Annotated in this window: 47 protein-coding genes, 1 tRNA gene and 1 other RNA gene; 33 read left to right on the forward strand and 16 right to left on the reverse strand. The window is 72.0% G+C overall.

The window, feature by feature from the left end:
* Positions 1–191: 191 nt before the first annotated feature.
* Complete coding sequence (locus AB0B63_RS23695) at positions 192–773, reverse strand: Rv3235 family protein (RefSeq protein ID WP_357022273.1); 582 nt, start codon at positions 771–773, stop codon at positions 192–194.
* A gap of 102 nt (positions 774–875) precedes the next feature.
* Complete coding sequence (locus AB0B63_RS23700) at positions 876–1,103, reverse strand: helix-turn-helix domain-containing protein (protein WP_067306191.1); 228 nt, start codon at positions 1,101–1,103, stop codon at positions 876–878.
* A gap of 243 nt (positions 1,104–1,346) precedes the next feature.
* On the opposite strand from AB0B63_RS23700, the gene AB0B63_RS23705 reads away from it, so the two are divergent.
* The gene (locus tag AB0B63_RS23705; protein WP_208570343.1) at positions 1,347–1,859 is read left to right on the forward strand and encodes a hypothetical protein; all 513 of its coding nucleotides are present in this window, start codon (positions 1,347–1,349) and stop codon (positions 1,857–1,859) included.
* A gap of 6 nt (positions 1,860–1,865) precedes the next feature.
* Here AB0B63_RS23705 and AB0B63_RS23710 read toward each other — a convergent pair whose 3' ends face one another.
* On the reverse strand, positions 1,866–2,867 hold the full coding sequence (locus AB0B63_RS23710; RefSeq protein ID WP_357022277.1) for a hypothetical protein: 1,002 nt from the start codon (positions 2,865–2,867) through the stop codon (positions 1,866–1,868).
* Positions 2,868–3,392: 525 nt separating this feature from the next.
* On the opposite strand from AB0B63_RS23710, the gene pruA reads away from it, so the two are divergent.
* The 8 genes from pruA (at position 3,393) to AB0B63_RS23750 (ending at position 11,044) form a co-directional block, all read left to right on the forward strand.
* Positions 3,393–5,021 (forward strand): L-glutamate gamma-semialdehyde dehydrogenase, encoded by a 1,629-nt coding sequence (gene pruA, locus AB0B63_RS23715; protein WP_357022280.1) that lies wholly within the window; start codon positions 3,393–3,395, stop codon positions 5,019–5,021.
* A gap of 258 nt (positions 5,022–5,279) precedes the next feature.
* The gene (locus tag AB0B63_RS23720; RefSeq protein WP_145918036.1) at positions 5,280–5,795 is read left to right on the forward strand and encodes a PadR family transcriptional regulator; all 516 of its coding nucleotides are present in this window, start codon (positions 5,280–5,282) and stop codon (positions 5,793–5,795) included.
* A gap of 64 nt (positions 5,796–5,859) precedes the next feature.
* Positions 5,860–6,981 (forward strand): peptide chain release factor 2, encoded by a 1,122-nt coding sequence (gene prfB / locus AB0B63_RS23725; protein WP_357022284.1) that lies wholly within the window; start codon positions 5,860–5,862, stop codon positions 6,979–6,981.
* A gap of 118 nt (positions 6,982–7,099) precedes the next feature.
* Positions 7,100–7,780, forward strand: coding sequence for a cell division ATP-binding protein FtsE (gene ftsE, locus AB0B63_RS23730; RefSeq protein WP_030331491.1), 681 nt, complete (start codon positions 7,100–7,102; stop codon positions 7,778–7,780).
* Positions 7,781–7,850: 70 nt separating this feature from the next.
* Positions 7,851–8,726: a permease-like cell division protein FtsX gene (gene ftsX / locus AB0B63_RS23735; RefSeq protein ID WP_208570347.1), complete on the forward strand. Its 876-nt coding sequence runs from the start codon at positions 7,851–7,853 to the stop codon at positions 8,724–8,726.
* Positions 8,727–8,862: 136 nt separating this feature from the next.
* A complete protein-coding gene (gene smpB / locus AB0B63_RS23740) occupies positions 8,863–9,342 on the forward strand; it encodes an SsrA-binding protein SmpB (protein WP_208570348.1) in 480 nt (159 codons plus the stop codon).
* A gap of 104 nt (positions 9,343–9,446) precedes the next feature.
* Positions 9,447–9,822, forward strand: a transfer-messenger RNA (tmRNA) gene (gene ssrA, locus AB0B63_RS23745).
* 247 nt (positions 9,823–10,069) lie between these two features.
* Positions 10,070–11,044: a hypothetical protein gene (locus tag AB0B63_RS23750; protein ID WP_357022289.1), complete on the forward strand. Its 975-nt coding sequence runs from the start codon at positions 10,070–10,072 to the stop codon at positions 11,042–11,044.
* 149 nt (positions 11,045–11,193) lie between these two features.
* Here the strand turns inward: AB0B63_RS23750 and mdlC are convergent, their stop codons facing one another.
* Complete coding sequence (gene mdlC, locus AB0B63_RS23755; protein WP_357022292.1) at positions 11,194–12,789, reverse strand: benzoylformate decarboxylase; 1,596 nt, start codon at positions 12,787–12,789, stop codon at positions 11,194–11,196.
* 314 nt (positions 12,790–13,103) lie between these two features.
* A complete protein-coding gene (locus AB0B63_RS23760) occupies positions 13,104–13,907 on the reverse strand; it encodes an S-methyl-5'-thioadenosine phosphorylase (protein WP_208569671.1) in 804 nt (267 codons plus the stop codon).
* Between the two features lie 150 nt (positions 13,908–14,057).
* Here AB0B63_RS23760 and AB0B63_RS23765 point away from each other — a divergent pair, with 150 nt between their 5' ends.
* The 3 genes from AB0B63_RS23765 (at position 14,058) to ygiD (ending at position 16,135) form a co-directional block, all read left to right on the forward strand.
* Positions 14,058–14,648 carry a YqgE/AlgH family protein gene (locus tag AB0B63_RS23765; RefSeq protein ID WP_208569670.1) on the forward strand — a complete coding sequence of 197 codons (591 nt, stop codon included), beginning with the start codon at positions 14,058–14,060 and terminating at the stop codon, positions 14,646–14,648.
* Between the two features lie 108 nt (positions 14,649–14,756).
* A tRNA-Ala gene (locus AB0B63_RS23770) sits at positions 14,757–14,829 on the forward strand.
* A gap of 424 nt (positions 14,830–15,253) precedes the next feature.
* Positions 15,254–16,135, forward strand: a complete 882-nt coding sequence (gene ygiD / locus AB0B63_RS23775; protein ID WP_357022297.1) for a 4,5-DOPA dioxygenase extradiol — start codon at positions 15,254–15,256, stop codon at positions 16,133–16,135.
* 408 nt (positions 16,136–16,543) lie between these two features.
* Here ygiD and AB0B63_RS23780 read toward each other — a convergent pair whose 3' ends face one another.
* The gene (locus tag AB0B63_RS23780) at positions 16,544–16,672 is read right to left on the reverse strand and encodes a hypothetical protein (protein WP_357022300.1); all 129 of its coding nucleotides are present in this window, start codon (positions 16,670–16,672) and stop codon (positions 16,544–16,546) included.
* A 520-nt stretch (positions 16,673–17,192) separates the two neighbouring features.
* On the opposite strand from AB0B63_RS23780, the gene AB0B63_RS23785 reads away from it, so the two are divergent.
* The 5 genes from AB0B63_RS23785 (at position 17,193) to AB0B63_RS23805 (ending at position 21,777) form a co-directional block, all read left to right on the forward strand.
* Entirely contained in the window at positions 17,193–18,158 is a 966-nt protein-coding gene (locus AB0B63_RS23785) for an ABC transporter substrate-binding protein (protein WP_357022303.1), read from the forward strand.
* A 51-nt stretch (positions 18,159–18,209) separates the two neighbouring features.
* Complete coding sequence (locus AB0B63_RS23790; RefSeq protein WP_357022306.1) at positions 18,210–19,061, forward strand: ABC transporter permease; 852 nt, start codon at positions 18,210–18,212, stop codon at positions 19,059–19,061.
* On the forward strand, positions 19,058–19,900 hold the full coding sequence (locus AB0B63_RS23795) for an ABC transporter permease (RefSeq protein WP_357022309.1): 843 nt from the start codon (positions 19,058–19,060) through the stop codon (positions 19,898–19,900). The genes AB0B63_RS23790 and AB0B63_RS23795 overlap by 4 nt, the downstream gene beginning before the upstream one ends.
* Before the next feature lie 23 nt (positions 19,901–19,923).
* Entirely contained in the window at positions 19,924–20,769 is an 846-nt protein-coding gene (locus AB0B63_RS23800) for an ABC transporter ATP-binding protein (RefSeq protein WP_208569666.1), read from the forward strand.
* Positions 20,770–20,964: 195 nt separating this feature from the next.
* Positions 20,965–21,777 (forward strand): Hint domain-containing protein, encoded by an 813-nt coding sequence (locus AB0B63_RS23805; RefSeq protein WP_357022313.1) that lies wholly within the window; start codon positions 20,965–20,967, stop codon positions 21,775–21,777.
* 2,066 nt (positions 21,778–23,843) lie between these two features.
* Here AB0B63_RS23805 and AB0B63_RS23810 read toward each other — a convergent pair.
* The 4 genes from AB0B63_RS23810 to AB0B63_RS23825 all read right to left on the reverse strand — a co-directional run bounded on the left by AB0B63_RS23810 (position 23,844) and on the right by AB0B63_RS23825 (position 32,207).
* On the reverse strand, positions 23,844–27,938 hold the full coding sequence (locus AB0B63_RS23810) for an Ig-like domain-containing protein (protein WP_357022316.1): 4,095 nt from the start codon (positions 27,936–27,938) through the stop codon (positions 23,844–23,846).
* Between the two features lie 244 nt (positions 27,939–28,182).
* Positions 28,183–29,028, reverse strand: a complete 846-nt coding sequence (locus AB0B63_RS23815; protein ID WP_357022319.1) for a hypothetical protein — start codon at positions 29,026–29,028, stop codon at positions 28,183–28,185.
* A complete protein-coding gene (locus AB0B63_RS23820) occupies positions 29,025–29,534 on the reverse strand; it encodes a SigE family RNA polymerase sigma factor (protein ID WP_357022321.1) in 510 nt (169 codons plus the stop codon). Before AB0B63_RS23820 ends, AB0B63_RS23815 begins: the two co-directional genes overlap by 4 nt.
* 216 nt (positions 29,535–29,750) lie before the next feature.
* Positions 29,751–32,207, reverse strand: a complete 2,457-nt coding sequence (locus AB0B63_RS23825) for a DUF4153 domain-containing protein (protein WP_357022324.1) — start codon at positions 32,205–32,207, stop codon at positions 29,751–29,753.
* 132 nt (positions 32,208–32,339) lie between these two features.
* On the opposite strand from AB0B63_RS23825, the gene AB0B63_RS23830 reads away from it, so the two are divergent.
* Positions 32,340–33,293, forward strand: a complete 954-nt coding sequence (locus tag AB0B63_RS23830; protein WP_357022327.1) for a lytic polysaccharide monooxygenase — start codon at positions 32,340–32,342, stop codon at positions 33,291–33,293.
* 199 nt (positions 33,294–33,492) lie between these two features.
* Here AB0B63_RS23830 and mgrA read toward each other — a convergent pair whose 3' ends face one another.
* Positions 33,493–34,482, reverse strand: a complete 990-nt coding sequence (gene mgrA / locus AB0B63_RS23835; RefSeq protein ID WP_208569659.1) for an L-glyceraldehyde 3-phosphate reductase — start codon at positions 34,480–34,482, stop codon at positions 33,493–33,495.
* A gap of 92 nt (positions 34,483–34,574) precedes the next feature.
* On the opposite strand from mgrA, the gene AB0B63_RS23840 reads away from it, so the two are divergent.
* Together AB0B63_RS23840 and AB0B63_RS23845 are read left to right on the forward strand one after the other, a co-directional pair.
* Positions 34,575–36,071, forward strand: a complete 1,497-nt coding sequence (locus AB0B63_RS23840) for a magnesium chelatase (RefSeq protein WP_208569658.1) — start codon at positions 34,575–34,577, stop codon at positions 36,069–36,071.
* Positions 36,072–36,073: 2 nt separating this feature from the next.
* Positions 36,074–38,023 carry a VWA domain-containing protein gene (locus AB0B63_RS23845; protein WP_357022331.1) on the forward strand — a complete coding sequence of 650 codons (1,950 nt, stop codon included), beginning with the start codon at positions 36,074–36,076 and terminating at the stop codon, positions 38,021–38,023.
* Positions 38,024–38,045: 22 nt separating this feature from the next.
* Here AB0B63_RS23845 and AB0B63_RS23850 read toward each other — a convergent pair whose 3' ends face one another.
* Entirely contained in the window at positions 38,046–39,068 is a 1,023-nt protein-coding gene (locus AB0B63_RS23850; RefSeq protein ID WP_357022334.1) for a helix-turn-helix domain-containing protein, read from the reverse strand.
* Positions 39,069–39,139: 71 nt separating this feature from the next.
* Between AB0B63_RS23850 and AB0B63_RS23855 the strand changes: the two genes are divergently transcribed.
* A complete protein-coding gene (locus AB0B63_RS23855; protein WP_357022337.1) occupies positions 39,140–40,438 on the forward strand; it encodes an MFS transporter in 1,299 nt (432 codons plus the stop codon).
* A gap of 87 nt (positions 40,439–40,525) precedes the next feature.
* Here AB0B63_RS23855 and AB0B63_RS23860 read toward each other — a convergent pair whose 3' ends face one another.
* Positions 40,526–41,248 (reverse strand): RICIN domain-containing protein, encoded by a 723-nt coding sequence (locus AB0B63_RS23860; protein WP_208569654.1) that lies wholly within the window; start codon positions 41,246–41,248, stop codon positions 40,526–40,528.
* Between the two features lie 58 nt (positions 41,249–41,306).
* Positions 41,307–41,591, reverse strand: a complete 285-nt coding sequence (locus AB0B63_RS23865; RefSeq protein ID WP_357022341.1) for a DUF427 domain-containing protein — start codon at positions 41,589–41,591, stop codon at positions 41,307–41,309.
* Positions 41,592–41,775: 184 nt separating this feature from the next.
* On the opposite strand from AB0B63_RS23865, the gene AB0B63_RS23870 reads away from it, so the two are divergent.
* The 5 genes from AB0B63_RS23870 (at position 41,776) to AB0B63_RS23890 (ending at position 47,351) form a co-directional block, all read left to right on the forward strand.
* A complete protein-coding gene (locus AB0B63_RS23870) occupies positions 41,776–43,158 on the forward strand; it encodes an FAD-binding oxidoreductase (protein WP_357022344.1) in 1,383 nt (460 codons plus the stop codon).
* Positions 43,155–44,492 carry a cyclopropane-fatty-acyl-phospholipid synthase family protein gene (locus AB0B63_RS23875; protein WP_357022348.1) on the forward strand — a complete coding sequence of 446 codons (1,338 nt, stop codon included), beginning with the start codon at positions 43,155–43,157 and terminating at the stop codon, positions 44,490–44,492. Before AB0B63_RS23870 ends, AB0B63_RS23875 begins: the two co-directional genes overlap by 4 nt.
* 123 nt (positions 44,493–44,615) lie before the next feature.
* Positions 44,616–45,176 carry a helix-turn-helix domain-containing protein gene (locus tag AB0B63_RS23880; RefSeq protein ID WP_208569650.1) on the forward strand — a complete coding sequence of 187 codons (561 nt, stop codon included), beginning with the start codon at positions 44,616–44,618 and terminating at the stop codon, positions 45,174–45,176.
* Complete coding sequence (locus tag AB0B63_RS23885; protein ID WP_357022352.1) at positions 45,169–46,032, forward strand: SRPBCC family protein; 864 nt, start codon at positions 45,169–45,171, stop codon at positions 46,030–46,032. The genes AB0B63_RS23880 and AB0B63_RS23885 overlap by 8 nt, the downstream gene beginning before the upstream one ends.
* A gap of 593 nt (positions 46,033–46,625) precedes the next feature.
* Entirely contained in the window at positions 46,626–47,351 is a 726-nt protein-coding gene (locus AB0B63_RS23890) for a trypsin-like peptidase domain-containing protein (protein ID WP_307799700.1), read from the forward strand.
* A 95-nt stretch (positions 47,352–47,446) separates the two neighbouring features.
* Here the strand turns inward: AB0B63_RS23890 and AB0B63_RS23895 are convergent, their stop codons facing one another.
* Positions 47,447–48,742: a sigma-70 family RNA polymerase sigma factor gene (locus AB0B63_RS23895; RefSeq protein ID WP_357022355.1), complete on the reverse strand. Its 1,296-nt coding sequence runs from the start codon at positions 48,740–48,742 to the stop codon at positions 47,447–47,449.
* 95 nt (positions 48,743–48,837) lie between these two features.
* Positions 48,838–49,167, reverse strand: a complete 330-nt coding sequence (locus AB0B63_RS23900) for a YciI family protein (protein ID WP_357022358.1) — start codon at positions 49,165–49,167, stop codon at positions 48,838–48,840.
* 124 nt (positions 49,168–49,291) lie between these two features.
* Here AB0B63_RS23900 and AB0B63_RS23905 point away from each other — a divergent pair, with 124 nt between their 5' ends.
* The 7 genes from AB0B63_RS23905 to AB0B63_RS23935 form a co-directional block, all read left to right on the forward strand.
* On the forward strand, positions 49,292–49,525 hold the full coding sequence (locus AB0B63_RS23905; protein ID WP_091251437.1) for a zinc-ribbon domain-containing protein: 234 nt from the start codon (positions 49,292–49,294) through the stop codon (positions 49,523–49,525).
* 247 nt (positions 49,526–49,772) lie between these two features.
* Complete coding sequence (locus AB0B63_RS23910) at positions 49,773–50,861, forward strand: hypothetical protein (protein WP_357022361.1); 1,089 nt, start codon at positions 49,773–49,775, stop codon at positions 50,859–50,861.
* Positions 50,858–52,354, forward strand: a complete 1,497-nt coding sequence (locus AB0B63_RS23915) for a hypothetical protein (protein WP_357022364.1) — start codon at positions 50,858–50,860, stop codon at positions 52,352–52,354. Before AB0B63_RS23910 ends, AB0B63_RS23915 begins: the two co-directional genes overlap by 4 nt.
* A 116-nt stretch (positions 52,355–52,470) precedes the next feature.
* Positions 52,471–54,735 carry an EAL domain-containing protein gene (locus AB0B63_RS23920; protein WP_357022367.1) on the forward strand — a complete coding sequence of 755 codons (2,265 nt, stop codon included), beginning with the start codon at positions 52,471–52,473 and terminating at the stop codon, positions 54,733–54,735.
* Positions 54,736–54,978: 243 nt separating this feature from the next.
* Positions 54,979–55,737: a MerR family transcriptional regulator gene (locus AB0B63_RS23925; protein ID WP_357022370.1), complete on the forward strand. Its 759-nt coding sequence runs from the start codon at positions 54,979–54,981 to the stop codon at positions 55,735–55,737.
* Positions 55,738–55,799: 62 nt separating this feature from the next.
* Positions 55,800–56,084 (forward strand): antibiotic biosynthesis monooxygenase family protein, encoded by a 285-nt coding sequence (locus tag AB0B63_RS23930; protein WP_357022373.1) that lies wholly within the window; start codon positions 55,800–55,802, stop codon positions 56,082–56,084.
* Positions 56,085–56,343: 259 nt separating this feature from the next.
* The coding region (locus AB0B63_RS23935; protein WP_357022376.1) for a hypothetical protein at positions 56,344–57,118 on the forward strand (775 nt) is incomplete at its 3' end.

The following is a 57,118-nucleotide window of genomic DNA, read 5'->3' on the forward strand; positions in this document are numbered from 1 at the left end:
ACACCTGCCGATGCCCGAACGTCAACACACCCGGCTTCGCCACCAGGACCTCCAACCCAACCCAAGATCAGTTGCACTGAAGCCTAGAAACCGCCTCTCCAGGAATGACCTAAACCTCTTGATCAACACGGCGGACTGGCTGTGGGGACTGCGGGGGAGGGGGTGGGGGTCTGGGGTGGGTGGGGTGGGGGTCAGATGACCTGGAGGGTGGTGCAGAGCCAGCTGCCTCGGCGGTGTTCCAGGCGGAGCGCCATCGCCCAGGTCCGACCAGCTGCGGCGACCACCACGGCCACCTCGACGGCTGCCGCGTGCGGTTCGAACACCCGCAGCCGGCGCAGGTGGACGGCGGGACGGGTGGAGCGCCGACGCACCGGCGGGGTACGCGACGCGGCGCGGGCGAGTTGTTCGCTCACCTCGGCGGTGTGCCCCGGCTCGACCAGTGTCCGGATCTGGCCGGGCGGCCGGTAACCGTTGAGGATTTCCAGGCAGGTGCCGACGAACCGGTGGGCCGCACGGGTCGCCTCGGGGGTGGCGGTGGCGGGCGGGGGCAGTGCCGGGGTGGCCGGATGTCCGGGGTGGGGTCGGGGGTCGGGCCGTCGGCCGGCCGGGCGACCGACGGGCGGTTGCCCGGTGCCGAACAGGTCGAGGGCGAGCTGGCCGGGCGGTCGGGGCCACAGATCCGGCACCTCGTCGACGTAGGGCGGGTCGGCGATGGGGGCGGGGCGCAACCGGATCGGTGGTCGGGTCGGCCCCGGACGGCGGGAGTCGGCCATCGCTGCACCCTCAATCCCTGCGTTTGCCTTCGTTTGCTTCCGACAGCGTCGATTGTCGACCACGGCAACGCCCAGGGTCAATGGCTCAGGGGGACGGGGCGATCACTCCGGGTCGCGGTCGGTGAGCGGGTTGCCTCGTACCCACTCGGCGGTCTCGGCGTACTTGAGCTGGATGTACTCCTCCAGCCGGGCGCGCTCCACCCGCCACTGACCCCGCCCGCCGATCTTGATGGCGGGCAGTTCGCCGCTGCGTACCATGTGATAGACCTGCGAATCTGAGACGTTCAGCTCGGCGGCCACGTCGGAGAGCAGGAGAAACCTCGGCTCCACGGAAACCCCTCGGCTTGACGTCGTTCGGATCAGTTTGCCACCGACAGCCTTCCCCGCCCAGCACCGGACCGTCCGCCCGGTGCGGCGTCTTCCACCGCAGCGCTGTGCGGTGTATGACGGTCTCGGCCGTCGGGTCCGCGCCCGTACCGCCCGTACGGCATGATCGGCGTTCGGGCGGGCGGTGCGGCCACGGTCCCGGGGGACGCGGCGAAACAGCCGGCACGGCAACGAGCGGGGGAGACGATGGCGGGCGACGAGCTGGTCCGGGTGTACGTGCCGGCGACCGTGCCGATGCTGGCCCTGCTGCGCGAGCGGGGACTGCCGGTCAGCGACGGGCACGCGGTCACCCCCACCCTGCGCGAGTGGTACGCCGAGGGCGACGAGGAGGAGCTGGAGTACGTCGCCTTCACCCGGGCCGCCCAGGACGCCCTGCAACTGTTGCGGGAGGACCCGGCCGCACCCCGACGGCGGGTGGTGGTCTCGGTCGACCTGCCCGGTGCCGCCGTCGGCCGGGGTGACGGCGAGCTGGGCTCCAGCGTGGTGGAGCTGGACGGGCCGGTGCCGGCGTCGGCCGTGGCCGCGCTGCACGTGGACGGGGACGAAGCGGTCGAGGACGTCACCGCCGCCGTCGACGTGGTGCACGAAGCGCTCGCCGGTGACCCGGACGCCCAGTTCACCGTCGACGGGGCCGAGGACCACGAGTTGGAGTGGTACGCCCCCTCCGAGTGGGAGTTGCTGCTGCGTACCGCCTCCTGACCCGGGTCAGTCCTCGACGGTCTCGGGGTCGTCGTCGCGGTGGGTCGGGCCGAGGGTGCGGCCGAAGAGAATCACCGAGGTCAACGCGCCCACGAAGAGCACCCAGATGCCGTTGTCGATCCGGGAGGTGCCCATGCTGGTCTGGGCCACCGCGTCCGCCTCGCTGAGCGCGCCGGCCAGGTCCAGCAGGGTCCGGCCGCCGATCCGGATGATCACCTCGGTGAGCAGCAGGAGCAGACCCGGACCGGCTCCGGCGAGCAGGTAGGCGGGCCAGCGTGGAGCAGGGGCGTCGGGGGCGCGGCGGACGGCCCGGCGGCGGGCCCAGCTGAGGTAGCCGAAGGCGAGCAGCCCGGCCAGCAGTCCGCCGAGCAGCGACTCGGTGCGGGAGACCCACTTCGCGGCACCGACCAGGGACGCCTGCGAGTCGTCCGCACCGAACAGGTCGAACAGCGGGTCGCGGGCCTGGCTGAACAGCACGACGAAGAGCAGGGTGCCGAGGGCGGCGGCGACCACCGCGCCGACCGGTGCCGGGGTACGCGCCCCGGCGATCGCCCCGCCGATGATGGCCGCCGCCGCGCTGGTGCCGGCGATGGTGTTGGTGGTGGCGTTGTCGGCGTAGGTCAGGTTGACGGCCAGGGCGGTGCCCAGCCCGACCAGCATGCCGGCCCCGAGCGCCGCCGCGAAGCGCAGTGCGGCGCGGTCGCCGAGCCGGCGGGCGGCCAGTTCGCTCGCGGCCAGCGCGACGGCCGTCCCGGCGACCAGCGCGGCGGAGATCACCCCGGGTAGGGCGAAGGCGGAGAGGGTGATCGCGGTGAGGCCGACCGCCGCCGAGTGGATCGCTTCCCGGGTGGACCACAGCATCGCGGCCAGCCACCCGAGCGCGAGCACCGCCAGCAGGGGCGTACCCGGGGCGTACCCCGCCGGTGCGGTGTGGGTCTCCCCGCCGCCCTGCCCGGTGTCGACCGTCCGTGCGGACGCCGCCGTGGAGCTGCCGGGCTGCTTGCTCATCGTCTCCCCTTCGACACCGCGCCACCCCGGCACCGGGAGGGCCTCTGATCGCTCGAACCAGGGTACGCGGGCTGACGGTGCGGTCCCTGGCTGGGCGCGGACCGTCCCCACGCCCGGCCGGGCAGCCGGAGGGGGCGGGTGGCACGGGCGGTGCGGCTGCGGTCTGCCCGTAGCGCCGCCGGCCCGCGCCGGTCCGGCCGGCCGGGCCCGCGCCGGTCCGCCCGGCCGGGCCCGGTCCGGTGTCCGGCGCTGCTGCCCTCCCGGTGCCGCCGCCGTCGGACCGCCCTGTCTTTCTGCTGATCGACGGAGGCTGTTTGATGCGAATCGTCGCCCTGAAGGTGTCGTGGCCTCGCGATCATCGGTGCGGGGCGGGCGGGGCGTGGTTCCGTCGGGGTCGGCGTGGGAGAATCCCCGGAGGTCCCGCCACCGCGCCAGGCACGCCGCGCGGTGTCCGGTGTCCGACCGTCCGGTCGGTGCCCGCGGGGCCGATTTCGCCGCCGCTGTCGAGATCGCCCAGGAGCTGTGATGGACGCCGTGTTCTCCGTACCCGAGCCGCACAACGAGCCGGTACGCACCTACGAGCCGGGCAGCGCCGACCGGGAGCGGCTGCAACGGCGGCTGACCGAGCTGGCCGCCGAGCGGATCGACCTGCCGATGACCATCGCCGGTGAGCAGCGGATGGCCGGTGGCGACCCGATCGACGTGGTGCAGCCGCACCGGCACGCGCACGTGCTCGGGGTCACCGGTCACGCCATCCACGACGACGCCCGCGCCGCCGTACGGGCCGCCAAGGACGCCGCGCCGATGTGGCGGGCGTTGCCGTTCGAGGAGCGGGCCGCGGTCTTCCTGCGCGCCGCCGAGCTGCTGGCCGGCCCGTGGCGGGACACCCTCAACGCGGCCACCATGCTCGGCCAGTCCAAGACCGCCGTGCAGGCGGAGATCGACGCGGCCTGCGAGTTCATCGACTTCCTCCGGTTCAACGTGCACTTCGCCCGGGAGTTGCTGGCGGCGCAGCCGAACTCGTCGCCGGGGGTGTGGAACCGGTTCGACCACCGCCCGCTGGAGGGCTTCGTCTACGCGGTGACCCCGTTCAACTTCACCGCGATCGCCGGCAACCTGCCGTCCGCGCCGGCCCTGCTCGGCAACACCGTGGTCTGGAAGCCGGGCCCCACCCAGCAGTTCGCGGCGCACTTCACCATGCGGCTGTTCGAGGCGGCCGGCCTGCCCCCCGGCGTGATCAACATGGTCACCGGGCGGGGCGAGGAGGTCTCCGACGTGGTGCTCGCCGACCCGGACCTGGCCGGCATCCACTTCACCGGCTCCACCAGGGTCTTCCAGCAGTTGTGGCGCACGGTCGGCGAGAACATCGCCGCCTACCGGGGCTACCCCCGGCTGGTCGGGGAGACCGGCGGCAAGGACTTCGTCGTCGCGCACCCCAGCGCCGACGTCGACGCCCTGCACACCGCGCTGATCCGGGGCGCCTACGAGTACCAGGGCCAGAAGTGCTCGGCCGCCTCGCGGGCGTACGTCCCCCGGTCGCTGTGGTCCGCTGGGCTGCGGGACCGGCTGGCCGCCACCGCCGACGCGTTGACCTACGGCGACGTGACCGACTTCGCCAACTTCGGCGGCGCGGTGATCGACGCCCGCGCGTTCGCCAGGCACACCGCCGCGCTGGACCTGATCGCCGGGGACGACAGCTGCCGGGTGCTGGCCGGGGGCACCGCCGACGACTCGGTCGGGTGGTTCGTCCGGCCGACGCTGTTCGAGTGCACCGACCTGGCCCACGAGACGTTCACCACCGAATACTTCGGGCCGATCCTCGGCGTGCACGTCTTCGACGACGCCAACTTCGACGACGTGGTCACCCAGGCCGAGTCCATCGCCCCGTACGCCCTGACCGGGTCGATCTTCGCCACCGACCGCCGGGTGGTCGACGCGGTGGCCGAGAAGATGCGGTACGCGGCCGGCAACTTCTACATCAACGACAAGCCGACCGGGGCGGTGGTCGGGCAGCAGCCCTTCGGCGGGGCCCGGGCCAGCGGCACCAACGACAAGGCCGGGTCGTGGCACAACCTGGTGCGCTGGATGTCGCCCCGGACGATCAAGGAGACGTTCGTGGCGCCGACCGACCACACGTACCCGCACATGGGGTGAACCGGCGACGACCGGCGGTGGCGGGTGATCCGGCCGCCGCCGGTCGGGGTCGCCCCGGGCGCGGGCGGCGCGGGACGGCCACACGCCGGCCACCACGGTCGGTGCACCCCAGGTCACCGCCGATGGCGTGGGCCAGTGGGCGGTCGGGGGCGGTCCTGGGAGCACTGTCGTCCGCCGACAGTGCACATTGGAAATCCTCCCGGGTGGCAAATCCGGAAATCCTGGACGCCGGGACGGCAAAGTGGCAGCTTAGAGGGCATGGCGGATTCCGGAGTCAACCCCACTGCGGCGGCCCTGCTGGGGTTGTTGCATGAGGGCCCGATGACAGGCGGCCAGCTGATGGCCGCCGCTGAGCGCCGACTGGCGCCGTACTGGTCGATGACACGCAGTCAGGTCTACCGTGAGTTGCCGGTCCTGGCGGAGCGTGGTTTCGTGCGGCTGGGCAAGCCCGGGCCGCGGATGAGTCAACCCTACGCGATCACGGCGGCGGGGAAGCGGACCTTCTCCCGATGGCTGGCGGAGAATCCCGGTCGGGACACCATCCGCAACCCGATCGCCCTGCGGATCGCGTTCGGCAACCTGCACTCGGCCAGCCAGCTCAAGAACCTCTACACCTCGGCCAACGAATACCACACCGAGGCCCTCGCGTACGTCCGGGAGCAGGTCAAGACCGCCAAGAAGGAGGGCGACGAGTACGACGCCAGCGCGCTGGAGTTCGCCGTCGCCTACCACAAGGCGGCGCTGTCCTGGCTCAAGACCGCCCCGGTCGGCTGATCATCGGCCCTGGTAGGTGGTGTGACGTGAGCGGACCGCCGCACGCACAGTACCCTTGTCTGTCGTGACCGCTGCCGATTACGCCGAACAGCTCAAGGAACTCGACGCGACCCTGCGCAACATCGAGGCGGTGCTCGACCTCGACCGCCTGCGGGAGGAGAAGGCCCGGCTGGAGGAGCAGGCGTCCGCGCCGGATCTCTGGGACGACCAGGCCAAGGCGCAGCAGGTGACCTCGCAGTTGTCGTACGTCAACGGCGAGATCAGCAAGCTGGGCAGCCTGCGGTCCGGGCTCGACGACGCGCGGGTGCTGCTGGAGTTGGCCGAGGACGAGTCCGACTCCGGGGTGTTGGGCGAGGTCGAGTCGGAGATCGCCACGCTGACCAAGGCCATCCAGGAGATGGAGGTCCGCACCCTGCTCTCCGGCGAGTACGACTCCCGGGAGGCGCTGGTCGCCATCCGGGCGGGCGCCGGTGGGGTGGACGCGGCCGACTTCGCCGAGATGCTGCTGCGGATGTACCTGCGGTGGGCGGAGCGGCACGGCTACCCGACGGAGGTCTACGAGACCTCGTACGCGGAAGAGGCCGGCCTGAAGTCCGCCACGTTCACCGTCAAGGTGCCGTACGCCTACGGCACGCTCAGCGTCGAGTCGGGCACCCACCGGCTGGTCCGGATCAGCCCGTTCGACAACCAGGGCCGCCGGCAGACCAGCTTCGCCGGGGTCGAGGTGCTGCCGGTCACCGAGCAGACCGACCACATCGACATCCCGGAGAACGAGATCCGGGTGGACGTCTACCGGTCGTCCGGGCCGGGTGGGCAGAGCGTCAACACCACCGACTCGGCGGTGCGGTTGACCCACATCCCCACCGGCATCGTGGTGACCTGCCAGAACGAGAAGTCCCAGCTCCAGAACAAGGCCTCCGCGATGCGGGTGCTCCAGTCCCGGCTGCTGGAGCGCAAGCGGCAGGAGGAGGAGGCGAAGCTGGCCGGCCTGAAGTCCGGCCACGCCCCCACCTGGGGCGACCAGATGCGCTCGTACGTGCTGCACCCCTATCAGATGGTGAAGGATCTCCGAACCGAGCAGGAGACCGGCAATCCGTCGTCGGTCTTCGACGGGGAGTTGGACAGCTTCATCGAGGCGGGTATCCGCTGGCGCAAGCAGCAGCAGCTCGCCAACGACGCTGCGTGATCGATCGTGAACGGGGCGCGTCGTCGATTCCGGGTTGACCGGGCGAATCGATGACGCGCCCCGCTTCGGCGGGGCGTGCCACTTGGCTCTGCGGTTACACCGCGTAGACTCACGACCCGTGATTCAGCTTGAGCAAGTGACGAAGACGTACCCGAAGGCGTCCCGGCCTTCGCTCGACAACGTGTCCGTCTCGATCGAGAAGGGCGAGTTCGTCTTCTTCATCGGGCCATCAGGCTCCGGCAAGTCCACGATCATCAAGATGCTGCTGCACGAGGTCGCCCCCAACAAGGGCCGGGTCGTCGTCAACGGCAAGGACGTCACCTCGATGCGGTCCTGGAAGCGACCCCACTTCCGGCGTTCCATCGGCTGCGTCTTCCAGGACTTCCGGCTGCTGCCGAACCGCACCGCCTACGAGAACGTGGCGTTCGCCCTGGAGGTGATCGGCAAGACCAAGGCGGTGGCCCGCCGGGTCGTGCCCGAGGTGCTGGAGTTGGTCGGGCTCGGTGGCAAGGAGCACCGGTACCCGCACGAACTCTCCGGCGGTGAGCAGCAGCGGGTCGCGGTCGCCAGGGCGTTCGTGAACCGTCCGCTGATCCTGCTGGCGGACGAGCCGACCGGAAACCTGGACCCGGACACCTCGATCGAGATCATGCGTTTGCTGGACCGGATCAACCGCACCGGTACGACCGTCGTGATGGTCACGCACGACTCCAACATCGTGAACCAGATGCGCCGTCGCGTCGTCGAGATCGAGAGTGGCCGCATCGTGCGCGACCAGGCCCGCGGCGTCTACGGGTGAGCCGGCGCTCCACCCCTGCCGTACGACCTGACGACGAACACCTCACGCCGGAGAGCCGGAGGAACACCCGATGCGGATAAAGTACGTCCTGTCCGAGGTACTGGTCGGACTGTGGCGCAACGTCACGATGACGATCGCGATGATCATCACGATGGCGGTCTCGCTGACCATGCTCGGCGCCAGCGGCCTGATGTACAAACAGGTCGGCGACATGAAGGACCTCTACTACAAGAACGTCGAAGTCTCGATCTTCCTGAAGACCGACGTCACCGAGCAGCAGCGCACCGACCTCGACGCCAAGTTGAAGGGCGACCCCCTGGTCAAGGAGGTCCTCTACGTCAACAAGGACGAGGCGTACAAGACGTTCAAGGAGATGTACCAGGACGCGCCCGACCTGGTGAACGTCGTGAAGCCCGACCTGCTCCCCGAGTCGTTCCGGCTGAAGCTGGTCAACCCGGAGCAGTACAAGAACATCTACGACCAGTACCAGGGCACCGAGGGTGTCGACGTGATCGTCGACCAGAGCCGGCTGCTGGACAAGATCTTCAACGTGCTCACCGCCATCCAGAACATCGCGCTGGCCGCCGCGGTGGTGATGGCCATCGCCGCGTTGCTGCTGGTGGCGAACACCATCCAGGTGGCCGCGTACAGCAAGCGGCGTGAGGTCGCGGTCATGAAGCTGGTCGGTGCGTCGAACTGGTTCATCCAGGCGCCGTTCGTGCTGGAGGCGGTGGTCGCCGGCCTGATCGGCTCGCTGCTGGGCCTGATCGCGCTGATCGGCGCCAAACAGCTGCTGTTCAGCGGTTCGTTGAAGGCGCTCGAAGGGCTGCTCTCGCCGATCCAGTGGTCGGACATCTTCCTGATGTTCCCGCTGATGGCCGGCGTCGGTGGCCTGATCAGCGCCGCCACCGCCTGGGTCACGCTCCGCTTCTACCTGCGGGTCTAGTCACCGCAGGGGTCGACATGCGGGCCCTCCCGCGCCGGGAAGAAACGGCGCGGGAGGGCCCTTGTCATTCGGGTAGCATGATTCCCGCTCACCGGCCGGTCGGTCGGTGAGCGTCAACGGAAAGGGGGTGCGCCGGATGCCACGGGAAAAGGGCCGCAAGGTCGTCGCCTCCAACAAGAAGGCCCGCCACGACTACGCCATCCTCGACACGTACGAGGCGGGCATGGCGCTGACCGGCACCGAGGTCAAGTCGCTGCGCGCCGGGCGGGCCTCGCTGGTCGACGCCTTCGCCCAGGAACGCGACGGCGAGCTGTTCCTGCACGGCATGCACATCCCGGAGTACACCCAGGGCACCTGGACCAACCACGAGCCCCGGCGTACCCGCAAGCTGCTGCTCAAGCGGTTGGAGATCGACAAGTTGATCGGCAAGACCCGTGAGGGTGGCCTGACCATGGTCCCGTTGCAGGTCTACTTCTCCGACGGCTGGGCCAAGGTCGAGATCGCCCTCGCCAAGGGCAAGAAGTCGTACGACAAGCGGCAGGACCTCGCCAAGCGGGACGCCGACCGGGAGATCGCCCGGGTGTCGGGTCGGCGCGGCAAGGGAATGGACGACTGATTCATCCTGTTTGCCCGGCTCGGCACGCCGGGCCGGGCCTCGGGATGAAACCCGTTGCGGTAGGCGTTAGTCTGGACAGTGCCGCCACATCGGTGGCCCGTCGAGGGGGTGACTGGTTTCGACTTCGTACGCAGCGACAGGGGAAGCGAGCCGAGGAAGCCGACGTCGTCTCGAGAATCGGTCGTCGGAAACTTATAAGCGCCAAGCAAAATCGCGCTGACTTCGCTCTCGCCGCCTGAGGCGAGTAGTGAGTCTGTCGGCCTGGGAACGCCTTCGTCCCAGTTAGCCGGCATCAGTTAGGAGGCTGGCCAACCGGACCCGGTCGCGGGGTCCGTGCGGCGAGATCAATCAGCGACTGGGCCCGTCACACCAACTTGCTCGCGTGAGCGGTGGGGCCGAGTAGAGGCATAGCGAGCTGCGCTCGGAGAAGCCCTGACAAACCGGCGAAGGACCCGGGTTCGATTCCCGGCACCTCCACCACACGATGCGCCCCGGTCCCCAGGACCGGGGCGCATCTCTCTCTTCCCACCCGGCCCTCTCCCCTCCCCCTCCCGCGCTCCCCGCGCGTCCCGCGCTCTCCCTCCGCCCCGTCTCGGTCGCGTTGATCAAGAAGTTTGCGTCATTTTTGGAGATCAACTTGACCCAAACCTCTTGATCAACGGGGGCGGGGCGGGGGGCGGGAGGGGGAGGGTGGGAACCGGGGGAGGGGGTGGAGCGTCACAGGGGTATGCGGCGACTTGTTGTGGTGGGGTGGGGGCTCGTGGTGGCGGTGGTGGGCGGGTGTGCGCCGGTAGGGTCGGTGCCGGGTGGGTCGGTGCCGGGTGGGGCCGGTGGGGCGGTCGGGGGTGATCCGGGGCGGCACCGGGAGGCGTTCGACGAGCGGGCCGCCGAGGTCGCGGGGGCGTGGCGGCCCGGGTCCGACTGGTCGAGTGGATACCTGCCGTTGCAGGACGCCACGGTGCTCACCGGGCAACCCGGCTTCACCGCCGACACCGAGATGGCCTTCCGTTCCGGTTGGTACCGCGACCAGATCCCGATGCCGACCGAGGTGCCCGCCGACGCGGCGATCCGCTTCCCGGACGGCGCACTGACCGTCCCGCTGATCAGCGCGGCCGAGGCGTACCGGCAACTGGACCAGGGGGACCCGCCACCGTGCGACGGGCGGCCCCGGGTGCCCCGGGCCGCCGCCCCGACGGCCGGCACCAGGCCGGACGATTCGGTCTCCACGCAGGCGGCCACAGCGTGCATCCCACTCACCGTCACCGGCGTGACGCTCGGCGAGGCCGAGGTACGCACCAGTCGGGGCGTCGCCGCCGTGCCAGCCTGGCTGTTCACCGTGGCCGAGTTGACCGCCCCGGTGGCCCGCCTCGCGGTAGCGGCCCGGGCGGTCGGCGCCGTGCCCGAGCCGGCTGCCCCGACCCGGCCCCTTCCGGGCGGCGTGGCCAGCGCCGATCGACTCCAACGCGTCGATCACGCCCGGTTGACGTACACGGTGAGCATGGGCGCCTGCGACACCGGGCCCACCGCCCTGGTGTGGGAGAGCGACGACGTGGTGGTGGTCGGCGGTGGAGTGCTCCAGGGCACCGGGGAGTGCGTCGACCTCGCGGTACTCAAACCGGTCACCGTGACCTTGACGACCCCCCTCGGCACCCGCCCGGTCCTCGACGTGGCAACCGGCCGCCCCCTCACCCTCACCCCCTGACCCACCCAACCCCACCCCCTCCCCGTCCACCCCCACCCAGCTGGGTTGATCAAGAGGTTTGGGTCAAGTTGATCTCCAAAAATGACGCAAACCTCTTGATCAACACGGGCGGGAGCGGGGTCGGGCGGGGTGGGTGGGAGGGTGGGGGGTTAGAGGAGTTTGGGAGGGGTGGGGTCGATCGGGGTGGACAGGAGGGTGGGGGTGTCGGCGTGGAGGGCTTCGGTCAGGGCGGGCGCGAGGTCGGGCAGGGCGTCGATGACGCGGGTGGCGCAGCCGTAACCGCGGGCGATGGCGGTGAGGTCCAGGCCCGGCAGGTCCAGCCCGGGCACGCCGGGAGTGGACTTCAACTCGGCGAACGCCTTGAGGATCGCGTACTGCTGGTTCACCGGGACCAGCACGACCACCGGCAGCCGTAGTCGCGCGGCGGTCCACAGTGCCTGCACCGAGTAGTGGAAGGAGCCGTCCCCGATCACCGCGACCACCGGCCGGCCCCGCCCGGTGTCCCGTTCGGCGAGGGCGATGCCGACGGCGGCCGGCAACCCGTAGCCGAGCCCGCCGCTGGCCATGGTGAAGTACGACGCCGGGCGGGTCACCGGGAGCCGGCGTCGCAGCGCCGCCAGGTTGGACGGTGACTCCTGCACCAGTACCCCGTCCGTGGGCCAGCAGGCGGCCAGGGCGGCGAAGAGCGCGTCCGCGTCGGGCGGGTCACCGAATTGTGGTGGTGACGGGGCCGGGCGGGGCGCGGGCGGGGGACGGTCGGCCGCCGGCAGCAGGTCCAGCAGCGCGGCCAGGGTCAGCCCGGCGTCACCGAGCAGGCTGTCGCCGACGGGGGCGCGGGCCGCCTCGTCCGCGTCGTCGGTGACGTGCAGCAGCCGCGCCCCGGGCGGCAGGTGGTCACCGGGCAGGTGCGGGTAGTAGCGGAACACCGGCGCACCGACCACCAGCACCACGTCGTGCCCGGTGAGTTTCTCGGCCAGCGGGGCGATCGCGTACGGCAGCACCCCCTGGTAGTGCGGGTGGTGCTCCGGGAAGGCGGCCCGCTCCGGTGCCGGCGCGGACCAGACCGGCGCGGCGAGCCGCTCCGCCACCGCCACCGCCACCGGCCAGCCGGCGGCCCGGTCCACCGCCGCGCCGAGCACCAACACCGGGTTGCGGCTGGCCGCCAGCAACGCGGCGAACTCCCGCAGCCGACGCGGGTCGGGGGCGAACCGGGTGGCCACCGTGCGCACCGGCGGCGGCGGGTCCGCCGGCTGCTGCCAGTCGTCCAGCGGCAGGGAGAGGTAGACCGGGCCGGCCGGGGGTTGGGCCGCCGTGGCGTACGCCCGCATGAACGCCGCCGGTACGTCCTGCGCCCGCGTCGGCTCGTGGCTCCACTTCACGTACGGCTGGGGCAGTTCGGTGGGGCGTCGGCTGGCCAGCCGGGGCTCCAGCAGCAGCATCTCCCGGCTCTGCTGTCCGGCGGTGACGATCAGCGGGGTCCGGTTGTGCCACGCGGTGACGAGATTGCCCATGGCGTTGCCGGTGCCCGGGGCGGTGTGCAGGTTGACGTGCGCCGGTCGGCCGGTGGCCTGGGCGTACCCGTCGGCCATCGCCACCGCCGACGCCTCGTGCAGGGCGTGCACGTAGTGGAAGTCGGCCGGGAAGTCCTGGAGGAACGGCTCCTCGGTCGAGCCGGGGTTGCCGAAGACCGTGGTCAGGTCGAGGGCCCGGAGCAGGTCGTAGGTGGTCTCCCGGACGGTCGCCATCGCCCCCGCCTCCGTGTCCCCGGCCCGGTGCCGCTGCTGCCGGGGCCGATGGTCCGCCGCCGACCTGCCGAATCTATCGGGTGGCAGGCGGTGGTTCGGGTGCTTTGCCGGCTATCGCCCCGGTGGCTGTGCCGCCATGGTGGCGGCACAGCCACCGGGGCAGCGCGTCGTCGCCTCGGCGGGCGCCCGGCCGGCCGGGGTGGCGGCACGGCGTGGTGGGGGCGTGGTGGGGACGCGGTTGCGGTGCGGTCGCGGGAAGCGGTGGCGGCGCGGTGGGCGCGGTGGGGGTGCGGTCGCGGGGGTGCGGGAACGGCTCAGGGGAGGGGGAACGGGGTGCTGATGCCGTCCAGCGCGTGCCCGCAGGGGCAGTCGCGGTCGGCGGGCAGGGCGGCCACCGCGTCCAGCAGTACGCCCCGCAACCGGTCGGTGTTCTCCCCGAAGACCCGGAAGACCTCCTCCTGGGTGACCGAGTCGCCCGCCTCCACCCCGGCGTCCAGGTCGGTGACCAGCGCGATGGAGGTGTAGCAGAGGGCGAGTTCGCGGGCGAGCACGGCCTCCGGGTGGCCGGTCATGTTGACCACCGTGCCACCCATCGAGGCGTACCAGCGGGATTCCGCACGGGTGGAGAAGCGGGGCCCCTCGACCACCACCACCGTGCCGCCGTCCACCGCCGGCACGTCCCGCCCGGCCGCCGCGCCGAGCAGGGTACGCCGCCCCACCGGGCAGTACGGGTCACCGAACGCGACGTGCACCGCGCCCTGGTCGTAGTAGGTCTGCACCCGGCCGCTGGTGCGGTCGATCAGCTGGTCGGGCACCACGAAGGTGCCGGGGCCCAGCTCGGGGCGGAGCCCGCCGACGGCACACGGGGCGAGGACCTGGCGGACCCCGAGGGACCGCAGCGCCCACAGGTTCGCCCGGTACGGGATCAGGTGCGGTGGGTGGCGGTGGTCACGCCCGTGCCGGGGCAGGAAGGCCACCGGTCGACCGCCCACCGACGCGATCGTGACCACGTCCGAAGGGGCGCCGTACGGGGTCTCCACCTGGTGTTCTGTCGCGTCGTCGAGCAGCGCGTACAGCCCTGAACCACCGATCACCGCGATGTCCGCCGTCGGACCCATCGATCCTCCCTCGACCGCCTTCGATCACCTGTCGGTCAGACCTTAGCCACCGCACCGGGTGCAGGCTATGGTGCCAGACATGGCGGTGACAGCACGGATGGTCGGTGGTGCCCGGTTGTCGGACCCGGTGCGCGGCTGACGATGTCCGAGATGCAGGGGGAGGGACCGGCGATCAGCGGTCGTGCCGTGGAGTCGATGACCGGGCGGCTGCTGGTCGCGACACCGGCGCTCAAGGACCCGAACTTCGATCGTACGGTGGTGCTGTTGGTCGCCCACGAGGCCAACGGCGCGCTCGGGGTGGTGCTCAACCGGGCCACCGAGGTCGCCGTCGCGGACGTCCTCGGTGAGTGGAGCGACCTCGCCCGCCACCCGGCGGTGCTCTTCGAGGGCGGCCCGGTGCAGCCGGAGTCGGCGATCTGCCTGGCCCGGATGCGGCACCCGATGCGGCGGTTGAAGGGTTTCCAGCCGATCTCCGGCGCGGTGGGCACCGTCGACCTGTCGGCCGACCCGGAGCGGATGCGGGACAGCATCGGCGGCATCCGGGTCTTCGCCGGCTACTCCGGTTGGGGCTCCGGGCAGTTGGAGCAGGAGATCGAGGACGGGTCCTGGTTCGTGCTCGACGCGCTGCCCGGCGACGCCTTCGTCGACCGTCCGGACGACCTCTGGCCGATGGTGCTGCGCAGGCAGGGCGGCATGATGGCGGCGGTCGCGCACTTCCCGCCAGACGTGGCGTTGAACTGATCCGTCGGGCGCTCCCGGGGCCGGTCCGGGGGGTACCCCCGTGAGATGACCATGCCGGGCGTCGTGTGTATAGTTCTCTCCGTGCCCGGGCGACCGGGACGACCGCAAGGGGCCGTGGCGCAGCTGGTAGCGCACCACACTGGCAGTGTGGGGGTCAGGGGTTCGAGTCCCCTCGGCTCCACCCTTGAAGTGTCAGGTCAGCGACCTGGTCGAGTGATCATCGACCGGGTCGCTGATTCGTTTCCACCCCGGCGTCCGACGGGCTCTCACCTCAGCCTCGCACCGCACACCCTGCCGGGCGCCTGGACACCGGGCAGCCGGGGTCGACGCCAACCACCAGGCTGGTAAGAGGCACGCGTACCGCCTTCGATCGGTAGTCGACTTCGGGGGAGAGGCTGGTCGGAGCCGGGCCCGGACAGGTGACCGTCTGCGGCTCCCTCGGCAGCCGCGCTTGCGGGACGGTATCTCGATCCGCAGCCCTCGACGGAACCCGATCGACGATCCGCGAGGAGCGTGCTTCGGGCCGGAGCTGACGCGCGGTGGCACTATCGTGAGGTTCAGGGCCGGCAGCCCGCGCCGTAAGTCCGCCCCGGAGGGAAGCCCACGTGTCTTCAGACGTACCGCCCGCCCCGGAGGTCGTGATGCCCGCGGCGTTCCTGGGCCACGGCAACCCGATGAACGCTCTCGAGGTCAACCGGTACACCTCGGCGTGGAAAGCCTTCGGCGCTGCGGTGCCGCGTCCACGCGCGATCCTGGTGGTGAGTGCTCATTGGTACATCAATGCCACGGCCGTCACCGCGATGCCCCGGCCGAGGACCATCCACGACTTCTACGGGTTTCCCCGGGAGTTGTTCGAGGTGCAGTACCCGGCTCCGGGGCTGCCCGAACTGGCCGAGGAGGTCAGTGACGTCGTCCATCCGACCTGGGTCGGGGCCGACGTCGACAGCTGGGGCATCGACCATGGCACCTGGTCGGTGCTGACGCACGCCTTTCCTGAGGCGACGATTCCTGTCGTCCAGCTCAGCATCAACGCGGACAAGTCGTTTGACTACCACCTTCAACTGGGTGCCCGGCTCGCTCCACTGCGCCGGCGTGGTGTGCTGATCGTGGCGAGCGGCAACGTGGTGCACAACCTGGGCGGCATGGACTGGGCGCTGACTGACGACGGTTTCGACTGGGCGCGGCGCTTCGACGAGGACGCCACCTCCCGGATGCTGACCGACCCGGGCGAGTACGCGACTCTCGACGCCCACGGGGACTTCCGCCGGGCGGTGCCGACGCCTGATCACTTCATTCCCGCGTTGTACCTCGCGGGTCTCGCCGCTGCCACGGACGCGCCTGACACCGAGATTCTCGTGGACGGTTACGCCTACGGCTCGTTGTCGATGACCGCGTACACCCTGGGGATGTCCTGCCCGCAGTTCGACGGCCGGGGCGGATCGCCCCAGCCGCCGTCCGGCCTGCCGCCGGACGGGTCCAACATCTGAGGGAGTGCCGGCTGTACCTGACGGCAGGCTCAGGCACAGTCCGGCATCGGTCGTCAGGCTCACCTTTCCGGCAGGGTGGGCGTCAGGGGTTCAAGTCTCCCGCGAGGGTGAGTGCGGCGGCGGGTCGTTGTGACTCCGCCCCGTACCGGGCTGGCCCCCGCGCGCTGGGGTGTGGAGACCCTGCCACCTGCCCGGCTGGGGTTTGCGGGGGTGGACGGCGGACTCCTGCGCCGGGGTCTACCGGGACGGTGGGAAGGCCGTCGCGGGATGTGGGCGACGCGCTGCCGCAGCTTCCGGTGTGCTGGGGTCACCGACGACGGGCAGCTCAGCCACGGTGTGGACAGCAGCGGCCGACGCGGTCGGTTTTTCCGGATCTGGGCAGGGTACGCCTGAGCGCGGAGCTGCCGATCAGAACGGGACGAGTGCCTTGCCCGCGCCGGTGCCGGGGCGGATGGCGGGGAACTCTGGTCCCTTCCAGTGGCCGATCGGCGCGCGGGTGATGGCGGGAACGGCCGCGATGGGCTCTTCCACGCTCATGTTCACTCCCGGGGGCCGATGGCATCTGGTGGAGAAGCTAGCCGCCGCTGCCGGCCCGGTCAACAGGTGGAGACGGATAGTTATCCACCCGCCGACCTGCCCGTTCGTGCTGTGCGTCGGCGTATCGCGCCCGACACGTTCACGCAATGCGAGATAACATTCCGCATCTTGACAGGGGTTTTCGGGCCCCGTACCTTCGCTGCAAGTCGGCGAGGCGTCAGGGTGCTGCTGGGGTGCAGCCCGACCGCCCGAACCGGCCGTGACCAGCGTTGCCCGGCCGTGCCGTGACGCCGTCTGCGGTTCTCGCGGCCCTGATTGATCCTCCCAATCTGGCAGTTCAGGCATTCAGCACCATCACCAAGTCGATGCAGCTCGCGTCGGAACCACACCGCAGCAGCCAGGCGGTCGTATCCGTCGCGGCAGAGCCGTCCCTTCGTATCCACCGAACGCCCTCATTCCCGCCACCGGCATCGGCGGCGGAGACGTCGGGGGCACGCGCCAAGCACATAGGAGCATCACGATGAACACACGACGTACCGGTGCGGTGGTCGCCCTCGCCGCGCTGCTCTTCACGAGCGCCTGTGGCGGGGCCGAAGGCGCTGCGGACAACGCGGACGGCACCACGAAGGTCTCCGTCACGACGTTCGGCTGCGAAATCTGGAACACCTGGGCGATCGGGAAGGGCGTCTACAGCAAGCACCGCCTCGACGTCGAACTGGTCCGCTCCGGGGGTGGCTCGGCGGCGGTCGCCGCAGTGCTGTCCGGGGCAGCCGACTTCGGCTACGTCAACGGCTACACCGCGATCAACGCCTACAACACCGGCTTCCCGATCCAGATGGTGTCCGGGGTGAACGTCAACGCGCTGCCGCCGGCCAAGCCCGCGCAGGGCGTCTTCGTCGGCAAGGACTCCCCGATCAAGGCCGCCGCCGACCTCGCCGGCAAGAAGATCGCCGTCAACGAGATCAACGGCATCAACCAGATCGTGACCGCCAGCTGGCTGAAGGCCAACGGGGTCGAGCCGGACAGCGTCAGCTTCGTGGCACTGCCCTTCACCGAGCAGATCCCCGCCGTGCTCAGTGGACGGGTCGACGCCGCGCAACTCGGCTACTCGCTGCTGGGCAACAACAACGACAACGTACGCAGCCTGGCCGACCCCTTCGCCAGCAGCGACAAGATCTACATCGCGACCTACGTCGCCGCCAAGAGCTTCGTCGGCAAGGGCGACGCCGCCAAACGCTTCCACGAGGCGATCACCGAGACCGCCCAGCAGCTCAACGACCCGGCTAACAAAGACGAGGCGTTCAAGTTGCTCTCCGAATGCCAGAAGGTGCCGGCGGAGACCCTCGCCGCACAACCGCAGAACGCCCTCGAAGCCGCCGTCGACGTCGCCGCGCTGGACCGGATGGCCCAGCAGATGGTCGACCTGAAGATGCTCCAGAAGAAGCCCGACCTGGGGCCCTTCGTCACCGACTTCGCGCGGTCCTGACCTGTCCTGTCGTCGCGGTAGGCGGGCCACCATGAGGGGAGAGGACGTGACATGGCGTCGGACGTCCACGTGATTGATCAGGTCGAGGCGGACGCCCGACCCACCGGCGGGCCCGTCGCGGCCCGCCGGTGGGGCCCCACACCCGACTGGGTGCTGGGAGTGGCGGGCGTGGTGACCATGTTCGTGCTGTGGGACCTGGTGGTCCGGACCGGGACGGTCTCGGTGGACTCCCTGCCCTACCCGGCGGACACCCTGCAACGGGCCGGCGAACTGCTCGTCGACGCGACGTTCCTGACCGAGGTGGTGCAGACCCTGTGGGCGTGGCTGCTCGCCATGCTCGTCGCCAGCGCCGTCGGCATTCCGCTGGGGCTGCTGCTGGGCTACTTCTCCGCCCTCTACCGGCCGTCGTCCTCGGTGGTGCACGCCGGCCGGTCGATCCCCTCCTCGGCGTTCCTGCCGATCGCCATCCTGATGTTCGGCCTGGGCACCCAGATGAAGGTGTCGCTGGCGATCTACGCGATCTTCTGGCCGATCCTGCTCAACTCGATGTACGGCGTCCGCGACACCGAACCGCTGATGCTGGCGACGGGGCGGAGCATGGGCTGGACGCGTACCCGCCTGCTGACCCGGGTGGTGCTGCCGTCGGCTGCCCCGGCCATCGCCACCGGGCTGCGGGTCGCCAGCTCGACGGCGCTCATCGTGGTGCTCTCCGCCGAACTGCTCGGCGCCACCAACGGCGTCGGAACGGTGATCACCACGTACCAGCAGGCGCAGCGACCCGACTTCGTCTACGCGGGGATCCTGCTCGTCGGCCTGCTCGGAATGGGCCTCTACTACGGCTTCAACCTGGTCGAACGCCTGGTGGTCCCGTGGGGCCAGGCACAACGGGAGGGTGGGCGATGAGCGGGCAGGCACTGAGCCGGCCGATTGCCACGTCGGCACTGGCGGTGGGACGCGGGGTACGGTCGCTGTGGCTGCTCGCCCTGCTGCTGGTGGTGTGGGAGGTCGCCGCCCGGATGGTGGGCTCCCTGTTCGTACCGCCGGTGTCGCAGATCTTCGGAGCGTTCGTCGACACCTGGCTGTCCGCGTCCCCGTCGTCGCTGTTCCTCAGTTCCCAGTTCCGGGCCGACGTCCTGCCGAGCCTGGCCCGACTCGGCCTGGGCTACGGCGCGGCGACGGTGCTCGGTGTCGGCGCCGGCATCCTGATCGGGGTGTGGCGGCCCGCCGGCGCGTTCTTCAACCCGCTGATCCGGCTGGGCATGTCCGTGCCGGTCACCGCTCTGCTGCCCATCGCCATCGTGCTGTTCGGCATCACCAGCGGGATGAACATCTTCCTCATCGCGCTGGGCTGCCTCTGGCCGATCCTGATCAACACCTACGACGGCGTCCGGGGCATCGACCGTACGGTGGTCACCGCCGCCCGGAGCCTGCGACTGACCCGGCGTCGCTACTTCCTGCGGGTCCTGCTGCCCGGCGCCAGCCCGGCGATCTTCGCGGGGATGCGGATCAGCATCGGGATCGCGCTGGTCCTGATGGTGATCTCCGAGCTGTACGCCGCCACCGCCGGCCTCGGGTTCTACATCGTGAGCCAGCAACGGCTGTTCCAGTTCCCGCAACTGTGGTCGGCGATCGTCCTGCTGGCGCTGCTGGGCATCCTCTTCAACGCCATCTTCGCCCTGGTCGAGCGGGTGCTGCTGCGGTGGCACCGCAACGTGCGCCCCGACAGCGCGGAAAGCCACTGACCGACACCACGTAGGAGCTACGGATGAACCCCGTGACGACCCGACCGCAGCAGCCCGGCGCCGCCCTCGACACCGCCGTGCTCGACGTGCAGCAGTTGAGCAAGTCCTACCGGTCCCGCAAGGGCGACGTGCCCGCCGTACGCAGCATCGAGTTCGCCGTCCACGCCGGCCAGTTCGTGTCGGTGGTGGGGCCCTCCGGCTGCGGCAAGACCACCCTGATGATGTGCATCGCCGGGCTGCTGCCCATCTCCGGCGGCGCGGTCATGTTCCGGGGGGAACGCATGTCCGGCCCCCGCGACGGGGTGGCGGTCGTCTTCCAGGACTACAGCCGATCGCTGTTCCCCTGGTTGACCGTCGAGAAGAACGTCGCCCTCCCGCTGCGCGACCGGGGCCTGCCCCGCGCCGAGATCCGGCAGCGGGTGCAGGAGTCGCTGGAGATGGTGGGCCTGGCCCACGCCGCCGGGTTGCACCCGTGGCAACTCTCCGGCGGGATGCAGCAGCGGGTCGCCATCGCCCGGGGGCTCGCCGTACGACCGGAAATGCTGATCATGGACGAGCCGTTCGCCTCGGTCGACGCCCAGACCCGGGCCAGCCTGGAGGACCTGCTGCTCAAGGTCTGGGCGGAAACCGGCACGACGGTGCTGTTCGTGACCCACGACATCGACGAGGCGGTGTACCTGTCCGACCGGGTGGTCGTGCTGTCCCAGGGCCCCTCCGTGGTCGTGGCGGACCTGCCGGTCACCCTCGACCGACCCCGCGACCAGATCGCCACCAAGCAGACCCCGCTCTTCGGTGAACTCCGCGAGCACGTCTACTCCCTGGTCATGGCGTCGCAGCGGCGGACCTCGCTGTCGGGGGAGCCGAGCTGACCGGGTGACCGGTTGCGTCGACGCGGCTTACGGGCGGGACGGGCCCCTCGGGGGAGGCCCGTCCCGCCCTTCCGTAGTGCTCTGCTGCTCAGGGCGCGACGGGAGTCGCCATGCGAGAGCGACCCGGCTCAGGACAGGGGCGCTGGCTGCAGCTGAGGACGAATTGCTCGTCTGACCATTCTCCGACGCGCTGAGGTGACAGACGGCAGCCGGAGCGGCGGCCGCCCCGGCAACAGCTTCACCGGCGACACGAAGGTCCTGATGGCCGATGGCAGCCACAAGCCCATCCGTGACGTGAAGCTCGGCGACAAGGTCCTGGCCACCGACCCCACCACGGGGCGGACCGCGCCGCGAGTGGTCACCGCTCTGATCGTCGGTAGCGGCACCAAGCAACTCGTCGACATCACCGTCACCGTGGACGGCCCCCAGGGCAGCCGCGCCGAGACGATCACCGCCACCGCCGGACACCCCTTCTGGGTCGCCGACCAGCAGCAATGGCGCGAAGCCAAGGACCTCAAGCCCGGCTACACCTTCGAAACCGCCGACCACCGACCAGCAGCCGTAGCCGGTACACGCCTCCGCACCCAACCCGAGGTCGTACACAACCTCACCGTCGACACCCTCCACACGTACTATGTGCTCGCCGGCACAACGCCGGTCCTCGTGCACAACTGTGGACCTTCACTTGATGATCTCGCAGCAGCAGGTAAGGCGCCTGACAAGAATGGTTTCACTCGTGCAGGATTTGAGCAGCAGAAGCATGGAAATCGGGCAACGAATAATGGTCAGTGGGCCGTACCTGACGGAAAGCGAAATCCGACCGGCTGGAACGGCGTCGGGCAAGACGCGCTAGAAGATATTCTTACGCATCCGAAGACGGCCACTCAAAGCTATACCAACAGGGCTGGCGATAATGTGAAAGAATTTCTTCTGCCCGACAAGGGTGTGCAGTTCCGGCAATCCGGCGGTGTCGGTGACTGGGTTCTCCACTCCTTTAGGGAGAGTTAAGCATGGCGGTTCACCAGTACGGGGATGCCCTTATTGAGATCACAGTACTTAGCGACAGAGAGTCGGGTGGGTGGATGGCCGAGGTGTGGGATCTAACGCCTCGGACCGGAGGGGAGTTGATGCACTGCTACCAGCCGCCAACGGGCGATTTGTCGATCGACTTGCTGGGGAATCGGGTTCCGGTGGACCTCGTGATGTGGTCCATGACGGTAGTGAGGGATGAATTGGTGGGCTACAGATAGTGCTCGGTTGCCGCATTGCCAGGGGCTGCACCGACGTCAACGACTTTGGCGCAGCCTTCTGTGCATGGCGTGGGAATCGGGTGCCGAGTACGCGCGGTACGTAGGGTTCGGCTCTGTGGCAGAGCAGCGCTTGACGACCTCGGGGGGTGACGGATGTACGCACGGGTGGCTGGTCGTCAGCTGGGGTTGCCGTCACGGTTGCCGTCAGGGCCGCCTTGTCATGGATGCCTCTCGATGCATATAAGTGTGTGCCGTGCGTGACCGGATGGTTCGGCGGCGTGGCATCGATCCCCAAGGTGGCCCGTCCGCGATGGTTGTGCAGGAGTTCTAAGACCGCCGGGATGACTTCCTCGGGGTTGAGTGGCTCGGCGTGGCGGGCGTGCGCGCGGGGCCGTAGGTCTATGGCGCGTGCGCGCGGCCCGGCTTCGGCCGGGCTGCTTCTCTTGATTATGTAGAGCAAATTTGAATCAGCGTGGGGCCTCGCCCGGCGGTCGGGTTGTTGGCTTGCGGGGGCGCCGGGTCTTCTTGGCGGTCAAACTTCGTGAACTGGAAGGAGTTGACCTTCCTGAACTATGGAGATCCAATCAAGATTTCGCGGACTCGAGGGTTGTCCGATCAGCAGTTGATTGATTCGATCAACAATCCGAATGAGCTGGGGGTAGTGTGGTGCTCGAGGTGCGTGAGGTTGTGAATGGAAACCATAGAGTCGGGGAGGCTCTCAGGAGAATGAATGATCCATTCTTTGGCGGAATTATGCCCGATACTGAATTTTTGGTTGTGCGGTAAAAATTTGATGCGGTTGATTGCAGAGTTCCCTTGAGGGTGTGGTCATGATTGGTAGGCTGCGGCGCAGTGGGCTGGTCAGGTCGCGCTTCGGTTGGCCTGTTCCCCGGATTGCCAAGGCGGCGTCTTCGCGAGAGATTTCTGTGCTCGTCGACGTTGCTAGGAGCTGCGGATTTAGTCGTAAGGGTGAAGGTCTCGAGATTCAGGAGGAATGGCGCTACTTTCTTTTTCCATACCTTCGGGAGTCGTCTCCTGCACCGAGCTGGATGTGCATTGTGGTTGCGGTCATGAACCCCGCACGAGCGTCTGGCGCTGAACGGTTTGAGTTATGCTATTCTCGGCTCGATGTGCCTATTGAGAATTTCCGACGCCTATCAAATGCCGCTGCGGTCGATCGTGACCAAATGCTTCATTGGGTTGTCTGGGAGGCGGCCAAAAAGGTTGGCAGGAAGAACGCCTCTGAAAACAGAAATAACAATTGACTGTTGCAGTATGTATTACGCCATCATCCTCTATTGGTTTGGGTGTAAAATGAGATCGTTGCCGCGTTGATCGCGAGTTGGTCCGCCAGCAGCATCCCAGTGAACAGCACCCGCGGACCTGAGCGACCTCGACTTACCGCAACCGTCACCTCAACCCTGCTCAAGATTCAAATATTCACTACGCCATGCGATCTTCGGACTGCCCTCACGATCGTCGGATGGGGGCGACGCCGGCATAGGTGGCGAGGTGCCTGGCCTGGGGGTGGGTAAGGCGGTGCAGTCGCCGACTTCGAGGATGCGGGCTGTGGTCCTGAGGCGATGCCGGGCATGCTGGTCAGGACCGAGGATGTTAGCCCTATTCATGCACTTCGAAGGTCCTCGTCCGGCTCGACGTCATTGGCGGGTTTACGCCTGTGCCGGCTTGGCGTTGCCTGGCCGATCTGGAGCAGGTACGGAGTTGACTGAGTAGGTCCCCGCCTTCTCAGGGGAGCAATAGTCGGGTGGCCGCACCGCCCGAGGGCACCGGAAGGACCCAGGGGGCCCTTCCGGTGCCGGGCCGTCAGGTCCTGGTCAGGGTCACCTGCACCGCCTCGCCCAGGCTCTGGCCGGCCGCGTTGGCGAACCCGACAGTGAACGTCACGTCGAGCCGACCAGTCCTGACCAGCGTCTGCCGGTACGCGGGCGCCACCGTCACGGTCACCGTCACCGTGTTCGCCTTCGCCACCTGCCGGCTGACCGTGTTTACCTTCTCCCCGGTGAGGGTCAGGGTGCCGGCCGTGTTGACCGTCGCGGTGAGCGTCGCCGTACCCGAGACGGGGTCGGCCTGCACCGACCCGATCCGTACGGTCGGAGCCGGTGTCGCGGGGTCGACCGTACCGACGACCGGCTTGGACAGCGTCGACTGCCCGGACGAGTCGACGACCATCGCCTGGAATTTGACCTGCCTACCGGCGTCCTTCGCCGCCGGTGTCCAGTCGAACAGGTAGGGGGCGGTGGTGCTGGTGCCGACCAGGGTGCCGTTGACGAACAGGCTCGTCGAGGCGATGGCGAAGTCGTCGGTACCCCGGATCAGCGGGTGCACCGTCGACCCGACCTGGAGCACCGCGCCGCGTCCCGGGTCGGCCACCTCGGCGGAGGGTGCGGCGTCGGCGACCCGACCCACCGTGGTCGGCACCGCCGGTGGCGGGGTCGGTCGGCGCTTGGTGACGGTGACCGTGGCGCTGCCGGTGCCGTCCACGCCGGAGATCGCTTCGACGCCGGTGGCCGGGACCGCCGGGCCGCCCGACACCGGTGGCCCCGCGCCGAGGTAGCTGCCGGTCAGGGCGAACGGGGCACCCTCGCGTACGGCGGTGTTGTCGGCGTTGGCGTTGTAGACGGCGAACCCGTTGCCGGTGAGCACGTTGCGGGTGCCGGTGAGCGCCCCGGCCGTCTCGGTGCCGGCGTCGGTCAGCAGGATGCCGTACGACCGCTGGGGTGCGGGCGTGAAGTAGTTCCCGGTGATCCGGCTGGTGGTGACGAAGCCGTCCGTCCCGCTGGTGTACGCGACGCCGGTCTGCGGGAACCGGCTGTTCGGCTCGCCGGTGACCACGGTGTCGGTCACGTACCCGTGCTGGCGGATGCCGGAGCGGACGGTGGTCTCGGGGGTGCCGTCGCGGCCCCGCGCGCCGTCGAAGAGGATGCCGCCGGACTGGTAGCCGCTGACCACGCTGCCGGTGACGGTCACCTCGCTCTCGACGGTGCCGGTGCCCGCCCCCCGGATGATGCCGGTCTTGACGATGCCCCAGCCGTGCGGGTGCGCGGCCAACTCCTCGTCGGTGCTCGCCACCCGCAGCGGGCCGACGACGCTGTCGGCGACCCGGCCGGCCGCGCCGAAGAACGCGATGCCCGCCTCGGCCCAGACGTCGCCCGAGGTCACCGTCACGCCGGAGAGGTCGAGGAACATCTCGTTGGTGTCGGTCGAGCCGAGCGACTGCCGGGACACGGTGATCACGTTGCCGCCGCCGTCGCGCAGGTACGGCTGGTCGCCAGCCAGGTTACCCAGCGACGGGTCCGGCTTGATGGTTACCTTGTCCGCGCCGGCCCCCTTGATCTTCAGCGGCTTGGTGATGGTCAGGCCGTTGCGCGCACCGGTCTGCACCGGGTTGGACGCGTGGTTCACCGGCGTCGACGACTCCTGGTAGACGCCCGCGCACACCACGATGGTGTCCCACGGCGACGCGAAGTCGACGGCCCGCTGGATGGAGGTGAAGTCCGCCGTCGGGCACTGTTTGCGGTCGTCGTCGACCGTCCACGTGGTGTTGCCCTGCGGGTTCGCCACCGGGTCGACGAGCGCGACGTTGCCGGGGGTGTTGTCGTACCCGGCGAGGTAGGTCGCCGGGTCGGGGCCGCCGAGGGCGGACGGGCCGTGACCCGCGCCGTCGGCCCGGTCGCCGTCGGACAGGAGCTGCGCCCCCGCGTCGGATTCCTGGAAGCGTACGTCGGCCAGCTCGATCGAACCGGACTTCGGCAGGTCGCCCACGCCGAAGCGGAGTTCCAGCTTGGCCAGCGCGCCCACGTCGACGCCCTGCGCCGCGAACTCGGCCAGCGGGATCCGGATCTGGTCCAGGACGATGTGGGTGTTCGGGGTGTTCGTGCCGGTCGACATGTGCAGGGCGTTGCCCCAGCGGGGGTCACCGGCGTCGACGGTCCCCTCGTGACCGGCGGCGTCGCGCAGCGCGATCTGGAACCGTTGGGTCGTCGAGGCCGGGTCGTACGACGTGGGTTTCTCGTTGGGCCACACCGGGTTCGTCGGGGTGCCGTTGACGGTGGTGTCCCGGGTGTTGTCGCCCCGGTTGTCGGCCCCCGGGTTGCGGGTGTCGAAGAAGTTCACGGCGGCGCTCAGGGCCAACGCCTTCAGGTGCCGTACGTCGGCGGACGCGGCCGGGATCGCGGCGGTCAGCGACGCGGTCGAACCCGGCTCCCAGGCGAGGGTGAGCTGACGGCCGTAGGAGTGGTTGACCGGGCTGTTCTCCCGGGTGCCGTTCTGCCCGCCGAGCGCTCCCGCCGCCGGCAGCGGGCAGGGCTTGGCGGCGGTCGGCAGCCCCGTCTTGCCGAGCTGCGCCGGGGCGAAGTCCTGCGGCTCCGGGTTGCACCAGTCGTACCCGCCGGAGGTGCTCGCCGGTTTCGGGGTGACCCCGGCGGCCTGCGCGTACGGGTCGGCGAAGCCGGTGCCGGTCAGGGTTCCGCCGAGGGCGTTACGGGTGAGCGGGTTGTTGACCTCGGGCCGGATCACGTCCACCCGCTCCTGCGGGGCGGCGAAGTAGCTGGTGTTGACCCGTTCGTCGCATCCGATCGCAGTGCCGGACGGGCTGGTCGGGCAGGCCGACGCGGGGACCTGGAGCCCGCCGGGGGTGTTCGCCAGCTCGCCGGTCAGGTAGGGCTGGAACGCGCCCTCGCCGCCGACGTAGCGGCGGAAGAACGCGGCCATCGTCGCCAACCCCAGCTTCTCCTGGTCGCCCATCCGCGCCGGGTCGCCGGAGAACTTGGTGTTCACGGCCGGGTTCAGCGGGTCGGAGTTGTCGATCTTGTAGTTCAGGTCGGGGTCGGTGTAGCTGGCCGCGCCGCTGAGCCGCAGGTTGTTCGGGTGGATGTTGTTCGTCGCGAACGGCGCGGAGTTGCCGCAGGCGGCGTCGTTGTTGGCCTGGCCGTCCGCGCCGCCGTCGGCGTACCAGACGGTGTTGTACCAGTTGTGGATCGCGCCGAGGTGCTCCACCTGGATGCGGGGGAACGGGTCGCCCGGGTTGACGTACTGGCTACGTTCGAAGAGCCGCGCGCCCTGCAGGTTGGACACGTCACCGTCGCACATCGGCAGGATCGACAGGTACGGCATCCCGTACGGGGCCTTGCGCTCGTAGTCCACCGGGGCGAGCGAGATGACCCCGCGCAGCGGGTAACGCGGCCCGTCGGTGCGGATCCGGTTGTAGTCGATGAAGCTCGACACGGCGTCACCGCCGCGCGAGTGGCCCATCAGGCCGATGCGGGTCAGGTCGAGGCGGCCGGCGAGGGTGGTGCCGACGGTGGTGTGTTCGTCGATCGGCAGCCCGCCGGGGCGGTTCGCCGCGCTGAGCGCGTCCAGGGTGGCGGCGATGAGCATCCGGCGGCTGTGCATGCCTTTGCCCTTGTTGCCGTCCTGCCGCATCATCAGCTGGTCCTGGGACACCGAGAAGGCGGTGTAACCCCAGGTGGCGAGGTTCTCCGCGAGGTAGGCGTAGCCGTTCTCGTTGTGCTTGAACTGGGCGCAGGTGAGCTGGGCGGTGTCCTGACCGGAGTCGCACGAGCCGTGGTTGCCGTGCACCAGGACGAGCACCGGCGACGGCGTGGTGCGTCGGGTGAAGTCAGGTGTGTACAGCTGGCCCCGGATCTCGATCCGTTCCGGGGCCTGGGCGGTCCCGGCCGTCGGGTCGGCGCCTGAGGAGTTCGGCTCCTGGATGCTGGCGAGGCCGAGTTTGGCCTCCTGGACGGCCTGGTGGCCGAAGGGGCCACGGGCCGTCGGGTCGGGCAGGTCGGTCGTGGACGCCGGGGGCGGCGCGACCACGGTGGGTGACGCCGCGGCGGCTGGCGCCGCCAGCGCCAGCGGGGCGGTCATCGCGACGATCACCGGGAGGAGTACGCGCATGCTCCTCGATGTTCGTACCGTCAAAGGATTCTCCTCGGAGCGAGTTGAGCGTTCAACGATCGCGAACGCTAACCAGCCCCCGTTTCTCCGAGGTTTCCGTTGACAGCCGTTTTCCGGCTGATCGAATACTGTCCTACCAGGGGAAATGCGCCATCGACGGTGATCCGGCGGGTGATCGGACGGATGCTGGAATTGCGGATGGCCGTCGCCAATCAGGCCACCCGCTCATCCCGGTCACGTCGGGTCAGCGCACCTGAAACCGGTCGTCGGCGGCGAGGGCCGCGAGTCGATCCACCGTGAACGGCAGCGCGGCCAGTTCCGGTTGCCCGTCGCCGAGCCGCCGCGACTGCGCCACGAAGACCACCGCCCCGTCCGGATGCCGGTACGCCGCCCACTGGTCGAACCGGTCGTCGTCGCCGGGGCGGACCACCACCCCGACCTGCGTCGCCCCGACGGTCACCACCTCGCAGTCGCCCGGCATGCCCCAGAACTGCCGGGCCAGCGGGCACGGCTCGGTCGGCAGTTGGTTACCGGCACTGTGCACCTCGACGAGCAACCGGCCCATCCGTTGCCCCTGCTGCAGGGTGAGCGAGGACGTGTAGCTCCACACCTCGACCCCGTTCACCCTGTCGTCGAACTGTGCCTGGTGGTCGCGCAGCAGTGGCCGGCCGGCCGGGGGGTTCGCCGGGTCCGCCGGCACGGTGTAGCCGGCCGGCACCACCGCGACGAGGTCGTCGAGCAGCCGGGCCGCCTGGTCGTACCGGGTGCCGGCCCGGGCCGTCCGGTCCTCCTGGGGTCGACCGTCCGGCCCGGTCGGCCACGCCGGTTTGGTGTCGTGCACCGACGGCGGTGGGACGGGGCCGACGCCCGGGGTGAACCCGTCGGAGCCGGGTGCGCCGACGGCCCCGATGGCCCCGACCCCGACCACCGTCAGCAGCGCCGCCGTCAACCCGACGCCGGCCCAGGTGGCACGACGGCGTACCCGGGCCCGGCGGCCGGTACGCAGCGCGGCGTCCACGCTCAACGACGGCGGTCGGGTGGCGACCGCCATCTCGGTCCGTAGTGCCTCGCGCAACTCTTCGCCGTTCATGGTTGTCCCTTCCGGGCTCCGCTGGGGGTGGGCGACAGGAGGCCGCGCAGGGTGTCCAGGCCACGCGCCGACTGACTCTTCACCGTGCCGGCGGAGCAGCCGAGCAACGCGGCGGCCTCCTCGACGGACTGGTCCTCCCAGTAGCGGAGCACCAGGACGGCCCGTTGTCGTGGCGGTACGGCGGCCAGGGCCTGGAGCAGCACCAACCGGGTCTCCGGTGACTCGGGGGGTGTCGCCCGGTCGGTCTGCTCGTCGCCCACCCGTTCCCGCCGCCACCAGCCGCGCCGCCGTTCGTCGAGGAACGTCCGGACCAGGATCTGGCGTAGGTAGGCGTCCAGCACCTCGTGCCGGGACACCCGGTTCCAGACCAGGTAGAGCTTCGTGAACGCGGTCTGCACCAGGTCCTCCGCCCGGTGCCAGTCGCCGCAGAGCAGGTACGCGGTGCCGCGCATCGCCTCCGACCTCGCCGCGAAGTACGCCGCGAACGCCGTGTCGCGATCACCCATTCAGGCCTCCGATCACCGATTCGAGATAGTCACGCGGTTTCGGGGCGGGGGGTTGCCTGGGCGGGCGGAAAATGTTCACCGGTGGTCCGGTGGTGGCCCGCCCGCGCCGTCGCCGGGCCCACCTGACGCCGCTGCCCGGCCGGTGCGTCACCGGGCCGGGCAGCGAGGTCGGTCCGGCCCCCGGTCGGAGGCCGGGTGCCGGGCGGCGCAGGTAGGTCAGCGCGGGGTGCGTCGGGTCTTCGGCAGGTCGAACTGGTCGGCGGCCTTGCAGTCCTTCTGCCCGCCGATCGCGCGGGGGCCCAGCCGGTCCAGCTCCGCACGGGCCCGACTGCGGCCCAGGTTCCAGGCGTACCACGGGTCGGGCTCGGCGAGGTCGTCGTCGATCCAGCTCAGCGTGCAGCGGCGGACCCGGTCCGGCAGGTTGGCCAGGGCGGGGGTGGCGTCGGCGGAGAGCGCCCGCAGGTACCAGGCGTCGATCTTGCCGGTCTGTTCGTAGCGGGCGATGTTGCGGCGGGCCGCGTAGTCCTCCGGGTTGAGCACGGCCAGGCTGAGCAGCATCACCACGGCCAGCCCGACGGTGACGCCGGGGATCCACCGGCCCCGCCACCGTACCCCCGCCACCAGGATCATCAGGAAGACCGCGCCGAGCAGCAGCTCGAAGGCCATCACGAAGATCCGCTCACCGGTGAAGCTGTAGACCTTCTGGTAGGTGTACATCCGGGACAGTGCCGACACCACGATCACCACGCTGAGCGCGCTGATCAGTCCGAGCAGGACCCGCAGCAGGATCCGTTCGACCCTGGTCTCCCGGCGGGCCCACCGGCTGACCCCGCCCAGCACCGCCACGGTCAGCAGCGTGACCACGGTCAGCTGCCAGAACCCACTGCGGGCGTACTCGGCGTAGCTCAGGCCGGCGGTGCGCAGGACGTGCCGTTGCCCGCCGAAGAGCACGGTGAACTGCACCGCGACGAAGCCGACGAAGAGCAGGGTCAGGGCGGCGATGGCCGGCGCCCACTCCAGGGTCCCCCAGTGACGTCGACCCTCCCGGTCGACCGTCGACAGGTCCGGCGGGGCGGCCAGGGTGTAGGTGGCGGCGACCGCGATCAGCCCACCCACCACGGCCAGGAAGAGCCAGCGGAACACCGTACCGGCGTTGATCTCGGGCACGATCGCGCCGAGGACCTGGTCGAAGGCGGCGTCGGCGGAGGAGAGCAGCAGCCCGAAGACGAGCAGCACCACGGCGGTGGCGGCGACCGATCCGACGACCCGGGGCACCAGCTGGCCGGAGCCGGTGGTGCTCACGTGCCGGCGCACCCAGGGCAGCCCGCGCAGCGCCGCGAACGGGGCCGCGACCAGGCTGAACAGGATCGAACGGACCTGTCTTCCGCCCACGATGGCCAACGTCGCGCAGCCCAGCGCCCCGAGCACGCAGAACGTCACCAACCACCAGGCGTTGCGGAAGGCCAGCACGGCCAGCAACGCCAACGCGCCCGCCGCCCAGCCACCCCGGATCAGACGATCGGTGCGGGTCAGCGTCCCGGTGCTGTGGCGGACGGCGGCGACCACCCCGACGGTCAGGATCAACCAGCCGAGGAACCAGCCGATGCCGGTGCGGCTCAGGGGCACGAAGAACGCCACGCCCAACGCCCCGGCCAGGACCCCCGCCGGCACCGCCCACCCGGTGGCGGGCCGGGGGCCGGGCCACCGGGTGCTGAGGAACGACGGCGGGGGTGAGGTCGGGTGCCAGTTGGCCGGGGGGCCACCCCAGTGCGGAGCCGGCCGCCCACCGGCCGCCGGCCCGGGCGTCCCGGGCCAACCGGGCCCCGCCGTCGCCGTCCCGCCGGTGCCGGGTGTCGCGGGCTGCCCGACCCCGGGCCGGTCGGGCCCGGGGGTCGCCGTCCCGTCGGTGCGGGGCGTCGCGGGCTGGCTGGCCGCGCCCGGCGTCGCCGTGCCGCCGCCGGCCGTCGCGGGTTGGCCGGCCCCGGACGGCGTGGGCCCGCTGGTGGCGGGCGTCGCGGGTTGGCCGGTGCCGGGCTGCGGGTCGCCCACCGTCGAGGTCGGTGGGGTCGGAGCGCCATCGGCCGTGGTGCCATCGGCCGTGGTGCCATCGGCCGTGGTGCCACCGGCCGTGGTGGCGGCGGCAGTGGTGGCGGCGGTTGGAGTGCCACCGGCTGTGGTGCCAGCGGCCGTGGTGGCGGCGGTTGGAGTGCTGCCGGTCGGGGTGGCGGCGGTGCGTGGTGCCGGGACGGTCACCGACCTGGCCTGCTCGCCGACCACCGACCCACCGGACGCAGTCGCCGCCGACACACCGGGAGCCGGCCCACCGGGAGCCGCCGCACCGGGAGCCGACCCACCGGCCGGTTCGTCGCCGGGCGGCGCGGTGGGATCGCCGTCTCCGTGGTCGGCCGGCGCGACGGCGGGCGGGACCGCGACCGGAGTGACGTCGCCTGCCGGCACCAGCGGCAGGAAGATGGCGTACCCGAGGGTGCCGTCCGGAACCTGGACGGGGATGGCCCACCCGGGCTCACCCTCCCGACCGGGCCACCTGATGGCCGGGGGCATCCCCGCCACGGTGGGCATGGTCAGCAGATGGGGCACCCCGTCGGCGGGCGGGGACCCGGGCGGCGGTGGGCTGCCCCCCGGGGAGTCTTTCGTCGGCTCCGGCTCGGACACGGTGTGCTCCTTGATGCGGGAAGTGCGGTCACTGTAGAGCGAACCGGTCCCTGCTGCGGCCCCGTTACCGGCGCGTCGGATCGTCGAACCTTTGCCCGCCCGCATCCGTACCAAGGGCGGGAGGTCGACCAGATGACCGTACGCCGAACGTTCGCCGCGCTCGCGGTCGTGGCGGTGACCGTGCTGCTCCCGGCGGCTCCCGCCGCCGCGCACGGCGCTCCGACCAGCCCGCTGAGCCGTTCGGCGGCCTGTGGCCCGGAGGGGCCGCACGTCTCCACGCCGGCCTGCCTGGCCGCGGTGTCGGCGGGCGCGGCGCTGCGCGAGTGGGACAACATCCGGGTGTACGGCGTGGCCGGCCGGGACCGGGAACGCATCCCCGACGGTGAGCTGTGCAGCGGCGGGCTCTCCGCCTACCGGGGGTTGGACCTGGCCCGGGCCGACTGGCCGGCGACGGAGCTGACCGCCGGGGCGAGGTACACGTTCCGTTACCGGGGCACGATCCCGCACAAGGGCACCTTCCGGCTCTACACCACCCGCTCCGGGTACGACCCGCGGACGCCGCTGCGCTGGGCCGACCTCGACACGATCCCGTTCCTGTCGGTGACCGACCCGCCGTTGCGGGACGGGTCGTACCAGATCCCGGGGCGGTTGCCCGCCGGGTTGACCGGCCGGCACCTGATCTACACGGTGTGGCAGAACTCCGACACCCCGGACACCTACTATTCCTGCTCGGACGTGCTGTTCCGATCGGCGGGCAGGGTGCTCGCGGCTACCCCGACGGACACCCCCCCGACCCCGTCGTCGACCGCTGCGGCGACCGGTGCCGACCCTGACCCGGTGGCCCCCGCCGACGCCACGTCGGACGTCGACGGGTCCGGCGGCGCGGGGGAGGAGGCCGGCGTGCCGGTGGCGTCGGTGACCCAGGTCGGGGGCGGCAACCTGCGGCTGGTGGTGGGCGCGGCGGTGGTGGTGACCGTACTGCTGGTGGCGGCGGTGGCGACCCGGCTGCGCCGACCGGCTCCCGTGCCGCCCGGCCGGCCGTGTGGCGTCCGCAACCACCGTGCCGGCCGCCGCCGCATCTGGTGAGCCCGCCGTGCGGGCCACCCGGGCCCGCATGATCCACACAACGTCGCCCAGGTAGCGGTATCCCCAGGCAGGGCTACCGCTACTTCAGCCGACGCGCCTCGTCCGGGCATCCGCGGCGGTCCCGCCGCGACGTTCGTCTCTACCCCGTCGCCACGGTCGCCCCCGGCCTCGCCCGGCAGTCACCCCCCGGCGGGGCGGGTCAGGGGAGGAGCTGATCGATTTCGGTCAGCTCGTCGGGGGTGAGGTCGAGATGGCGTACGGCGGCGATGTTGCCCTCCAGTTGGGCCACGCTGCTCGCCCCGATGATCACGCTGGTCATCCGGGGGTCCCGCAGCGCCCAGGCGAGCGCGAGCTGGGCCAACGTCTGCCCCCGCCGCCCGGCGATCCCGGCCAGGCCCCGGATGGTGGCCAGCTTCTCCTCGGTCACGTCGTTCTCGTCGAGGAAGACGCTGGTGCGCACCCGGGAGTCGGCGGGGATGCCGTCGAGGTAGCGGTCGGTGAGCAGCCCCTGGGCCAGTGGACTGTAGGCGATGCAGCCCGCACCGACCTCGGCCAGCGTGTCGAGCAACCCGTCGGCCTCGGTCCACCGGTTGAACATCGAGTACGACGGTTGGTTGATCAGCAGCGGCGTACCCAGGTCACGCAGGATCGCGGCGGCCCGCGTGGTCTGCTCCGAGTCGTAGTTGGAGACGCCGACGTAGCGCGCCCGACCGGACCGGACGATGGCGTCCAACGCGCCCATCGTCTCCTCCAGCGGGGTGTCCGGGTCGAAACGGTGGGAGTAGAAGATGTCCACGTGGTCCAGGCCCATCCGCCGCAGCGACTGGTCCAGCGAGGAGATCAGGTACTTGCGGGAGCCCCACTCGCCGTACGGGCCGGGCCACATCAGGTAGCCGGCCTTGCTGGACACCACCAGCTCGTCGCGGTACGGCTTCAGATCGGTGGCGAGCAGCCGTCCGAACGCCTCCTCCGCCGCGCCGGGCGGTGGGCCGTAGTTGTTGGCCAGGTCGAAGTGGGTGACGCCGAGGTCGAACGCCCGGCAGACGATGTCCCGCTGGCGGGCGAAGGGGCGGTCGGGCCCGAAGTTGTGCCACAACCCGAGCGAGATGGCGGGCAGTCGCAGGCCACTGCGCCCACTGCGGCGGTAGGTCAGCTGGTCGTAGCGGTCGTCAGCGGCGAGGTAGGTCACGCCGTCGACCCTAGCCCCGCCGCCCGGCCCGGGCCGGCATGTCGGAAGAGCGATCCCGGTGCCGGCGGCACAGGGCACCCGACCGCGCTAGCGTGGGTCGGGTGACTGCGCCCAACCAGGCTCTCCCGGTCCCGCCCGCCGACCTGCCGGGCACCCTCGGCGCACTGCGCGCCGCCGGACACCGGTACCAGACCGTCAAGCAGGAACTCCGCCACAACCTCCTGGCCCGGATGCGCTCCGGCGAGGACCGTTTCCCCGGCATCGTCGGCTACGACGACAGCGTGCTGCCCGAGGTCGAGCGGGCGTTGCTCGCCGGCCACGACATGGTGCTGCTCGGCGAACGCGGCCAGGGCAAGACCCGACTGATCCGCGCGCTGGTGGCGCTGCTCGACGAGTGGACCCCGGTGCTGCCCGGCTCGGTGCTCAACGAGCACCCGTTGCACCCGCTCACCCCGGCCTCCCGCGCGTCGGTCGCCGAGGCCGGCGACGACCTGCCGATCGGCTGGCTGCACCGTTCGATGCGGTACGGCGAGAAGCTGGCCACCCCGGACACCAGCGTGGGTGACCTGATCGGTGACGTCGACCCGATCCGGATCGCCCAGGGTCGTACCCTCGGTGACCCGGAGACCATCCACTTCGGGTTGGTGCCGCGCACCAACCGGGGGATCTTCGCCGTCAACGAGCTGCCCGACCTGGCCGAGCGGATCCAGGTGGCGCTGCTCAACGTGCTGGAGGAGCGGGACATCCAGGTTCGCGGCTACCAGCTGCGGCTGCCGCTGGACCTGTTCCTGGTGGCCAGCGCCAACCCGGAGGACTACACCAACCGGGGCCGGATCATCACCCCGCTCAAGGACCGGTTCGGTGCGGAGGTCCGCACCCACTACCCGGTCGACCTGGAGCTGGAGCTGGCCCTGATCCGGCAGGAGGCCGACCTGGTCGCCGAGGTGCCGGAGCACGTCCTGGAGGTGCTGGCCCGGTTCGCCCGCGCGGTGCGCGAGTCGCCGTCGGTGGACCCGCGCTCCGGTGTCTCGGCCCGGTTCGCCATCGCCGCCGCCGAGACGGTCGCCGCCGCCGCGTTGCGCCGCGCCGGTCTGCTCGCCGGTCCGGCCGGCGCGTCGGCCGCCGGCTCCGCGTCGGGTGCCGGCGACGCCACGGTACGGCCCGAGCAGCCGGTCGCCCGGGTCGGCGACGCGGTGTCGGTGACCTCGACGTTGCGCGGCAAGGTGGAGTTCGAAAGTGGCGAGGAGGGGCGGGAGATCGAGGTCCTGGCCCACCTGCTGCGGGCCGCCACCGCCGAGACGTTCCTGGCCCGGCTGGCCGGGTTGGACCTCTCCGGTTTCACCGCGCTGGTCGCCGAGGGGGCGGTCATCGAGACCGGTGAGCTGGTCTCCTCGGCGGAGCTGCTGCGTCAGGTCGGCACCGTGCCGGGGCTGGCCAAGGCGCTGGACCGGCTGGGGCTGGGCGACGCGCCCACCCCGGAGCAGGCCGCCGCCGGGGTCGAGTTCGTGCTGGAGGGGCTGCACCTGACCCGCCGGCTCGGCAAGGACGTCACCGATTCCGGTCGTACCGTCTACGGCGGTCGGAGCTGAGGATGGCCGGCAACCGGTTCCGGTACGGCCAGTGGCAGGGCGGCCCCGACCCGCTCGCCCCGCCGTACGACGTGCGTGCCGCCGTGGACTCCGTCGGCGCGGAGGTGCTGGCCGGCGGCAGTCTGCGGGAGGCGCTGCGGGATCTGCTGCGTCGTGGCCCCCAGGGCCGGGGCGGCCTGGACGACCTGGCCGCCCGGGCCCGCCGGCTGCGCCGGGAGGCGCTGCGCCGGGGTGACCTGGACGGCGCGGTGACCCGGTCCCGGGCTTTGCTCGACCAGGCCCTCGCGGCGGAGCGGGACGCGCTGCGTGAGCGCACCGACGACGACGCCCGGTTCGCCGAGGCGGTGCTCGACAACCTGCCCCGGTCCACCGCCCGCGCGGTGCAGGAGCTGGCCGGCTACCGGTGGACCAGCGACGAGGCCCGGCAGGCGTACCAGCGGATTCTCGACGGGCTGCGCGGGGAGGTGCTGGAGCAGCGGTTCGCCGGGCTGCGCGACGCCGCGCGGGCCGCCGGTGACCCGGCCGTGCAGGCGCGGCTCGCCGAGATGATGCGGGACCTCAACGACCTGTTGGCCCGGCACGCCCGTGCGGAGGACACCACCGACGCGTTCGCCGAGTTCATGCGCCGGCACGGCGAGTTCTTCCCGGAGCAGCCGGGCACCGTCGACGAACTGGTCGACGTGCTGGCCCGCCGGTCGGCGGCCGGTGAGCGGCTGATGCGGTCGCTGTCCGACCGGCAGCGCGAGGAGCTGGCCGGGTTGATGCGGCAGTCGCTCGGTGACCGGCTCGCCGGTGAGTTGTCCGCCCTCGACGCCCACCTGCGCGCCCTGCGCCCCGACCTGAACTGGCAGCGCGGCGAGCGGGTCCGGGGCGACCAGCCGCTCGGCTACGGCGAGGCGACGGGGGCGCTGGACGAGATCGCCGAGCTGGACGAGCTGCTCGACTCCCTCGACCAGCAGCAGCCGGGGGCCACCCTGGACGACGTGGACGTCGAGGCGGTCGCCCGGACGTTGGGCCGCGACGCCGCCGACGACGTACGCCGGCTGCGGGAGCTGGAGCGGGAGCTGCGCCGGCAGGGCTGGGTGGGCCGGGCCGCCGACGGGTTGACGCTCAGCCCGAAGGCGTTGCGCCGGTTGGCCGGGACCGCGCTGCGCCGGGTCTTCGCCGACCTCACCGCCGGCCCGCGCGGCCAGCACGACCTGCGTACGGCCGGGGCGGCCGGCGAGGTCAGCGGCGCCTCCCGGCAGTGGGAGTACGGCGACGAGCAGCCGTTGGACGTGGTGCGCACGCTCACCCGGGCGGTCCGCCGGGCCGGCCCCACCGTGCCGCTCCAGCTCGCCGTCGAGGACTTCGAGGTGGTGGAGACGGAACGGCGGGCGTCGGCGGCGGTGGCGCTCTGCGTGGACCTGTCGTACTCGATGGTGTCGCAGGGGCGGTGGGGGCCGATGAAGCAGACGGCGCTGGCCCTGTCGCACCTGATGGCGACCCGGTTCCCGCAGGACGCGTTGCAGATCGTCGGGTTCGGTCGGGAGGCGGTGACGCTGACCCAGCGGGAGCTGGCGGCGGTGGAGCCGGACATGGAGCAGGGCACCAACCTGCAGCACGCGTTGCGGCTGGCCGGCCGGCACCTGCGCCGGCATCCGGGGGCCGAGCCGGTGGTGCTGGTGGTCACCGACGGTGAGCCGACCGCGCATCTCGACCCGGACGACGGCGAGGCGTACTTCCACTGGCCGACGCTGCCCGAGACGGTCCAGGCGACCATCCGCGAGGTGGACCGGCTGGCCCGCGCCGGTGTCACCCTCAACCTGTTCCTGCTGGGCGACGACCCCGGACTGCGGCGCTTCATGGATGCCGTCGCCAAGCGCTCCCGGGGCCGCCTCTTCACCCCCGACCTGGGTGACCTGGGCGAATACGTGGTCTCCGACTATCTCCGCTCCCGCCACACGACCTGACCCCCACCCACCCCCGCGTCGGTCATGCGGTCGTGGCGGACCCCACCACCGCATGATCGACGGCGGGTGGGGGTGGGGGTCGGCGGAAGGTGCGCCGGTAGGTCGAGGGGGAGACGCCGATCCGGGTGTGCAGGTGCTGGCGCAGGGCGGCGGTGGTGCCGAAGCCCGCCCGGCGGGCCACCTGGTCGACGGTGAGGTCGGTGGTCTCCAGGAGGAGCCGGGCGTGGTCGGTGCGCTGCTGGAGCAGCCACTGTGCCGGGCTGAGCCCGGTCTCCGAGCGGAAGTGCCGGGTGAAGGTGCGTACGCTCATCCGGGCATGGGCGGCCAGTTCCCGCAGGGTGACCGGCTCGTGCAACTGCTGGCGGGCCCACTCGCGGGTGGCCGCCGTCCCGCTGGCCGGGCTGCGTGGCACCGGTCGTTCGATGTACTGGGCCTGGCCGCCGTCGCGCCAGGGCGGCACCACGCACCGCCGGGCCGCCCGGTTGGCGACCTCGCTGCCGTGGTCGCTGCGGATGACGTGCAGGCAGAGGTCGATCCCGGCGGCCACCCCGGCCGAGGTGAGCAGCTGGCCGGAGTCGATGAAGAGCACGTCCGGGTCGAGGTCGACCTGCGGGTACAGCCGACGGAACGGTTCGACGTGCGCCCAGTGGGTGGTGGCCCGGTGCCCGTCGAGCAGCCCGGCGGCGGCCAGCGCGAACGCGCCCGTGCAGATCGACATGATCCGGGCGCCCCGGTCGTGGGCCTGCCGCAGGGCCGCGGTCACCGCCGGGTCGACGGTGCCGTCGGTCATCGGCGGGCCGCCGTGCAGGCCGGGCACCACCACCGTGGCGACGGTCGTCAGCAGGTCGAGCCCGTGGTCGGGGAGGACTCGGAAACCCGAGGAGCTGCGGACCGGGTGGCCGCCGGGGGTGCAGGTGTCGACGGTGTAGAGCGGTTGCCGGTCGGCGGTGCAGGCGGCCCCGAAGACCTGGGCCGGGGTGCCCAGGTCGAGGCCGACGACGCCGTCGAGGGCGAGCACGCCGATCCGGTGCGGGACGAGGGTCATGGCCCGATTATTGCGTACGATGGCTTTCCGGCCACTCGTCGCCGGTCTGGTCGGGCCCCGAGACTCGGAGCGTGACCCGAGCCCGTCGTCTCCACCCGGCCTGGACCGTGGCCGCCGTCGCCTTCGTCGCGCTGGTCGGCGCGGCCGGCTTCCGCGCCACCCCGTCGGTGCTGCTGCACCCGCTGCACGCCGAGTTCCGCTGGCCGTTGGCCACCATCTCCGCCGCCGTCTCGGTCAACCTGCTGCTCTACGGCCTGACCGCGCCGTTCGCCGCCGCGCTGATGGAACGGTTCGGCATCCGCCGGGTGGTGACCTGCGCGCTGGCACTGGTGGCGCTCGGCAGCGGCCTGACCGTCTTCATGACGGCGAGCTGGCAGCTGATCCTCTGCTGGGGTGTCCTGGTCGGGCTGGGCACCGGGTCGATGGCGCTGGCGTTCGTCGCCACCGTCACCGGACGCTGGTTCGTCGCCCGGCGGGGGCTGGTGACCGGGGTGCTCACCGCCGGTGGGGCCGCCGGTCAACTGGTCTTCCTGCCGCTGCTCGCGGTGCTGGTCCGCGACCACGGCTGGCGGACGGCGGCACTGGTGGTGGCCGGGGCCGCCCTGGCGGTCGTACCACTGGTGGTGTGGTGGTTGCGGGAACACCCGGCGGACCTCGGCCTGCCCGCCTACGGCGCGACCGAGGTGACGCCCCGGCCGCCGGCAGCCGGTGGGGCCGCCGCGCGGGCCGTCGGCGCGTTCACCGCCGCCGCCCGGACCCGCCCGTTCTGGCTGCTCGCCGGCGGCTTCGCGATCTGTGGCGCGACCACCAACGGTCTGGTCGGCACCCACTTCGTGCCGGCCGCACACGACCACGGGATGCCGCAGACCACGGCGGCGGGCCTGCTCGCCCTGGTCGGGCTCTTCGACATCGTCGGCGTCGTGGCCTCGGGGTGGCTCACCGACCGGGTGGACAGCCGGCTGCTGCTGGCCGGCTACTACGCGCTGCGCGGTCTGTCGCTGTTGCTGCTGCCCAGCCTGTTCACCGGCGGTACCGGGCCGAGCATGCTGGTCTTCGTCGTCTTCTACGGCCTCGACTGGGTGGCGACCGTGCCGCCGACGGTGGCCCTGTGCCGGGAGTACTTCGGCGCCTCGGCGGCGGTGGTCTTCGGCTGGGTCTTCGCCGCGCACCAGTTCGGGGCGGCGGTCGCGGCGACCGGCGCCGGTCTGGTCCGCGACCGGCTCGGTGACTACGCGCTGGCCTGGTATGTGGCGGGGGCGCTCTCGGTCGGCGCCGCGGTGCTGTCGCTGCTGCTGCGCCGACGTCGGTCGCTGCCACCACCGCTCCTGGTGCCGGCCCGCCCCGCCGGGGCGTGGAGCTACCGAGGCTGACCGACGCCGGTCGGGCCTGCCGCCGGTCCGCCGGCCGGACAGCGGGGTCGAGGTCGGTCCGGGCTACGGCCACCCCCGCCGCACCCGTCAGCCGAGTGCCCACTGTTGGCCGGCCGACGCGGTGCAGGTGGCCTGCACCAGGTCGTCGCCGGCCGCGGTGCCGTCATTCCTGACCTGCACGCACTTGCCTGACTGGACGCCGACCAGCAGGACCGGGCCGGTGCCGACCGGGGTCAGCCGCCACTGCTGGTTGGCCTGCCCGTGGCAGCCGAACTGCTGGATCCTGGCTCCGTCGTCACCGCTGCCGCCCTCGACGTCAAGGCACTGGCCGTGCCCGGCGTTGGTGAGCGTCACCAGGTCCGGTGCGACCGGGTTGGCGACCCACCGCTGCTCCGCGCCACCGGTGCAGGGCGCCAACTCGGCGGTGGCCGTCTCACCCGCGCCGTCGGTGCCGACACAGAGACCGGAGGTGACCGCCCGCAGCACGGTCGGCCCGCTGAACGTGGCCGGGGTGGTGGGTGGCGGGGTGGGCGAGGGCGGCGGGGTGGTCGCCGGTGGTGCGCTGGTCTCCGGGGCCGCCGTGGCCGGCGCGGCGGGGGTCGGCGCGGCGGCGGCCGGCACCACCGGCTGGGTCCGCCCGTCGCCGCCGCCCAGCACGCCGGTGGCGAAGAAGACCCCCAGTAGTACGCCGGCCAGCCCGGCGGCCAGCGCGAACCGCATCAGCGGATCACGGGGCAGCCCGGGGCGGGCGGCCCGCCGGGCGCCGTACACGGTGCCGGACGGGTCGCGGTGCGGATCGGGGACGGCCATGCAGGCATGGTGACCCACCGGGCGGGCCGACGGCCAGTCGGCCCGCTCCCGAGAGGGATCAGTCGACGACCCGGACGTCCTTCCAGAACGCCACCCGGTCGCGGATCTGCTCCGCCTCGGGCTTCGGGTCGGGGTAGTACCAGACCGCGTCGGGGCTGGTCCGGTCACCGTCGGTGAGGGAGTAGTAGGAGGCGGTGCCCTTCCACGGGCAGACCGTCCGGGTCGTCGACTCGGTGATCAGGTCGTCGCGCAGGGTGCTGCGGGGGAAGTAGTGGTTGCCCTCCACCAGGACGGTGTCGTCGCTCTCGGCCACGACCTGGTCGTTCCACACGGCTTTCGGCATGCCACCACGCTACGCCCCACCCCGGTCGATGCTCCCGCACCCCTCGCCGCCGGCGGTTCCGGCCGGTGCCCGGGTGCCGGCCGCCGGGCCCCGCCCCGCACCCGCCTCCCGGAGGGCTCGGCTGATCCGAAACGGCCAGCGGTGGGGTCCCCCCAGAACGGCGCTTCGCGCGTAAAGTGATCTCATGCGCGCGCAGCGTGATCATGAACTGGCGGTGGACGCGTTGCGGCGGTCGTACGCCGCCGTGCCTGCGGGGCAACCCGTTCGACTGGCCAAACGCACCTCCAACCTGTTCCGGCCCCGGTCGGCCACCGGCGTGCCCGGCCTCGACGTCAGCGGGCTGGACGGCGTGCTGTCGGTCGACCCGGTCACCCGCACCGCCGAGGTGCAGGGCATGTGCACCTACGAGGACCTGGTCGACGCGACCCTCCCGCACGGGCTGATGCCGCTGGTCGTGCCCCAGTTGCGCACGATCACCCTGGGCGGCGCGGTGACCGGGCTGGGCATCGAGTCCACGTCGTTCCGCAACGGGCTCCCACACGAGTCGGTCGTCGAGCTGGACGTCCTCACCGGTGCCGGCGAGGTCGTCACCGCCCGGCCGGACGGCCCGCAGGCCGACCTGTTCGCCGCGTTCCCCAACTCGCTGGGCAGCCTGGGGTACGCCACCCGGCTGCGCATCGAACTCCAGCCGGTGGGGCGGGCGGTGGCCCTGCGCAACATCCGGTTCACCCGGCTGGAGGAGCTGACCGACGCGGTCGCCGAGGTGACCGCCAAGGGGGAGTGGGAGGGGCGGCCGGTCGACGCGATGGACGGCGTGATGTTCAGCCCCGGCGAGTCCTACCTGGTGCTCGGCTCCTTCACCGACGAGCCCGAACGACTCAGCGACTACACCGACCAGGACATCTACTACCGGTCGCTGCGTCGCCGGGTGCGGGACACCCTGGGCACCTACGACTACCTGTGGCGGTGGGACACCGACTGGTTCTGGTGCTCGGCCGCGTTCGGCGCGCAGCATCCGGTGGTGCGTCGGCTCTGGCCGGCCCGCTGGCGGCGCAGCGACGTCTACCACCGGCTGGTCCGGCTGGAACACCGGCACCAGGTGGCCGCCCGGGTGGACCGGTGGCGGGGCCGGCCGGCCCGGGAACGGGTCGTGCAGGACGTCGAGATCCCGCTCGACGGCACGGCCGACTTCCTACGCTGGTTCGACCGGAACGTCGGGATGACCCCGGTGTGGCTGTGCCCGTTGCGGCTGCGCGAGCCCGCCGGTCCCGGTTCGGCCCGGGCGTGGCCGCTCTACCCGCTGCGCCCCGGCGTGACCTACCTCAACATCGGCTTCTGGGGCACCGTCGAGGTCGTGGACGGTGCCGCCGACGGCGACGTGAACCGCTCCATCGAGCGGGCGGTGTCGGAATTCGGTGGACACAAGTCGCTCTATTCCGACGCGTACTACGACCGGGCGGCCTTCGACCAGCTCTACGGCGGGGAGACCTGGCGTGTGGTGAAGGACCGCTACGACCCGGACCATCGGCTCACCGGACTCTACGAGAAGGCGGTTGCCCGAAAATGAGCCTGACCGACCGAGAACAGGGGGCGGCGAGCGCCCCGGCCAGCCCGCCGGCGGGAAGTCGGCCCGGCCCGACCGTCGCCGACGTCGTCCGCGCGGTCACCACCCATGACCTGCCGGTCCGCGTCACCGGCTACGACGGCAGCGCGATCGGCCCGACCGACGCCGGGATCACCCTCGACATCCGCTCCGAACGGGGCCTGTCCTACCTGCTCACCGCCCCGGGCGACCTGGGCATGGCGCGGGCCTACGTCAGCGGCGACCTCGGGCTGGGCGGGGTGCACCCCGGCGACCCGTACGAGGCCCTGCGGGTGCTCCTGGACCTGCGGCTGCGGGTGCCCTCGGTGGCCGAGGGGTTGGCCCTGGTGCGTGGCCTCGGCTGGGAACGGCTGCGGCCCCCACCGGCGCCACCCCAGGAGGCACTGCCCCGCTGGCGGCGGGTGATGGGTGGGCTGCGGCACTCCCGGGGCCGCGACAGCACCGCCATCTCGCACCACTACGACGTGTCGAACGCCTTCTACGAGAAGGTGCTCGGCGACTCGATGACGTACACCTGCGCGGTGTACCGCAGCCCGACCGACACCCTGGAGCAGGCCCAGGCGGCCAAGTACGAACTGGTCGCCGGCAAGCTGGCACTCCAGCCGGGGATGCGCCTGCTCGACGTGGGCTGCGGCTGGGGCGGCATGGTCCGGCACGCCGCCCGCGAGTACGGCGTCAAGGCGATCGGGGTGACCCTGTCCCGGGCGCAGGCCCAGTGGGCGCAGGAGGCCATCGCGCGGGAGGGGCTGACCGGCCTGGCCGAGGTGCGCCACCTCGACTACCGCGACGCGCCCCGGGAGCAGTTCGACGCGATCTCCTCGATCGGGCTGACCGAACACATCGGGGTGCGCAACTATCCGGCCTACTTCCGGGCCCTGCGGGACCGGCTGCGACCCGGTGGCCGGTTGCTCAACCACTGCATCACCCGGGCCGACAACCGGGCCCCGCACCGCTCCGGCGCGTTCATCGACCGGTACGTCTTCCCCGACGGCGAGCTGGCCGGGCCGGGCCGCCTGGTCGGCGAGGTGCACGACGCCGGCTTCGAGGTGCACCACGAGGAGAACCTGCGGCAGCACTACGCGCTGACCCTGGCCGCCTGGTGCCGCAACCTCGTGGCGAACTGGGATTCCTGCGTCGCCGAGGTGGGCCTGGGCACCGCCCGGGTCTGGGGCCTCTACATGGCGGGGTCGCGGCTGGCCTTCGAGCGTAACGGCATCCAACTGCACCAGGTGCTGGCGACCCGTAACGCCCCGCACGGCGTGAACGGCTACCCGCTGCGCCCGAACTGGACGCCCTGACCAGACCGCGCGGCACGCCCCGACCGCACGCGCCGACGCCCTGACGAAAGCCGCGCCACCTCGGCGCGGCTTTCGTCGGTCCGATTGACAAGGAGAATTTTTACGTACAGGATTGTTTTTGAGATGAGAGACGTCCTGTACCTGGAGCAGATCGAGCAGGCCGAGACCCTGCTCAAGCCGCAGCGCGTGGACGTGCTGCGGCAGTTGGCCGAGCCCCGCACCTGCACCGAGGTGGCGGCCCGGCTGGAGCAGACCCCGCAACGGGTCTATTACCACGTCAAGCAGCTCGCCACGGCCGGCCTGGTCGAGCAGGTGGCCAGCCGGAAGGTGCGCGGTATCAGCGAGGGCATCTGGCAGGCCGTCGCCCGGTCGTACTGGCTCTCGCCCCGGCTGGTCGGCCGGATCGGCGGCGTCCGCCGGGCCTCCGACGAGCTGAGCCTGGGCCACCTGCTCGACCTGATGGAGGAGGTGCAGGCCGACGTCGCCGCGCTCGACCGGAGCGTGCCGGAGTTGCCCTCGATCGGGGTGTCCGGCGAGATCCGGGTGCCGGCCGAGCGCCGACAGGAGTTTCTGCACGACCTGCAGTCGACATTGCAGGACCTGTTCACCCGCTACGGCGGCGTCGAGGGGGACGCCTTCAAACTCGCCGTGGCCTGTTACCCCAAGGGGGAAGAGCATGGCTGAACCACTCACGCTGGGCGTCCGGCTCGCCGCGCCGGTGGAGGCCGTCTGGCGGGCGCTCACCGACCCGGCCGAGCTGCGCGTCTGGCTGACCGAGCTCGCCGAGGTCGAGCTGCCCGGCCGGTACGAGTTCTGGGGTCGGCACACGCCCGAGGGCGACGCGCCCCACCAGCGGCTGCGGCACGCCGACCCGTACACGCTGCGCTTCGACTGGCTGCTCGACGGGGTCGAGACGACCAGCGAGCTGCGCCTGACGGCGCAGGGGCCGGACACCACGTCGCTGACCCTCAGCCAGAGCCACTTCGACTTCGCCGAGGCGATGGACGGCAGCAGCATCCGTGGCGTCCTGCAGACCTGGTGGTCGCTGTCGATCGCCAACCTCGCCGCGCACCTGGAGGGCCGCCCGCTGCTGCCGAGGACCGACTTCACCTCCACCGACCTGCGCGGTGAGCTGACCATCGCCGCGCCGATCGACCGGGTCTGGACCTCGCTGACCGACTCCGCGCAGGCCAGCGCCTGGTTCGGCTACCCGATCGGCATCGAGCCCTGGGTCGGCGGCCGGTACGCCATGGGCGGCTTCGACAGCGGATATGCCGCGAAGGTGATCGACCTGGAGCCCGGCCGGAAGATGTCGGTGGACTGGGGGCCGGTCGGCGTCACCACCTGGGAGCTGGCCGAGTCCGGCGGAAAGACGCGGCTCACCTTCGTGCAGAGCGGCTTCGACGAGGGCAACCCGCCGTACGCGGCGTGGAGCGGGTCGGTGGCCGGCCTGTCCGAGCTGCGCCGCTTCCACGAGATGGCCGACTGGCAGCCGATCTGGGTGGCCGAGGAGATCCACACCGGTGCCCCCGGCACCTGAACCACCACCACCCCGCACCTGCGCCCGGGCCGGTCTTCGAGGTTCGGGCGCAGGTGCGGGGTGGGCGCGGCCGTTTCTGGCCTGTCCCTGGCCGGAGTGGCCCGGCCCGGACCGCCAGGCGGTGGCGTCATGCAGGCGACTCCTGTAGAGCTGATGACGTTGCCGATTCACGGGTGGCAGGGCAGGACACACCGGGTCCCGCCCACCATGCACGGCGGACGCACAGGCACGCCACAAGGGGGCCTCAGCGCGGCGCGGCACGGTGGCTCCATCGCCGTACCGAGGAGGGCCCATGCCGCACCCCGACAACCACCGCCACCGGTCCGACAGCCACTGGCCCGACCGTCTTCGGCCCGGCCGGTCGATCCTCGTCGAGGGGCGGTGACCTGGTGTCCGACACCATGCTGCGCCCGGTATCGGTAACCGGCGACCCGACCCCACCGGCTGGCCCGACCCCACCGGCTGGCCCGACCCCACCGGCTGGCCCGGTATCCGAGCCGCCACCGCCGTCCCTACCCGCACCGCCGCCGTTCTCGCCACCGCAATCGTCGCCGTCCTCGCCGTCGCTGTCGCCGTCGCGGTGGCGTCGACGGGTGGTGGCCGGCGGCGCGGCGATGGCGCTGATGCTCGCGGGCGGCGGCACCGGCGCGCTGGTCGTGGACCGGTTCACCGCCCCGGCTTCGTCCGTCACTCGCACGACGGCCGCCGCCCCGGTCTCCGCCGCCACCATCGACTCCCTCGCCACGGTGGTCGCCGTCGTGTCGCCCAGCATCGTCACCGTCGAGGTGACCGGGGCCCGGGAGTCCAGCCTCGGATCCGGCGTCATTCTCGACACCGACGGACTCGTCCTCACCAACCAGCACGTGGTGGACTCCGGCGGCCAGGTCGACGTGACCCTCTCCGACGGCCGTACCGCCCCGGCGACCGTGGTCGCGCAGGACGCCACGGCGGACTTGGCGCTGCTGCGGGCGACCGGGTTGTCCGGGCTCACCCCGGCGACGCTGGGCAGCGACTCGACCCTGACCGTCGGGGACACCGTGCTGGCGTTCGGCAGCCCGCTCGGGCTGGCCGGGACGGTCACCTCCGGAATCGTGTCGGCCCTCCACCGGTCGGTGGACGACCTGTCCGGACTGGTACAGACCGATGCGGCGATCAACCACGGCAACTCCGGCGGCGCGCTTGTCGACACCGCCGGGCGGGTGGTGGGCATCAACGTCGCGATCGCCACCACCGGAGAGGACGAGGGCAGCGTCGGCCTCGGCTTCGCGATCCCGGTGGACACCGTCCGCCAGGTCGTCGCCCGACTGACCGCGAGCTGACCCGCCCCGCTTCCCGGTCAGCGAGACAGGGCCAGACCAGTGGGGGCAGGGTCGGACCGGCAGGGCGGGGCCGGGCCGGCCGAGGCGGGGGCGGTTCAGCGGGGCGGGGTCAGCCCGTCCGCGCGGCGCAGCAGGGCCCGGCGTTCGGCGGCCGAGCCCACCAGGTCGGCGGCGGCCCGGAACAGGAGGGCCGCCCGGACCGGGTCGCCACTGCGGGCGGTCAGCTCCGCCTCCACCGCCAGCGCCGGCGGGTGGCCGTCCAATGCCCCGTCGGCGCGGGCCTCGGCGAGCAGGGCCAGCCCGGCCGCGGGGCCGTACGCGTAGCCGTGGGCCACCGCACGGTTCAACCCGATCACCGGGGTGGGCCGCAGCCGCGACAGTTCGTCGTACCAGTGGGCGATGGCCGGCCAGTCGGTACGGCCGGCGTCCGGCGCGGTGGCATGGCAGGCGGCGATCCGGGCCTGGAGCAGATACGGGCCGGGCCGGTCGGTGCAGGCCGCGCCCGAGGGGCTGGCGGCCCTGGCCGAGGCTGACGGGCTGTCGGCGGGGACCGTGGTCGACGGGCTGTCGGCCTGGGCCGGTGCCGACCGGCGCTCGGCGCGGGCCAGGGCGGTCAGGGCCTCGGCGATGGCGGCGTGGTCCCAGCGGGAGCGGTCCTGCTCGGCGAGGGTGAGCAGGTCACCGGCGGCGTCGCGGCGGGCAGCCCGGCGGGAGTGCTGGAAGAGCAGCAGCGCACACAGGGCGGCGACCTCCGGCTCGGCCGGCATCAGCTCGTCGAGCAGCCGCGCCAACCGGACCGCCTCGTCGGCGAAGGCGGGCTCGCCGTCCGCGTCGTACCCCCGGGTGAAGAGCAGGTAGAGCACGGCCAGGACGCCCGGCAGCCGCTCGGCCAGCGCGGACCCGGTCGGCACCCGGTAGGGGACGCCTGCGGCGGTGATCCTGGCCTTGGCCCGGGTGATCCGCCGGGTCATGGTGGACTCGCCGACCAGGAAGGCCCGCGCGATGTCGGCGGTCGGCACCCCGGCCACGGTACGCAGCGTCAGCGCCACCCGGGCCTCCAGCGTCAGCGCCGGATGGCAGCAGGTGAACACGAGCCGCAACCGGTCGTCCACCACGTCCTCCGGATCGTCCGGGGTGGGGTGCTGGTCGGTGAGCACCGCCAGCTCGCGTAGTTTGCGGCGTTCCACGGTGGCCCGCCGAAGCACGTCCGTCGCCCGGTTCCGGGCCACCGTCATCAGCCAGCCGCCCGGATTGCCCGGCACGCCGTCGCGGGGCCAGCGCTGCACGGCGGCCACCAGCGCCTCCTGGGCGCAGTCCTCGGCGAGCGTCCAGTCCCCGGTCACCCGGATCAGCGCGGCCACGATCCGCGGGTACGCCTCGGCGCCCGCCACCGCGACCGCGCCGACCGGGTCCCCGGCGACCGGGCCCGCCGGCCCACCCCCGTGGTGCGGGCCCGGCGGTCCGCACGGGTCGACGGCCGTGGCCCTCAGAGGTCGACCAGGGGACGCAGTTCGAGCCGCCCCTCGTAGGCCATCGGGTGGCGACGGGCCACCTCCACCGCCTCGTCGAGATCGGTGCACTCCAGCAGGTCGAAGCCCACGATCACCTCCCTGGTCTCGGCGAACGGCCCGTCGGTGAGCAGCAGCTCACCGTCGCGTACCCGGACGGTGGTGGCCGCCGACACGTCCGCCAGCCGGCTACCCAGCACGCGCTGCCCGCTGCCGTCTCGCTCGGCGACCCATGCCTCGATGTCGGGGGCGGCCTCCGGGTCGGTGTCCGGCGCGGTGTCGGTGCAGACCAGCATCAGGTACTTCATCGGGACGCTCCTCGGTGTCGTTGTCGTCACCGGCGTGACGTTCGGGAGGCACGGTTCCGGACAGCGGTGGGCAGGATTTTTCCGCCGGTGGTTCCCGGGGTGTCGGGCGGGGTAATGCCGGGCGATGTTCTTCATCTTCGGACTCCGCACCAAGGTCACCCGGTCGGGGGTGATGACCGCCGTCTGCCGGCACTGCGGCAACCAGGCCGCGCAGGTGATCAGCCGCCGGTCGACGAAGTTCACCCTGTTCTTCGTCCCGCTGATCCCGATCCGGACGAAATACGTGCAGCAGTGCTCGTTCTGTGGCGTCGAGTACGCCGTCGACGCCGACGAGGCCCGCCGCCTCCCGGTCGGCTGACCGTGGCCCGTTTCCTCTGCTGGCTGGTCGGCCGCCCACCGGGCCCGCCGACCGTGCCGGTGCCCGCCGCCTCCCGCCCACCCTGCACCCCCGGTCGTCGCCCGTCGCGCCGCCGCCACCGGCCGGCCGCCGGTGCCCGTTCGCCCCGTTCGCCCTGGAACCGGTCCGCCGGCCGCTGACCCGCCCGCGCCACCCCGCACCGTCGGCTGTCGGCCGGGGTCGGTCGGGGCCGCTATCGTGGCCTGTCGTGACGAGCACCGCACGACGCCTGGCCGCGATCCGGGGCGACGCGCCCCCGAAACGCCACAACGCCCGGACGATCGCCGCGCTCACCGGCAACCCCGGCTGCGCCCGGCGGGCCGTGCTGGACGGGGCCGGGGTGGACAAGTCGGCGCTCGCGCAGCGGGTCGGCTTCCCCGCCCGGTTCGGCCAGTCCCGGTTCGCCATCACCCGGGGCAACGCGTTCGAGGCGCAGGTCAAGGCGGACGGCGGGGCGGAGCTGCTACGGCTGGTCGCGACGCGGTTGGGCGTACCGGTGCCGCAGCGGGCGAGCTGGACGGACCTGGGTGGCGCGGACGACCTGCCGGACCGGCGGGAACGGTCCCGGGCCGCGTTGACCGCCACCGGGCCGGACGCGGCGCTGTTCGACCATCCGCTGCTCGGCCTGGACGTCGCCGGTCAGCGGGTGCACCTGGAGCCGGACCTGGTCGCCGCCCGGCTCGGTGGCCGGTTCCACGTCGTGGAGATCAAGTCGTTCCCGGTGATCGACGGCCAGGCCGACCCGGCGAAGGTGTCCGCCGCCGCCGTCCAGTCGGCCGTCTACGTGCTGGCGCTGCGGGAGCTGCTCGCCGCCGAGGGGCGGGACCCGGAGTCGGTGTCACACGAGGTGGTGCTGGTCTGCCCACGTGACTTCGCCAACCAACCGGTGGCCAGCCTGATCGACGTGCGTAAGCAACTGCTGGTGCTGCGTCGCCAACTGGACCGGATGGCCCGGCTGGACGACCTGCTCACCGCCGTACCGGCCGGCTTCACCGCCGATCCGGCCGCCGATCCGGCGATGCTGACCGCCGCGCTGCGTACCGTGCCGGCCCGTTACGCGCCGGACTGCCTGGCCGGCTGCGAGCTGGCGTACTTCTGCCGGGACGAGGCGCGCGGGCAGACCGGCGCGCTGGGTCGGCCGGTGCGGGAGGCGCTCGGCGGGATCGCCGAGGTGACCGAGGTACTGGCCCTGGCGACCGGCGAGCGGGCCGCCGACCCGGAGCGGGAGGAGGCCGCCGCGCTGCTGCGGGCCGCCGCCCGGTTGCGCGCCGACGCCCTCGCCGGCCACCACGCATGAGTACGCTGCGCGCGCTGGCCCGGGCGCAGGCCGTCGCCGCCGGGGTGGCCCAGCCGGTCGCCACGGTCCGGCACCTGCACCTGGCGCAGCGCCCACTGGTGCTGGTGCCGCTGGCGATGGCCGGTGAGGCGCACGCCCCGCTCGCCGCGTTGGTCGGCACCGCCCCCGACGACGCCCGGTTGCTGATCGTGCCGCAGCCCCGCAACCGGGACCAGCGGTTCCGTTTCGTCACCGAGCTGGCCGGGATCGTGCTGCCCTGGCTGGACGACTTCCGGGGCGTGGCGGAGGCGGTGGCCGTGGACCGGGGACGTGACGTCCGCTACCGCTACTCCGACGCCCCGCAGCTGTGGGTGCCGAACCCGGCCGGGATCACCTTCCTGCGGCTGCTCGGCCGGTCCACCCGGTTCCGCCGGCCGGACGGCGACTATCCGGTGCACCCGGCGGTGCCGCTGCTCGGCCGCTGGCTGACCTTCTTCGCCGAACGGGCCGAGCAGCCCGGCTCGTCGGCGCTGCTGGCGATGACCGACGCGCTCACCCTGCACTGGGCGACCGGGCAGAGCGCGGTGGAGGACCTGCACCTGCCGGCGCTGCTCGGCTGGATCGACCCGCCGGCCGGCTGGACCGGTGCGGCAGCCGCCGCCCGGGCGGAGGACCCGGGGGTGTGCCCGCCGGCCGGGCCGGCCACCGACCCGGAGTTCGACAACGCGGCGCTCGCCCCGGCGATGGTCGCCTGGGCGGCGGCCGACGACGACCCGGCCGCGCGCGACGAGGCGTACGCGGAGCTGGTGGGGTTGCTGCGCGGGCAGCTCGCGCCCACCTGGGAGCTGATGTGGCGTGGCCTGGGGTTGCTCGGCGCGCTGCCACCGGGGGCCCGGGTGGCCGGGCGGTGGGCCGGTGACCGGGACGCCTTCACCTCGTATGCCGAGCATCTCGACGCCGACGGCGGGCCGCAGCCCCGACACGACGGCGCGGTCGCGGCGGCGGTCCGGCTGCACCGGCTGGAACGCGCCGCGACCAGCTACGCCGTGCAGCGCGCCTACGACGACCCGTTGGTGATGGCCGAGCACCGGCTGACCGGGGAGGCGTTCGTCGGTGACGTGACGCTGGCCGACCCGGCGCGGGTGGACGACAGCGGCAAACGACCGGTGCTGCGGCCGAGGATCCAGGTGGTGACCACCGAAGCGGTCCGGGTGCCGGTCGGGGCGACCCTGTGGTCGACGGCGCGGCCGGGGCAGAAGGCGAAGGTGGTCTTCGTGACCCCGGCGGCGGACGGCCGGACCGAGGTGGTGCTGGAGTTGTCGGGCGGGATGGGCCGGGGGCTGACCGCGCCGCCGGGCACCGTGCCGCAGGTGGGGGAGCGGCTCTGCCTGACCACCCTGTCGGAGGCGTTCCTGCCGGCCGGCGCGTTTCCGACGGCGGACGAGACACCGTGGACGCACGGCGGGCCACCGCTCACCGACCCCTCGTCCGGGCTGTCCCCAGTGGTCGGATAACCGACCCGGTGAGTGTGGCGGCTACCCGCCCGGCTGGCTAGGCTTCGATGGTTCGCCGTCCGTGGCCCGTCCGCACGGTCGAGGTGCGCGTTGGAGAGAGAGCCGGAGCGATCACCGTGCTACCCCAGGACGCCGTCTCCGGCGCCCCGACCCGACCGCTGGCCCTTCCCCGGGTGGGTGCGATCGTCGCCGCGGTGGTCGTCGTGCTGGAGCTGGGCTGGCTGCTCGCCGCGCTGCCCGGGGCGGCCCTGGCCAGCGACGTGACCGCCACGGCACTGGCGAGCTGGGCAAGTTACGCCTGCACCCGGACGATGCGTCGGCACCCCGCCCCGCTGCGCCGGTTCTGGGCGCTGCTCGCCCTCACCATGGGCCTGGCGGCCGCCGGTCGGCTGCTGTGGACGGTGGACCGGCTGCGTGCCGACGAGTTGCCGCACACCCCGCTGATCGGGGCGGTCTTCACCGCCGGCATCGTCACCGGCACGGCCGCGTTGCTGGCCGCGCTGACCGCACCACGCAGTGTGGTCGGCCGGGCCCGCACCGTGCTGGACGGGGTGATCGTCGGACTGGCCCTGATCCCGATCGGCTGGGTGGTGGTGTTCCGCGACATCGCCGCCGCCGACCTCGACGATCCGCTGCGGACCCTCGGCCTGCTCTACCCGATGATCGACCTGATGCAGTTGACCATCCTGGTGGCGGTCGCCGGCTCGGCCCGACCGGTGTGGCCGCCGTTGACCCTGATCGGGGCGAGCCTGGTCACCCGGGCCGGCGCGGACGCCGTCTACGTCTCGCTGGTCGCGCACGGCACCTACGCCCCGGGGCACCCGATCGACGTCTGCTGGCCGCTGAGCTACCTGCTGATCGGCATCGCCACCACCCGACCACCGCCGCCGACCTGCGACGGCGCCGAGGAGATCGGCGAGTCCCCGCTCCCGTCGTGGTGGCGGGTGGCGCTGCCCTACCTGCCGGTCGGCGGGGCGATCATCGCGGTGGTGCTGGCCCGCCGACCCACCGGGCAGACCCCGCCCCTGGTCTTCGTCGGCATGATGACGCTGCTCGGGGTGCTCGCCCTGCGGCAGGGGCTGGCGGCCAACGAGAACCTGCGGCTGGTGGCCCGGCTGCGTCGGCTCGCCTACGCCGACCAGCTCACCGGCCTGCCCAACCGGCTGATGTTCAACCGGCGGCTGCGCCAGGCCCTGCGCGAGGGGCCGCCGGTGGCCGTCCTGCTCCTCGACCTGGACGGCTTCAAGCAGGTCAACGACCGGTTCGGGCACGCCACCGGCGACACCCTGCTGTCCAGCATCGCGGTCCGGATGCGGGCGGCCGTCGGTGGCGACGGAACCATCGCCCGGCTCGGTGGCGACGAGTTCGCCGTGCTGGTCGCCGGTGACCGCCCGGTCGCCCCGGAACGGCTCGCCGAACGGCTCCTCGCCGCCCTGGAGCCGTCCGTCGGCGAGGAGGACGTCGGGGTGCACCCGTCGGCCAGCATCGGCATCGCCGAGTTCGGCCCGCAGCACGCCTCCCACACCGACCTGCTGCGCGACGCCGACATCGCCATGTACGCGGCGAAGGCCGCCGGGAAGTCCGCGTACCGCACCTGCACGCCCGCGCTGCGGGAGTCGGCGGTCAGCCGGGCCGAGCTGATCGCCGACCTGCGACGCGCCGTCGACGAGCGGCAACTGCACCTGGAGTACCAGCCGATCGTCGACCTGGCCACCGGCGTGGTCCGCAGCGCGGAGGCGCTGGTCCGCTGGCGGCACCCCCGGCTCGGCCTGCTCGCCCCGGCGGCGTTCCTGCCGCTGGCGGAGGAGACCGGGTTGATCGTGCCGATCGACCGGTGGGTGATCCACGAGGCGTGCCGGGCCGCCGCGACCTGGCGGGCCCTGGTGCCCGAGGCGACCGTGGCGGTCAACATCGCCGCCGCGCACCTGCGCCGCCCCGACCTGATCGCCACCGTCACCGCGGCCACCGCCACCGCCGGCCTGGCGCCCCGCGCGCTCACCCTGGAGCTGACCGAGTCGGCGCTGATCGACGGCAGCGAGGCGGTGCTGGAGCGGCTCGCCCAGCTCCGGGAGTTGGGCATCCGGATCGCCATCGACGACTTCGGCACCGGTTACTCGTCGCTGAGCTACCTGCACCGCATCCCCGCCACCGACCTCAAGATCGACCGGTCGTTCGTGGCCCGGCTGGACACCGACGCGCGGGCGTACGCCACGGTCGAGATGGTCACCCGGTTGGCCGGGGCCTTCGACATGGAGGTGGTGGCCGAGGGGGTGGAGACCGAGGGGCAGCACGCGGCGGTCACGGCGATCGGCTGTGTCCACGGCCAGGGCTACCGGTACGGCCGCCCGGGCCGGTTGGCCGCCCTGCACACCCCACGCTGACCCACCCGGCCTTCCGCCCTCCCCGGCCCGCCCCTTCCGGAGCGCCCGTTGCAGCGCGATGCTTCCGGCCCGCCCTTTCCGCCTGCCCTTTCCGGCCCGGCGCTTCCGGCCTGCCCGTTCCGGCCCGGCGCTTTGTGGTGCGGTGCGGTGGCGCGGACCCACGGGTCGGGGACGCGGCGCAGAATCGGGCTTGACCCTCACGTCGCGGCAGGCCGGAACCTTGGTGTCGGAAAGGAGGAGACCATGGCGTACACGGTGGGTCAGGTGGCGAAGGCGGCCCGGGTGACGGTCCGGACGCTGCATCATTACGACGAGATCGGGTTGCTCTCGCCGAGCGGCCGGACGGCGGCCGGCTACCGCCGCTACGACGACGCGGACCTGGAGCGGTTGCAGCACGTCCGCTTCTACCGGGAGCTGGGGTTTCCGCTGGAGGAGATCGCGGCGATCCTCGACGACCCGACCGCCGACCCGGCGGCGCACCTGCGCCGGCAGCACGACCTGCTGACCGGGCGGATCGGGAAACTCCAGGAGATGGTCGCGGCGATCGAGATCGCGATGGAGGCGAGACGGATGGAACTCAAACTGACCCCGGAGGAACGGTTCGAGGTCTTCGGTGACGTCGACCCGGAGGAGCACGCCGAGGAGGCCCGGGAGCGCTGGGGCGACACCGAGGCGTACCGGGTGTCGACCCAGCGGGCGGCGAACTACTCGAAGGAGGACTGGCTGCGCCTCAAGGCGGCGCAGGAGGAGTGGGGCGGGCGGATCGTGGCGGCGCTGACCGCCGGGACGCCTGCCGACTCGGCGGAGGCGATGGCGCTGGCCGAGGAACACCGGCAGCTCATCGTCGGATGGTTCTACGACTGCTCGTACGAGGTGCACACCGGGCTGGCCGACATGTACCTGGCCGATCCCCGGTTCACCGCCTACTACGAGGCGATCGTGCCGGGGCTGACGGAGTACCTGGCGGAGGCGATCCACGCCAACGCGATCAGCCGGGCCTGAACGGTGCCGCCTGCGGTGGGCGAGGATGGGGGTTCGTCCCGCCCACCCACCGGAGGTCGTCCGTGTTCATCGTCGCCGGAAGTCTCTACGTCGATCCCGCCGAGCGGGACACCTACCTGGCCTCCTGCGTGGAGGTGGTCCGGCAGGCCCGCTCGGCGCCCGGCTGCGTCGACTTCGCCATCGGCGCCGACCTGGTCGAGCCGGGCCGGATCAACGTCTACGAACGCTGGGAGTCCGACGACGAGCTGCTGGCGTTCCGGGGGTCCGGCCCGGAGCAGGAGCAGGTCGCGACGATCCGTGGCGCGGAGGTGCACCGCTACCGCATCTCCGCCGTCGAGGCCCCCTGACCGGCCCCGGCCTGTCGTTTCTGCCGGGGCACACCCGGTTCCGGTGGCCCCCGGTGCCCCGGCGGTGGTCGCGGCGTCCAGTCGCCGGACCGGTCGGAGGGCCCGGGTGTACGCGGGTCGGACCCGTCGTCGCCCGGGCCGGACCGGTGCGGTCGGGGGTGGCCGGTCGGCGGCCGGGTGCCGGGCTAGGCTGGCGCGACCGCTCTGTCACCAGCGTCGATCGGCTCGGCCGGCGGGCGCGTCACCCGGGGAGACCGCCGTGAAGCACCCGAAGTTGGCCGTCGCCATGGCCGCCCTCGTCGCGCTGGTGACAGCGGCTGGCTGCACCTCGGACGACGGCGGCGCGGGACCGGCACCGACCGCCGGGTCGGCCACGACCGGACCGGCCCCGACCGAGCCGGCCGCCGTACTGGCCACCGCCGCGCAGCGGGTCGACCAGCAGTCCTACCGGCTGACCCTGGGCGACGGCGCGGGCGGCGGGGACACCACCACCCTGGTCTGGGACCCGAAGGGCCGGCGTGGACTGGAGACGACGACGCTGGCCGTGGCGAACGGCAAGGTGGTCATCGAACGGCTCGCCACCGGCACCGACGTCTACGTGAAGGTGACCGCCCCGGACCGGCGGGTGCCGGTCTGGGACGGGCGTACCTGGTGGCACCTGGGCACCGCCGAGGCCGCTGCCGCGAAGCGGACCGGGCTGGACAACACCCGGCTGGCCAGCACCCTCGGCACGGCCACCGGGGTACGCGCCACCGGCGAACGGGCCTACGCCGGCACGCTGGACCTGCGGCGCAGCACCGAGGTGCTCGGCGACGGGGTGGGTGGGGTGCTCGGCGAGCGGGCCGCCACGGTGCCGTTCACCGCGACGGTGGACGCGCAGGGGCGGCTGGTCCGCTACCGGATCGAGCTGGCCGGCGAGCCGGGCAAGACCTCGGCGCTCGACCTGACGTACGCGGACTTCGGCCTGCCCGTGTCGGCGGAGAAGCCGGCGGCGGGCCTGATCGGCGAGGACCCGCCCAGCAACATCCCCGGCG

Origin of the sequence: Micromonospora sp. NPDC049081 (assembly GCF_040648835.1) — a bacterium.
GTDB classification, from domain to species: domain Bacteria; phylum Actinomycetota; class Actinomycetes; order Mycobacteriales; family Micromonosporaceae; genus Micromonospora; species Micromonospora antibiotica.

Excerpts from the sequence above, each read along its gene's own strand:
- AB0B63_RS23705 (WP_208570343.1), top strand. The coding sequence starts at position 1,347 with ATGGCGGGCGACGAGCTGGTCCGGGTGTACGTGCCGGCGACCGTGCCG.
- AB0B63_RS23850 (WP_357022334.1), bottom strand. The coding sequence starts at position 39,068 with ATGACCCTCGTCCCGCACCGGATCGGCGTGCTCGCCCTCGACGGCGTC.
- AB0B63_RS23785 (WP_357022303.1), top strand. The coding sequence starts at position 17,193 with ATGAACACACGACGTACCGGTGCGGTGGTCGCCCTCGCCGCGCTGCTC.
- AB0B63_RS23900 (WP_357022358.1), bottom strand. The coding sequence starts at position 49,167 with ATGAAGTACCTGATGCTGGTCTGCACCGACACCGCGCCGGACACCGAC.
- AB0B63_RS23915 (WP_357022364.1), top strand. The coding sequence starts at position 50,858 with ATGAGTACGCTGCGCGCGCTGGCCCGGGCGCAGGCCGTCGCCGCCGGG.
- AB0B63_RS23790 (WP_357022306.1), top strand. The coding sequence starts at position 18,210 with ATGGCGTCGGACGTCCACGTGATTGATCAGGTCGAGGCGGACGCCCGA.
- AB0B63_RS23925 (WP_357022370.1), top strand. The coding sequence starts at position 54,979 with ATGGCGTACACGGTGGGTCAGGTGGCGAAGGCGGCCCGGGTGACGGTC.
- AB0B63_RS23765 (WP_208569670.1), top strand. The coding sequence starts at position 14,058 with ATGCAGGGGGAGGGACCGGCGATCAGCGGTCGTGCCGTGGAGTCGATG.
- AB0B63_RS23810 (WP_357022316.1), bottom strand. The coding sequence starts at position 27,938 with ATGCGCGTACTCCTCCCGGTGATCGTCGCGATGACCGCCCCGCTGGCG.
- AB0B63_RS23870 (WP_357022344.1), top strand. The coding sequence starts at position 41,776 with ATGCGCGCGCAGCGTGATCATGAACTGGCGGTGGACGCGTTGCGGCGG.
- AB0B63_RS23905 (WP_091251437.1), top strand. The coding sequence starts at position 49,292 with ATGTTCTTCATCTTCGGACTCCGCACCAAGGTCACCCGGTCGGGGGTG.
- AB0B63_RS23760 (WP_208569671.1), bottom strand. The coding sequence starts at position 13,907 with ATGGGTCCGACGGCGGACATCGCGGTGATCGGTGGTTCAGGGCTGTAC.
- AB0B63_RS23780 (WP_357022300.1), bottom strand. The coding sequence starts at position 16,672 with ATGAGCGTGGAAGAGCCCATCGCGGCCGTTCCCGCCATCACCCGCGCG.
- AB0B63_RS23710 (WP_357022277.1), bottom strand. The coding sequence starts at position 2,867 with ATGAGCAAGCAGCCCGGCAGCTCCACGGCGGCGTCCGCACGGACGGTC.
- AB0B63_RS23800 (WP_208569666.1), top strand. The coding sequence starts at position 19,924 with ATGAACCCCGTGACGACCCGACCGCAGCAGCCCGGCGCCGCCCTCGAC.
- smpB (WP_208570348.1), top strand. The coding sequence starts at position 8,863 with ATGCCACGGGAAAAGGGCCGCAAGGTCGTCGCCTCCAACAAGAAGGCC.
- AB0B63_RS23885 (WP_357022352.1), top strand. The coding sequence starts at position 45,169 with ATGGCTGAACCACTCACGCTGGGCGTCCGGCTCGCCGCGCCGGTGGAG.
- AB0B63_RS23820 (WP_357022321.1), bottom strand. The coding sequence starts at position 29,534 with ATGGGTGATCGCGACACGGCGTTCGCGGCGTACTTCGCGGCGAGGTCG.
- AB0B63_RS23865 (WP_357022341.1), bottom strand. The coding sequence starts at position 41,591 with ATGCCGAAAGCCGTGTGGAACGACCAGGTCGTGGCCGAGAGCGACGAC.
- AB0B63_RS23830 (WP_357022327.1), top strand. The coding sequence starts at position 32,340 with ATGACCGTACGCCGAACGTTCGCCGCGCTCGCGGTCGTGGCGGTGACC.
- AB0B63_RS23860 (WP_208569654.1), bottom strand. The coding sequence starts at position 41,248 with ATGGCCGTCCCCGATCCGCACCGCGACCCGTCCGGCACCGTGTACGGC.
- AB0B63_RS23815 (WP_357022319.1), bottom strand. The coding sequence starts at position 29,028 with ATGAACGGCGAAGAGTTGCGCGAGGCACTACGGACCGAGATGGCGGTC.
- pruA (WP_357022280.1), top strand. The coding sequence starts at position 3,393 with ATGGACGCCGTGTTCTCCGTACCCGAGCCGCACAACGAGCCGGTACGC.
- AB0B63_RS23845 (WP_357022331.1), top strand. The coding sequence starts at position 36,074 with ATGGCCGGCAACCGGTTCCGGTACGGCCAGTGGCAGGGCGGCCCCGAC.
- AB0B63_RS23695 (WP_357022273.1), bottom strand. The coding sequence starts at position 773 with ATGGCCGACTCCCGCCGTCCGGGGCCGACCCGACCACCGATCCGGTTG.
- mdlC (WP_357022292.1), bottom strand. The coding sequence starts at position 12,789 with ATGGCGACCGTCCGGGAGACCACCTACGACCTGCTCCGGGCCCTCGAC.
- AB0B63_RS23795 (WP_357022309.1), top strand. The coding sequence starts at position 19,058 with ATGAGCGGGCAGGCACTGAGCCGGCCGATTGCCACGTCGGCACTGGCG.
- AB0B63_RS23750 (WP_357022289.1), top strand. The coding sequence starts at position 10,070 with ATGCGGCGACTTGTTGTGGTGGGGTGGGGGCTCGTGGTGGCGGTGGTG.
- AB0B63_RS23720 (WP_145918036.1), top strand. The coding sequence starts at position 5,280 with ATGGCGGATTCCGGAGTCAACCCCACTGCGGCGGCCCTGCTGGGGTTG.
- ftsX (WP_208570347.1), top strand. The coding sequence starts at position 7,851 with ATGCGGATAAAGTACGTCCTGTCCGAGGTACTGGTCGGACTGTGGCGC.
- AB0B63_RS23875 (WP_357022348.1), top strand. The coding sequence starts at position 43,155 with ATGAGCCTGACCGACCGAGAACAGGGGGCGGCGAGCGCCCCGGCCAGC.
- AB0B63_RS23880 (WP_208569650.1), top strand. The coding sequence starts at position 44,616 with ATGAGAGACGTCCTGTACCTGGAGCAGATCGAGCAGGCCGAGACCCTG.